Genomic DNA, 54,408 nt, shown 5'->3' with positions numbered 1-54,408 from the left:
GAAAAAAGAGATAAGAAGAACAGTCCTAAAAGAGACTAAAAATTAGTGTTCAGTATTCAGATTATAGTGTTCAGTTTCGTTTGTTACTGAACACTATTTTTTTTAATACTGAACACTGAATACTATTTCACTGGAATATTAGCTAAAATCTCCAATACAAATTTCCAGAATTTCTGAGAAGAAGAAATACTTGCTCTTTCATCTGGGGAATGTGCGCCGTGAATCGTTGGTCCAAAAGAAATCATATCCATATCCGGATAGTTTGTTCCCAGAATTCCACATTCTAATCCTGCGTGACATGCCACTACTTTTGGTTTTTCGCCGTTTTGTTTTTCATAAATTGGAACTAAAACATCTAAAATCTCTGATTCAGAATTTGGTGTCCAACCCGGATAGGAACCCGAAAATTCAACTTCACAACCCATTAATTCAAAAGCAGAACGCAACGCATTCGCCAAATCAAATTTAGAGGTTTCAACCGAAGAACGTGTTAAACATTGTACTGAAAGTTGTCCTTCGCCAACAATTACTTTTGCAATATTGTTTGATGTTTCCACCAAATTGTCAAAATCAGCACTCATTCTATAAACGCCATTATGAGCAGTATACATTGCTCTTACAAAGTAAAATTGAGCAATTGAAGGCATTACTTTAGCAGGAGTTGAATCCATTTTTTCAAAAACAACTTCTAAAGTTGGTTCTGTTGTTTTTAACTCCGTTTTGATTTCGTTTACAATTTGCTGCATGTCAAAAACAAAAGCTTCATCATACACTTCGGCAATAATTACTTTTGCTTGACTTTCACGCGGAATCGCATTACGAAGACTTCCACCTTTTATTTCAGCAATTTGCAAACCAAAATTATCAAAACCATCAAATAACAATCGGTTCATAATTTTATTGGCATTACCCAACCCTTTGTGAATATCCATTCCAGAATGCCCGCCTTTCAAACCTTTCACAGTAATCGTATATCCTACAGATCCTTCTGGAGTTTCCTCTTCATCATACTCCGCAGTGGCCGTAACATCAATTCCTCCTGCGCACCCTATGTCTATTTCATCGTCTTCTTCAGTATCCATGTTCAACAAGATCTGACCTTGCAGGATTCCTCCTTTTAAGTTCAATGCACCCGTCATTCCGGTCTCCTCATCAATAGTAAACAAAGCTTCTATTGCAGGATGCGGTATATCAGTACTTTCTAAAATTGCCATTATAGCTGCAACTCCAAGACCGTTATCAGCACCAAGCGTAGTTCCGCGAGCACGAACCCAATCTCCATCTACATACATATCAATTCCTTGTGTATCAAAATCAAATACAGTGTCCGAATTTTTTTGATGCACCATATCTAAATGTCCTTGAAGCACAATTGCTTTTCGGCTTTCCATCCCAGCCGTTGCGGGTTTACGGATAATTACATTGCGAATTTCATCTTCAAAAGTTTCTAATCCAAGGCTTTCGCCAAAGTTTTTCATAAACGCAATTACTCGATCTTCTTTTTTAGAAGGTCGCGGTACAGCATTTAAATCGGCAAACTTATTCCAAAGCGCTTTTGGTTCCAGATTTCTTATTTCTTGACTCATTTATTAATATTTGAGGTTTTATAGTTACAAAGGTCAAAGTTACAAAGTTTAAATTCTTTATTGATACTAATTGATATTGTAATTATATTTACAAGACTAAAATTCAACTTGTGCGAACAAAATATATTCTTTCTACCCTACTTTTTGTCCAGATACTAGTCCTACAAGTTCTCCCTTATTTTCCGTTACAAGTGGAACAATTTTATAGCAACGGTTTCTATCCAATAGTTTCACAATTTTCCAGATTAATGATAGGTCGTATTCCATTTTCTCTAGGCGATTTAATTTATGTTGTTGTCATCGCCTTCATTTTGAAATGGTTTTGGAAACAACGAAAATCGTGGAAATTAGAATGGAAAAGCAATATATTATCGCTGTTAAGTTTTGTTTCGGTATTCTATTTTTTGTTTCATTCGCTGTGGGCTTTGAATTATTACCGCCAACCGCTTTTTGAAAAAATGGAAATTAAAAAAGACTATTCTGATGCTGATTTATTGGCTTTTACCAAAAAGTTAATCACTAAAACAAACGCCATTCAAAAACAACTTGCAAAAAATGATAATTTGAAAGTAGTATTTCCTTACTCCCAAAATCAAGTTTTTAAGATGAATTTAAATGGATACAAAAAACTAGCTGAAAAACATTCGTATTTCACCTACAACCATTTAAGCGTTAAAAAATCACTGATTAGTTTGCCCTTGACCTATATGGGTTTTGGCGGCTATTTGAATCCGTTTACCAATGAAGCGCAGGTTAATTATTTGGGCCCAATGTATAGTTTCCCAATGACTGCTAATCATGAAATGGCGCACCAATTGGGTTATGCTAGCGAAAGTGAATGCAATTTTATTGGCTTTCTGGCTTCTGTAAAAAACGATAATTTATACATCAAGTATTCAGGTTACAGCATGGCTTTGCGGTATTGTTTAAGCAATTGGCAAGCCAGAGACGAGGCTATTTTTAAACAATTATTAAAAACAGTTCATCCCGGAATTTTAAAAAACTACAAGGAAAGCGAGCAGTTCTGGAAGCAATACGACACAATTATCGATAAAGGTTTCCATGCTTTTTACGACCAATTCTTGAAAGTAAACCAACAAAAAGACGGTATGGAAGGCTACAGCAAATTTGTGAATTTGATGGTGAATTATTATAAAGAAAAAGAGTTTTAGCCGTATCGTTTAAAAGTCAAAAGTCTTAAAGTAAAATGACTATCCTCATACTACTAATTTTTGAGATTGATTTAAATATTCACCTAGAGATAAAGAGAATTTAGAGCGCTATTTGAATGAGTTATTTTGGTTTTTATCGCATGATAATGCACGTAAAAAGTAAAAGTCGAATGACAAACAACTTAAAACACTTTCGACATTTGACTTTAAGACTTTCGACAATTACATTTCATCACTCGTAAAAGTGGTAAAACTTTTCTTTTTGTAAGGTCTAATGATTAATCTTCCTTCACGATCAAAACGAATGTAATTATAGACCCAATTCAGGAATACGACCGCTTTATTTTTGAATCCAATAAGGGAAAACAAGTGAACAAACATCCATACGAACCATGCAAAAACACCACTGAAATGGTATTTTGGCAAATCGACAACCGCTTTATTTCTTCCAATGGTTGCCATAGAACCTTTGTCATTGTATTCAAAAGCTTGCATGGATTTATTTTCAATTAGTTTCACTACGTTTTCACCCAATAATTCGCCTTGTTGCATAGCTGGTTGCGCCATCATGGGATGTCCCTGCGGATAAGTTTCAGATTCCATGGAAGCAATGTCTCCTACTGCAAAAATGTTTTTGTAGCCTACTACTTGACTGAATTCATTGACACGTATGCGTTCTACTTTTTCAACTAAAGAATTACCATCCAATCCTGCAACAAGAGCCCCTTGAACGCCTGCTGTCCAGATTACCGTGGCGGTTTCAAAAGTCAAATCGGAATTTGTGGTAATCGTGCGGCCATCATAATTTGTTACACGAACATTTTTCCAAATTTTCACACCCAAACTGGTTAGGAATTCTTCGGCGGCTTGAGAGGATTTCTCACTCATGGTATTCAAGATTCTGTCGCCACTTTGAATCAAATTAATTTCCATTTTGGCAATATCAAGATCGGGATAATCTTTTTGCAGAATGGCTTTTTTCATTTCAGCCAAAGCTCCTGCAAGCTCAACTCCTGTTGGTCCGCCACCTACGAGAACAAAATTGATGAGACTGTTTTGTTCGGCTACATCGGTGGTTAAAACAGCTTGTTCAAAATTTTCAAGAATCAGACTCCTAATATTCAGCGACTGCGGTATGGTTTTCATGGCCATGCTATTACGCTCAATTTCCTTATTGCCGAAATAATTAGTTTTAGAACCGGTAGCAATAACGAGGTAATCGTAACTTAATTCGCCAATCTCGGCGATTATTTTTTGGTTTTTAGTGTCTATTTCCTGGACATTAGTAAGCCTGAAATAAAATTCATCATATTCTTGAATCACTTTACGGATTGGGTAGGCTATGGAACCGGCTTCGAGTCCGCCTGTGGCTACTTGATATAAAAGAGGCTGAAAAGTATGGTAATTGTGTTTGTCTAAAAGCACCACTTGTACTTTTTTATTTTTTAATTTTTTGGCTAATGCAATTCCTGCAAACCCGCCTCCGATAATAACTATTCTAGGTAAAGTTGAATTTGGGATGTTCATTTTTTAAATAATATAATTAATTACAAAGTTAGGGAAGATTAAAGGAATTAGCATACAATCAATTTTGTGTAAGCCAAAGTAAATGAATTGATTACTAAAAAGGTAATAAAAAAACAAGAAAATATTTGCATTCGATATATTATTACTACTAATTTAGCTACATAATTAATTCTAACTTAAAAAATATTTTCACTTATGAAAAAAAGAATTTCAACTATTGTTGTTTCATTATCAATACTAGTTATGTTAAATAGCTGCGGTGTAATGTTTGGAGGAAGCAAATATGAAGGTACAATTGTTGCTAAAGATCGTCCTAATGCAGAAATTTATGTTGATGGACAAAAAATGGGTAATGGGCAAGTAACCGCATTATTTCCAAGAAACAAATCATTAAATGTTGAATTGAAAGAAGATGGTTGCGAAACTAAAAAACAAACATTTAAAAACGCTTTTAGAACAGGGAATTTTATTCTTAGCGTTTTCTCATTTGGAATATTGGGTATGGGAGTAGATTTAGGAACTGGAGCAGCATACAAACCAGACCACAGAAACAATCCTGCAGTTCAAAAAGTTACTGATAAAAAATACACTTTTAGTGTAGATTATTCTGATTGCAAAAAATAACCAATAATCCTTACGATAAAGTCCTTTATGAAATATTCATAAAGGACTTTTTTTTTATAAAACAAAATTTGATACATTCCATTTAAGGAAAAAGTCTTCAGAAAAATACCCGTGTAAAATAGCCCCGATGGCAATGGAAATCCTTTATTTTTTTATTTTAAAAAAATAAAGATTGTAATGTACAGCGGGACTGGTTTGAATGAAGAAAAAAAAATTTGTGCTCCTGATGGCGTCGCACCATGTAAAGATGAATATGAAAATAATCAATTTAGCGTTTACTTTGTAACAAAATCTACTATTGAAATACTAACGTATATATGAGTACGGACCTAGAACAAACTTTTGTCAAGCAATTGCAAGAAAATCAGAATATAATCCACAAGATTTGTCGATTATATACTAATGGTGACGATGCACATAAGGATTTGTTTCAGGAAATTACGATTCAATTATGGAAAGCTTTCCCAAAATTTAGAGGCGAAAGTAAATTTTCGACTTGGGCCTATCGAGTCGCGCTGAATACGGCGATTACTTTGTACCGAAAAACCAAACGATCCATAAATACAGTTGAATTTGAGGGTCGACAACATTTCCTGAATGATGTAGAATACGATTATGAAGAGGAAGAACAATTAAAATTAATGTACAAAGCTGTTTACCAGCTGAATGACATTGAAAAAGCGTTAATATTTATGTACCTAGAAGATAAGGATTATCAAGAAATATCAGAAACTTTAGGAATTAGCGAAGTAAATGCAAGAGTGAAAATGAATAGAATAAAAGGGAAATTAAAGAAAATTTTAAATCCAATGGGAATATGAAAGAGCTGGATTTATTAAAAAAAGATTGGCAAAAGAGTGATAATTCTTTTAATCAAATATCGGAAACCGAGATTTATAAAATGATTCATAAAAAATCGTCTTCGATTGTGAAGTGGATTTTGATTATTAGCATTTTGGAAGTTTTATTGTGGACTTGTTTGAGTTTTTGTTTTGACTCAGACGGATATTTAAAAAACATCCAACATTCTGAATTAATTGACTATTTTGAGCTAATAAATTATGCCAATTATGCTGTAATTTTGATTTTTATTTTTTCTTTTTATAAAAGATATAAAGTAATATCTACAATTGCCTCAACTAAACAATTGATGCAGGATATCTTAAAGACCAGAAAAACAGTTCAATATTATGTTTGGTATAATTTAGGAATGTTAGTGTTTAGTTTAATCGTAGGTTTTATTATTGTATTTGCCTACAATCCTGAAATGGATGCTTTCAAGCAACAAATAAATAGTAGTGCTAAAATTATGGCTATTACAATTGCAGTTTTAAGTATATTCAGTATTGCGCTATTTGGCTTACTTTGGTTATTTTATCGATTACTATATGGCACTTTACTTCGTCGATTGTATGCCAATTACAAAGAATTAAAGAAAATCGATCTTTAGTGTAAAAAAAAAGTTTTAAAATTCAAAATCATTGAATTTTAAGACTTTTTTTTTAGAATTATATTTTTAATACTCCCATTTTCTTAATTTATTCAATTCCTCTTGTTCTTTAATTTCTTCAGCTGGAATAACTTTTAGAAATGAAGCATGTTGCTCTATTGCATATTCTACTTTTTCTACAATTTCTTCAATGGTATCGTTATCGTAATCAATGTCCAGAGGTTCTTTAATGATAAAAGATTGTAGGATTCCTTTCTTCTTCATGCGTAGTCCTTTTTTATCAAACGAACGGCGAAAACCATCTATAACAATTGGGACAACAATAGGACGATGCTGTTTTATAATATGCGCTGTTCCCTTACGAACCGGCTTAAAAGACTTAGTCGTCCCTTGCGGAAATGTAATAACCCAACCATCTGCCAACGCAATTTTGATATTCTCTGTATCGTTTGGATTGATATCTTTTTTCTCCTTGACATCAACACCTTTGGCGCGCCAAGTCCGTTCTACTGAAATCGCGCCTGCGTATGCCAAAATACGTGGCAAAAAACCAGCTTGCATCGTTTCCTTAGCGGCTACATAATAAATATTCATTTTAGGTTGCCACAAATAGCAAACATTCTTGATAGTATCATCGCGACCACTTAAGCTTGCATTAAAAACATGAAACATCGCAACAACATCAGCAAAATAGGTTTGGTGATTGGAAATAAAAAGTACATTAGTGTCTGGTAAATTTCTAATTATCTCCGAACCCTCGATTTGCAATTCATTAAATCCTCTATACCGTCTGTGCGTTACAACTCCGAAGATTCGGATGAGCCATTTTTTTATAAATAATAGGTGTCCGAAAGGATTTCTCTTCAACAATCCCATAAAATTGTGTGTTTTTTTGTGAATTTGGTCTACAAATTTACGAAAATTATATTTGAAGTTTAGGACACAAACATAACGTTATTATAATAAAACTATAGACCTAATTGCTTTTTTTACTCAAGTATTCCTATTTTCGAATTAGCACCTCGTTTACCACCTCTTTTAACTCACTCATTATCATTGCCGTTGCTCCCCAAACAATATATTCTTCGATTTTAAAAGCCGGAATACTGATGTTATCAGCGTATGATGTGGACATATTTGTGTCTACTACAAGTGCATCATCTAAAAAAACCGACAACGGCAATTCTATAATATGTGCCACTTCAGACGGTTGTGGTGTAAAAACCAATTCTTCCTGACTAATACCCAAAAAAGGATACACCATGAAATTGCTAGGCGGAATATACAATTCAGTAAATGGTTTTAGAATTTCAATTTTATTAGGATGTATTCCTATTTCCTCATGCGTTTCCCGCAATGCTGTTTGAGCAAAATTTTCGTCTTCTAATTCGTATTTTCCACCTGGAAATGCTATTTGAGCAGAATGAACCCCTTCATAGGAATTTCGGACTATTAATACCAAATGTGTTATTTCATTTTTAGGATAAAAAAGCATCATTACTGCGGCTGTTCGCGGTTTCTTATCTGCTATGTTACTACTTCTCAAGCTATCTAATCGTTCTAAAGGAGCCATTTTCTCATGTGCGTCAAAAGCTGGAAGCCTTGCTTGAATTAATTTAGGAACATACTGTAAAAATTCTTGAAAATCCATAATCAAAGTCTATTTTTGCATTTTAAATAGCATATAAATATAGTTTAGAAAATACATTTTCGCAAGTTTTTCTAAAACCAAAAAGTTATCACAAATGTACAGTAAAGAAGAAACACAGCGATTAAAAAGAGAATTCTGGATAGAATTTGCAGAAAAATATCCCAGAAAATGGGTTCTATACGACACTAAAATCAAGGATTTTTCTTTTAAATTTTATGTTGACAATAAAAAAGCGCAAGTGTTAATCGATATTGAGCATCGCAATGACGAAAAAAGAATAGCTTATTTTGAAAAACTCGAAGCGTTAAAAAACATTCTGGAAGAAGAATTTATCAAAGATTTAGTTTTCGAAAAAGAACACACATTAGAAAGCGGCAAAACAATTAGCAGAATTTGGGTTGAAAAACTAGGAGTCGGAGTTAGTAATCGCAACTATTGGGATGAAATATTTGACTTTTATTATGAAAAAATGAATGCTCTGGAATTGTTTTATTTAGAGTATGATGATTTTATAAAAGATATTGAAAAGCTTTAAATTACAAACTCTGTAGAAATTAAAATTTAATAAAAATGCTTCAATTTGAACGATTTAACTAATCAAATTGAAGCGTTTTTTATCCAAATCACTACATATTAAAAATATTATACACAATAATCCGATCTTCATAATTGATATACAATTGCTTCCTATTTTCTTGTTTTTTTCTAGTAATGATAGAAACTGTACAATCTAGGCCTTCATTATCTTTACAAGTAAACGAATACACAATGTCGGTATCATTCTCTTCTATAGGCTGATAATCTATGATTTCAAATAATTGAATAATCTGAGAATAGACTACAATTCTATTTTTATTAGTATCCAAAGAGACTAAAATGTTAACCAAATCTAAATCAGTCCATTTACCCCATTTCCCTTTTTCTGTTTTTTCTAAAACACTAAAGCCGGTGGTTTTAAACTTATAATTTTGCCCATAAGATTGCTGTAATCCCATTAGTAAAAATAAAAATCCGATATATATTTTAGCTTTCGTCATCCTTTAAAAATCAAAATTAATCACCTCTCTCTTAGCTGATTCAAAATCAGTAATCATTTCCTCTATAATTGCAGCGGCTGATTTAATATCATGAATTAATCCTGCTACTTGACCAATCTCTAACTCTCCTTCAATTAAATCACCCTCAAACATACCTCGTTTTGCTCTTGCTCTTCCTAATAATCCAAGTAACTCTTCTTTACTCGGTCCTTTTTCATACAATTGCTGCACATCCTGATAAAATTTATTTTTAATCAAGCGAACTGGAGCAAGCTCTTTTAAAGTCAATTGAGTATCACCTTCTTTTACATTAAGAATTGTTTCCTTGAAATTATCATGTGCTGAAGATTCAATCGACGCTGCGAATCTACTCCCTACCTGAACCCCATCAGCTCCTAAAATCATAGTGGAAAGCATTGCGCGTCCGGTTGCAATACCTCCTGCGGCTATTAAGGGAATTGTAATTTTTTCTTTCACTATCGGAATTAAAGCAAGGGTAGTAGTTTCCTCTCTTCCATTATGGCCTCCAGCTTCAAAACCCTCAGCAACAATTGCGTCGACTCCTGCATCTTGAGCTTTTAATGCAAAAACAGAGCTACTAACTACATGAACAACAGTTATGCCATTTTCTTTCAAGTAAGCTGTCCATGTTTTTGGGTTTCCTGCCGATGTGAAAACGATTTTGACACCTTCATCAACGATAATTTTCATGATTTCTTCGATATTGGGATACAACATCGGAACATTTACTCCAAAAGGTTTTGAGGTGGCCTTTTGACATTTTTGAATGTGTTCGCGCAATACTTCGGGATACATAGAACCTGCACCAATCAAGCCTAAACCGCCAGCGTTACTTACTGCACTGGCTAGTTTATAACCACTATTCCAAATCATTCCGCCTTGGATAATTGGATATTTAATCTTAAAAAGTGTTGTGATTTTATTCATGAACAAATTGAACTATGATTTTTTAATTATTTTCCCTTTTTTTGAAAAACCATCCGTTTCCAAAATATAAAAATAGAACCCTTCTTGTAACGATTTCAAAGAAATAGCTGGTGTTTCCGGAGTGATACTTTGCTCCAGTACTTTTTGTCCTAAAATAGAGTAAATTCCAATTATTCCGTTTGTAAATTTTGCAGGTAATGCAAACGAGATGGTATCACTAGCTGGATTAGGATACACTACAAAATCATCATCATTATTTGATTCGATTGCTAATTGATTACGAACAGCCAAAGCAAAATCAGGTATACCATAGCCATATTGATTATTGGGCGCAGAAAATCTATCTGATGCCTTCACAATTAACTCTCTAATTTCTTTATTTGATTTTTGAGGAAATGCCTGCCACAAACAAGCAACCATTCCCGCCATGATTGGACTAGAAAAAGAAGTTCCATTAGCTGTTACAATATTTCCAGCCGGATCTGATACTACAGCTGCTTGTCCTTGAGCCATGATATCGGGTTTAATTCTTCCATCAAAAGAAGGTCCTCTCGAACTAAACGAAGTCAAAACTTCTAAAGCGTTCACCGCACCTATGGCTAATACCGAAATACCATCTGCAGGTACTGCAATATAAGGATTAGAAGAATTACCGGAATTTCCAGCAGAAGTGACTAACAACATACCTCTACTGAATGCAACTTCTGATCCACGGGTCATAAAAGCAGTGCTTCCATTCATTTCGCTATACGTGTGATTATATGCTTGATTATCAAATTCAAAATACCCCAAAGAGGTATTGATAATATCGACTCCTAAACTATCCGCTCTTTCTGCTGCTTCAACCCAAAGTGATTCTTCAACAGGATTTTCTGAGGCAACATCTTCTGTAATAAATAAATAATAAGAAGCATCTGGCGCAGTTCCCACTAATGAATTTTCCTTGTAGCCTCCCATTGTAGAAAGCACTAAAGTTCCATGTGAATCTGCAGTATACACATTTGGATTACGTGCTACATAATTATAACCACCCAAAATCTGATTGTTGGTTCGTAATCTCTGAAAAGGCTGTGCTGTATTTACACCGGGAAACCCACCATCCATTACTGCAATAATTTTACCCGAGCCTGTAAAGTTTTGTTGGTGTAAAGCTTGTCCGTTGAGCATTTGAATTTGATTCGATGAAGAACCGTAGGCATAGTCAATCTTTATTTTCTGTGTTTTATTTACCTTTTGAGTTTTTGAATTCTTTGCTATTCTTGCAGTTTGGTTTAATGATTTATCCGCAAAATCAACTTTACTCACAAAAGGCAACGAAGCTAAAGCATTAATATTAGCTTGAGATCCACGAATATGAAGCGCATTCAGCCACTTCGATTTTGCCATAACTGTTATCCCCGAAGCATTTTTTACCTGACTAATATACGTTAACTCAACTGGAACATCTTTTAAATCTAATGGTATATTTTGGTTGGTTCTTCGATCCAACGCTCTTTGAGATAGCATTTTTAATGGATCAGAAGTAAACGTTTGAGAATTAGGTTTGCCGTTAAAATAAACCCAAGCATCTTGTTGCGAAAAACCAGTTGCAGTTAGTAGTAAAAAAAGAAAAAGAAAAAATTTTTTCATATTTAAATTCGTTATTTAAAGCGCCTATATTTTCAAATTTCGTGATGATGTATTACTTTTTTTAAATTTTCTTGAATGTACTAAATTTTAAAAAAATCTATTTTTATATCCTATTTTTAATGAAACACTACATTAAGAAATTACTCCTGATCCAACTAATTCTTCCCCTAAATACCAAGCTACAAATTGTCCTTTGGTTATTGCAGATTGTGGTTCATCAAAAGCTACGTACATCCCATTTTCAAATTGATGCAAAGTAGCACGCTGCAATGGCTGCCTGTAGCGAATCCTTGCCATTACTTGCATCTTTTCTCCATTGAGTAAAGATAAATCTTTTCGAATCCAGTGCACCTCTGTTTTATCAATAAATAAGGCTTTTTTGAAAAGTCCCGGATGCTGGCTCGTTAATCCCGTATAAATCGTATTCGTTTCTACATCGGTAGCTATGATAAACAGGGGATCAGTTGTTCCACCCACATTTAAGCCTTTGCGTTGTCCAGTTGTAAAATAATGCGCTCCTTGATGTTTCCCAACTACTTTACCCATTTGCGGAGTATAAAGTAGTGGAGCAGCAACCACTTTTAGCTCTTCTTCAATTGATAAACCTGTGGGGATTTCAGTATTGTAAACCGAATCATTTTTATCGATTTGAATGATTAAGCCTTCTTTGGGTTGCAATTTTTGCTGTAAAAACTCTGGCAAACGTACTTTACCAATAAAACACAAACCTTGCGAATCTTTCTTTTCGGCAGTGATTAGCTCCATTTCAGTTGCTATTTCTCGAACTTCAGGCTTGGTTAATGCTCCAATAGGAAACAGAGATTTCGCTAATTGCTCTTGCGATAATTGACATAGAAAATAAGATTGATCTTTATTAGAATCTGCACCTGCTTTAAGTTGATAAACCGTTTCTCCATTAACTTCGGTTTCACTTTTTTGACAATAATGCCCTGTCGCTACAAAATCAGCTCCAAGACTTAATGCAATTTTCATAAAAACTTCAAATTTTATTTCACGGTTACAAAGAACGTCAGGATTTGGAGTACGCCCTTTTTCATATTCGCTAAACATATAGTCAACGATTTTCTCTTGGTATTCTTCACTTAAATCAACCGTTTGGAAAGGAATCCCTAATTTTTCGGCCACCAATAAGGCATCGTTACTGTCCTCGAGCCATGGGCATTCATTTGAAATCGTTACCGAATCATCATGCCAATTTTTCATAAAAAGTCCAATAACTTCATACCCTTGTTGCTGCAATAAGTACGCTGCAACACTTGAATCTACACCTCCAGAAAGTCCTACAACTACACGCTTCATCTTTAAAAAATTACAATTTTATAAGGAGGCAAAGTTACAAAACATTTACAACAGAACTTGTTAAGAATATCGTTATTTATTTTCGGATTTTGTTGCATTTTCAGGAAAACTCATATTCGTTTCTTTGACTAATTTTCCTTTTTCAAAAAACTGCCAAACACCTGATTTTTTGCCATTTACAAATTGTCCTTTTGAAACAATATTGCCATTTGCATCGCTGAAAATAGCTAAACCATTGTAAATATTATTCTTAAAAATCGACTCTTCTAGAACAAACCCTTTTTCAGTATATTTTTTGTAAAAACCATTTTTCAAATTATTTTTATAATTTATTTCTTCAGCAACCTTACCGCTGATATAAAAAACGGTACGCAATCCATCGAGCTTACCCTTACTATAATTCTCCGTAGTCATTATATTTTTTGAAGCCTGGTGGTAGTATTTCCACTGTCCTTCAAATAATTTATTAACTACTTTACCCTCACTAACTTTATTTTTATTTTGATCATAAAAAATTGTGTAGGCTGAATTGTCTTTTGCATTAAATTCCCTTGTAGCTATGATAGACTTGGCTTTTGTATCATCATAAAAACTAAAAATCCCTACTTCCTTACCATGATCAAACGTCCCTTCGTATCGAGGTCTTTTTGATTCCTCAAAAACGCCTTTCCAGAGTCCATGCTTTTTTCCGTTTACATCCAACTTGTTGAATTCGGTTTGGGCTAAAATATTTTGGCTAAAAAACATTACAGCTAAAAGGACAATAAAATTAATGTGGTGTTTTTTCATTATTACTTAGTGTTTGAACATACTTATGAAACTGATAATTTACATTTTTATTTTAGCAAATTTACAAATTATTTACAAAGAGTACGGATACAACTATAAAGGGCACTGTAACACTGCTGTATTTCTTATACAAATTTCAACTCACTACATATATAACTTTACTTATTTAAAAGTAGAGTTCAAATCCTTAACAGCGATACATACGAAGACCATAACTGTTAATTTGAATTATGTAAACAAAAAAAAAGCTCTCATTTCTGAGAGCTTGTATAGGAATTACTTTTTCTTTTGTTGTGCTTTTTGAGCCTCGGCTTGTTCCATCACTTCTTGAAGTTTTTTCTGGAATTTACCTTGTTTTTTCGGCTCTTTCAACTTATTTTCTTGAATTTGAGCGTGAATCTTATCACTGTCGATAAAGTACCTTTTGATGACAATCATAATTCCGATAGTAATCAAATTTGAAATGAAGTTATACAAACTCAATCCAGCACCGTAACTATTAAAGAAAAACAACATCATTATGGGCGAAACATAAATCATTATTTTCATCATTTTAGCCATATCTGGCATTCCCTCTTGTTGTGGAGCAGCCATTTGTTGATCACCAGATGTCATTTTCATATAAAAGAAAATGGCTATCGCAGCAAGAATAGGAAACAAACTGATATGATTTCCATAAAAAGGAATGTAAAAAGGCAATTTTACAATTTCGTCAAAAGAGGAAAGGTCGTCTGCCCAAAGAAAACTTTTATGTCTCAACTCAAATGCGGATGGAAAAAACTGAAACGAGGCCATCAAAAAAGGCATTTGAATCAATGCAGGTATACAACCAGCCATAGGATTAACTCCTGCTTTGTTGTATAATTTCATTGTTTCTTGTTGCTTTTTCATGGGATCTTTCTTGAATTTCTCACCCAATTCTGCAATTTCTGGACGCAATAACTTCATTTTTGCTTGAGACAAGAATGATTTGAAAGTTATCGGTGACATGGCCAATTTTATCAGTATTGTAAAAATAATAATTGCAATACCATACGCAATATACGATCCTAAGAAACCAAATAATGGTACAAATATAAAACGGTTGATCCACCCGATTATTCCCCAACCTAAAGTTACAATTTTCTCTAAATTCAAATCATAACTAGCCAATGTTTTAAAATCAGATGGCCCCATGTACCAACTTAATTTATGATCAATTTCACCATTAGTAAAGGCTAAAGGAATATTTGCTTTAAATGATTTAGTAAATGTTGTATCTACTTTTTCATCATTCATCAAGTTCGTTGATGTTACTTGCGCCTTTTCAAATGGAGTTTTGGAAACTAATATAGTAGAGAAAAAATGTTGTTTGAAAGCTATAAATGTTGGTTTTTCAAGCAGCTCATTCTCTGTTGCTCCAAGTCCGGCATAGTCTACTTTACCGTCTTTATGCTCAAAATATATTTCGGTATATTTATTTTCGTATGAAATACTTTTTTCATTTCTATTTGCTTTTAGGTTCCATTCTAGATCTAATGGTTTAGCCGTATTCAGTACTTTATTCAATCCTTGTGAACGAATATCAAAACCAATCATGTAATCATTTGGCTTCAAAATATATTTGTACTCTAAGAACTCATTGGCTCCAGCCTTTAATTTCATGGACAAAACTTGGTCTGAACCAATTTTTGTTAATGATGGCTCAAAATACAAATCTTTAGTATTTAAAGTACGATTATCTGAAGTGAGTAATTGTACGTTTAAGTTCGCATTATTATCTTTTATCAGTTGAACTAACTGACCCGAACCCTTTTTGAATTTTTCGAATTTTTTTAAAGTAGCTTCAACAATATAACCTCCTTTGTTGGCTATTGTTAATTTTACCAATTCATTTTCGATAGTAGTCATTCCAGCTTTTGCAGAAGGCAAGGTAGCAGAATAGACAAAATTACCTAATGTTTTTTGCAATTGAGCTAATTGGGTAGAATCTCCAGTTGCTGCTACAGCAATAGCGGCTTTTTCAACAATTTTTGCTTCTATAGCCTTGGCTTTTGCTGTTTTAATCTGTAACTCTTTTTGAGCTTTTTCAGCTGCAACCACTTTTGGATCCGGTTGGTTTTGGTACATGATAAAAACTAAAATACCAAAAATTAAGGCAAAACCGATAATCGAATTGAGGTCAAATTTTTTTTGTTCCATTATTATATTTAAAAGTGTTTAATCTATTAGTACCAAATTTCGGTAAATGTTTCACTACATCCCTATTATTTCTTCTTTGCTTGTACAGCCGCTGCAACAAAATTAACAAAAATAGGGTGCGGATTGGCAACGGTACTTTTGTATTCTGGATGGTATTGCACTCCTATAAAAAACGGATGATCTTTAATTTCTACAATCTCAACCAATCCGGTATCTGGATTTACCCCAGTAGCAAGCAATCCTGCTTTTTGCAATTGTTCTACATAACTGCTGTTGTACTCATAACGGTGACGGTGACGCTCTGAAATAGTCTCTTTCCCATATATTTTATAGGCCAATGATTCTTTCTTGATGTCGCATTTCCATGCTCCAAGTCGCATAGTTCCTCCTTTATCAGTAACTGTTTTTTGCTCCTCCATAAGGTTTACAACCGGATGAGCTGTATGTTCGTTCATTTCTGTTGAATTGGCATCTACAAACCCCAACACATTTCTAGCGTGCTCTATAATGGCCATTTGCATACCCAAACAAATCCCGAAAAACGGAACTTTATTTTCTCTAGCGTATTGTACAGCAGCTATTTTCCCTTCTATTCCTCTTTCCCCAAAACCTGGAGCTACAAGAATCGCGTCTAAATTAGAGAACTTTTCTTTGATGTTGTTGGCATCAATATGTTCTGAATGTATCGAAATTACATTTACTTTGGTTTCATTTGCAGCTCCTGCATGAATAAAGGCCTCCAAAATAGATTTATAACAATCCTGCATTTCTACGTATTTCCCAACTAAACCTATGTTTACCGTATGTTTAGGGTTTTTTAATCGCTTCAGGAAAATATTCCAATTTTTTAAATCTGGAGCTGCTTTTTTAGGCAAATCTAATTTTTTCAAAGCCACTACATCAAGTCCTTCCTCTAACATTAAATTTGGAACCTCATAAATTGTAGACGCATCAATAGATTGAATAACCGCTTCTCTTTTTACATTGCAAAATAAAGCCAATTTGTTACGCAATTCCTCTGAAATTTCATGCTCAGTTCTACAAACTAAAATGTCTGCTTTGATACCGCTTTCCATCAAGGTTTTTACCGAATGCTGTGTTGGCTTTGTTTTCAACTCACCTGCAGCAGCTAAATAGGGCACTAAAGTTAAGTGAATAACAATTCCGTTATGCTCCCCTAATTCCCAAACCAGTTGACGAACCGACTCAATATAAGGAAGGGATTCTATATCCCCTACTGTTCCACCTATCTCTGTAATCACAATATCATAATCGCCAGAATTACCTAGCAATTGCATTCTATCTTTGATTTCATTAGTAATATGAGGTACAACTTGAACCGTTTTACCAAGAAATTCTCCTCTTCTTTCTTTTTCAATAACCGAAAGATAAATCCTTCCAGTTGTAACATTATTCGCTTGGGAAGTTGGAACATTTAAAAAACGCTCGTAATGACCTAAATCTAAATCGGTTTCTGCGCCATCATCAGTTACATAACATTCTCCATGCTCATAAGGATTTAATGTTCCTGGATCTACATTAATATAGGGGTCAAACTTTTGGATGGTTGTACGGTATCCTCTTGCTTGTAACAATTTTGCCAATGATGCTGCTATGATTCCTTTCCCTAGGGAAGAAGTCACACCGCCAGTGACAAAAATATATTTCGTTTGATTCATTCTGTTGTTGTTTGTGTTGTAGTTGTGTAAAAAACTTGGCAAAAATACAATTATAAATTGAGATAAAGCTAATTTGAAAATGAGATAATTTGGAAATTTAAGTTTCCAATCAGACACTAATTTTAACTTCAGAATAGTAGAGATTTCCTAATTTATAGTGGTTTTGGGTATCTTTTTTTAATATTTCGAATCAATTCCTCTAATCCATTTAGCTTCAGCTCGTAAATGAGTTGCAGTTGTTGTCCTAACTCTCCTTTTGGGAATCCTTTATTACTATACCATACCACGTAGTATTCTGGCAAGTCAATGAGGTACCTTCCTTCATATTTACCAAAAGGCATTTTGGTATGCGCTAATTTGATAAGTTGTTTTTGATTTTGTTCCATTATTTATAAAAAAAATCAAGAGACAAGAAACAAGAATTATTAATGAATCTTGTTTCTTGTCTCTTGAAATACAAATCTGTTTATTTCCAGTTAAAACTAATGCGTTTTTCTATTTCAGGGTGCAAACTCAAAAATACTGGACAAGTCATGGCAACTCTTTCAAGAATAGTTTTATTCTTTTCAGCAATAACTCCGTTCATTTCAAATGAAATATCAATCGCTCCAATACGCCTTGGATCTGCATTCATAATTTTAGTAACTACAGCAGTAGAACCCTGTAAATCAACTTCTAAATCGCGAGCTTTTATACCCATAACGGTCATCATACAACTTGCCAAAGCATTCGCAACTGTATCTGTTGGTGAGAAAGCAGCTCCTTTTCCGTTATTGTCTAATGGAGCATCCGATAGTATTTCAGTTCCTGATTGTAGGTGAACAGATAAAGTTCTTAAATCTCCCAAGTACGTTACTTTTGATGTCATTAGTTGGCTTGTTTTATGGTTAAATCGGTATCGTAGTATAAAATATACACGCCTTTATTAATATAGCCACCGTCTTCTTTTTTATAAAATTCGAACTTATTATCGACTTGTTCGGTTGCTGTACTTTCTATAGTTTCTTGGTATTTTTTATCTTGCGACAATCGCATCATCGTGTCAAAAGTGATATCAAATCCGCGTGTTGCAAAAGTGCTCGGATATATTTTATTTTTCCTTTTAAATTCTTTCTCAAAAATCAAGGCTTCAGGCGATTGGTTCTCACGAGTAACAGACGGATACATTAATTTCAATTTGGCCAAGCTCTGAAAATTAATCTCATCAGTGTCTAATGTTTCGTTGGGTTCTAAAATAACCAATTGTACCTTAAATGCTGCCATCGCATTCAACAAAACAGCCATCGTAGCTTTGATCATACCTGTATTTTCTGTTTCCATTACTACATAATTGATACGATCTTTAACAAATAAACTTTTAAGATTTTCGGCAGATACACCACCATTTGCAGTAAGCGTTGAAAACTTAACGTCCTTATGATTTTCTTGAATAAATTGTATCACCGAAACTTTTTTCTTATCTACGACCGCTATAATATTACCATTTTTAGCTCTCATGAAATCGAATACCGCATTTTTAACTACAGTGGTTGTTGGAATCGTTTGCAACATATTACTAAAGGAAGTGCCTGTATCCTTAGATAATGGCGAAATCACCGGCACTTCGTAGCTGTTGAGTAATTCGGCTGTTTTCTCTACGTTACTTTGATAAAAAGGCCCGATTAAAGCAGACGCATTTTCTAAATTATTAGCTTTTATAAGTGCTGCAACATTAGAGCTATTTTTAGTTTCTTGGGAATCAAAAATACTCACATCAATGGCTAGTCCTAATTGTTTAGCCGAATCAATTGCGATCAAAGCGCCAGCATAAAAATCCAATGTCATGTTTAAAAACTTGTCTTTTTTTAGACGCATTGCAGTCGAATTAATCGTATCGCCTTCAATTTTTGAAAGGTTGAAAGGCAAAAGCAAAACCAATTTTTTTCTGTCATTCAAACCGTTTTGTTTTGACAATGAAATATAAGCCTTTATAGTTTCTGGTTCTTGCGGAATAGCAGCTGATGCTGGAACTCTTAAAACCATTCCTACTTCTACACCTTTAGCTAAATCAGGATTTAATGCAATCATTTCTTCTTGCGATAATCCAGCCATTTTAGACAACCTAAACAAGGTTTCTTTTGGCTTAACCGTATACTCTATATATTTAATTTTTGGACTTGGTTCTGGAGTAAGTATTTGTACCATTTCTTTGGCAGGATCCCTAACTGTACTTTTCTCTACTTTTGGTACCGAAGTTGAAGGATTCCCTTTAATAATCAATTTGAAACCAACTGGTAAATTGGCAACTATCTCAGGATTTTTTTTCTCTAATTCATCAATGCTAATATCGTATTTTTTAGCAATGGAATACTTAGTTTCTTTTGGTAAAACTTCATGAAAAACAACTTGATTTTGTACTGAATTTGAAGTCTTCTGACCAATTTGCGTCGGAATGACAAGCGTTTGCCCAATTTGCAATCCTTCTTTTTCCAAAAATGGATTTGCTTTTTTTAATGCTTCGTCTGAAACATCATATTTTTTTTCAATACCATATAAAGTCTCTTTTGGAGCGACATTATGCGTAATTATTTTTGTAACTGGCTTCTTTTGAACCACAACTTTTTGTTGGCTTTTGTTTTTTGGAATCAACAAAATACTATTGTGTTTTAATCCACTTTGTGCATCGGGATTTAATTGAAAGATGTCATATGGAGTAACATTATACTTTTGCGCAATCTGACTGATTGTCTCCCCTTTCTCCACTTTATGAGTCGTCGTTTTCTCTTGTGAAAAAACACTAGAATTAAAAAACAAAGTCATTATACAAGTCGCAAAAAAATATTTCATCCTTTTTATTTATAAATTATTCAATTCTTAATAACGAACGGTATCAAATTTTATTCCAAAAATCTGATACCGTTTTATAGCCAACAGTAAAAAAAGTGCTGACCTAAAGATTGTATTTTAATCTAAAGTCTTATTCCCACTCAATAGTTGCTGGCGGTTTTGAACTAATATCATACACCACTCTATTCACTCCTTTTACCTTATTGATAATGTCGTTTGACACTTTCATCAAGAAATCGTAAGGTAAATGTACCCAGTCAGCGGTCATACCATCTGTAGATTCGACGGCACGAAGCGCAATCACTTTCTCATACGTGCGCTCGTCACCCATAACGCCTACACTATTCACAGGAAGTAAAATTGCTCCTGCTTGCCACACTTTATCATACAATCCCCAAGATTTTAATCCATCAATAAAAACGGCATCAACATCTTGCAAAATTTGCACTTTCTCAGGTGTAATATCGCCTAGAATTCTAATTGACAATCCAGGTCCAGGAAAAGGATGCCTTCCTAATAACTCAGGATCAATTCCTAATGAAGCTCCTACTCTTCGTACTTCATCCTTAAAAAGCATGCGCAAAGGCTCTACTATTTTAAGTTTCATATAATCTGGCAAACCGCCTACGTTGTGATGCGATTTTATAGTAGCTGAAGGTCCTTTTACAGAAACAGATTCAATAACATCTGGATAAATTGTCCCTTGCGCCAACCATTTTACATCTTCAATAAGATGCGATTCATCATCAAAAACTTCGATAAATACACGTCCAATGATTTTGCGTTTGGTTTCTGGGTCACTAACACCCGCCAATTCAGACAAGAAACGATCACCAGCGTCAACTCCTTTTACATTCAAACCCATTCCTTTGTATTGGTCTAATACATTCTGGAATTCGTTTTTACGAAGTAAACCATTATTTACAAAAATGCAGTATAGATTTTTTCCAATTGCCTGATGCAATAAAACTGCCGCGACAGTAGAATCTACACCACCAGAAAGACCAAGAACTACTTTATCGTCTTGTAACTTCTCCTTTAATTCTGCTACCATTTCCTCTACGAAAGCACCAGGTGTGAAATTTTGAGGAACTTCTGCGATTTTTACTAAAAAGTTTTCCAGCATTTTTGATCCATCCGTAGAATGGAAAACTTCTGGGTGGTATTGAATTGCATACGTGGTTTCACCTTCAATTTTATAAGCTGCAAATTCTACATCATGCGTGCTCGCCAATTTTACTCCATTGGCTGGTAGCGCTTTGATGCTATCACTATGACTCATCCAAACTTGGCTGTTTTCTGAAACCCCTTCAAAGAAAACTTCATTTTCTTTAATGAAATTTAAATTAGCTCTACCATACTCTCTGGTATTCGAGGCTGCTACTTCGCCACCGCTAAAATGAGCTAAGTATTGTGCTCCGTAACATACGGCTAGCAATGGTAGTTTCCCTCTAATTTGAGATAAGTCTGGATGTGGCGCATCTTCTGACCGAACAGAAAAAGGGCTTCCTCCTAGTATAACTGCTTTGTATGAGGATAAATCACTCGGAAAATGATTGTAAGGAAATATTTCGCAGAATATATTTAATTCGCGAACTCTACGCGCAATAAGCTGTGTGTATTGCGATCCGAAATCTAAAATAAGTACGTTGTGTTGCATGCGCAAAAATACTTTTTATATTTTGATTTGAAAATTGAATTCTGAAAAAAATTCTTTTTCTTTGTACAGATTGAATTCTCAATCAAAGAAATCACAGTATGCTAAAAAACCTAATTCAAAATATTTACGTACTTTAATACACAACCATTTTAAAAATTCATCGCAAATTAAACCCCATTTCTATGAAAACAAAAATTTATTTATCAGTTGTTACTTTAATGCTTTTGATAACTTCCTGTAATGCTATTGATGATTTATTGACTTTTACAATAGACAATCAAACTACTTTTAAAATTAGCAGTGGATTCCCTATTGGAACAGCTTTCAGCGTAATTACCCCAGATGTACCTACCAATTCTAGTTCTACTTTTGAAAACAACAACACTAAGGCAGACTTGGTGAAAAATGTGAAAATTAGCGAATTAAAATTGACGATTACAAATCCAACTGACAAGTCTTTTAGCTTTTTGAAATCGGTTCGTTTGTTTATCTCAACAGATGCAAATGATGAAATAGAACTGGCTTATTTAGAAAATATTAATTCAACAACAAACACTTTAAATTTGATCTGCACAGATCAAAGTTTGGACAAATATATAAAAGCATCCTCTTATAAAATAAGAACCGAAGCCGTTCTAAAAGAAAGTATAGCTCAAGATATTACGGTTAAAGCTGATATGAAATTCAAAGTTACCGCTGATCCATTTTAGGCTTTTATTCATTATTCTTTTGTAACTACAATTGTAGCTTTAAAACCTGTTCCAAGATTCCATTGACTTGCCGAAATCAGACCGCCGTTATCATCGTAGATCTGAAATTCGGCAGTATTGGGTCCGGAACTTCCTTGATTCAATGCTTCAAAATCGATCTTGTTAAACCCTTTCTCAAGTACTATTTCAAAACCTTGAAAATTACTATCTAAAATTACTTGATATTCAATCACTTTATCATTCAAGTATACGCGAATCTTATCTCCATCTACGTACGCAGCGTCTCTGTATCTCACTTTTGCGGTGAGCGAACTCGTACTGAAATTTCCTAAGTTTTGATTTTTTCGATACACAAGACCTTCAGATTTATCCTCTTTTTTATTTAATTTATCTCGATAGACATCGCCCGGATTCATAAATTCATTTTTGGGAGTCATTGAAAAATTACTCTCAGGAGTTATTGAAAGTGAAGGACTCGGATTTGGATTCAAAAGCTCTGGGTTTTTAAATACATTTGGAGTCTTAATGGGAGGAATATCAGCCGTAGGTGGAATTGCTTTCTTAATTTTAGGAGTATTGTTTTTTGGTGCAATAGGCTTAAATTTTGAACTAAATTCATTTTGAGCAGATCCACTCAAAGTAATACCTACCAATAAAATTAAATATAAAATCCTTTTCATAACTTCTTAAAATTTGATGACCCTTGCTGGTAAAAATTTAAAAATAGAAAACCAATTGTATTTATTCAAAAATCAAGCAACAATTTAACTTTCATTTATAACTCTCAAATGCCCAAAATATTACATTTTATTGAACTAATCAACTAAATAATCCTCTCGATTTTAATTTATTTTAATCTAAAATTGATGTTTTTATTTTACTTTTTTTCTAACTTGCAAATAGTATGCCACAGCCAAAATATATTTTTTGCTAAACTTTTTTAAAACCACAAATAATGAAAAGAGAAAATATATTGACCGGCTCACCATGGGAAGATAAAATGGGATACTGTCGTGCCGTTCGCATTAACAATATAATAGAGGTGTCAGGTACAGTTGCTATTGTAGACGGTGAAAAAGTAAAAGCAGATGATGCTTATGCCCAAACACTAAATATTTTAGAACGCGTCGAAAAAGTTTTGGAAGATCTTGATGCAAGTATAAAAGACGTTATTAGAACGCGAATATTCACAACAAATATCAATACATTTGAGGCTGTTGCTGCAGCTCATTCACAATTTTTCAAAGAAATAAAACCAACTACAGGTTTCTACGGAATCAATCAACTTGTAGGGCCTGAATATCTGGTTGAAATTGAATTTACAGCAGTCGTTTCTGAAAAATAATTTATCTAAGTAGGATTTTTATACTTTTGCATAAACTTCACTTTCATTAAAGTAATGAACATAGAAAACGTTACAAAAATACTGCTGGTCTCGCTCAAATGGATTCTCATTAGTGTTTTAATAGGCATAACAACAGGTTCCGCATCCGCCTTTTTTTTAATTGCACTGGATTGGGTTACAAACTGCAGAGAACATAATAATTGGCTGATTTGGCTTTTACCAATAGGTGGCTTACTCATTGGTTACGGTTATTATTACGGGGGCAAAGATGTAGCAAAAGGCAACAATTTGTTGCTGGAAGAATACGAAAATCCGCAAAAAAAGATTCCTTTAAAAATGGCTCCTTTGATACTTTTTGGCACCTTAATCACACATCTTTTTGGAGGTTCGGCGGGACGAGAAGGAACAGCTGTGCAAATGGGTGGCACCATTGCCGATCAATTTACAAATGTTTTCAAACTGGATGCTTCGGAAAGGAAAACAATTCTCCTTCTTGGCATCAGTGCTGGATTTGCTTCCGTTTTTGGCACTCCATTAGCGGGCGCTTTGTTCGCATTAGAAATACTTTTTTTTAGCAAAATCAGCTTCAAGAGTATTCCTTTATCTTTTTTGACCGCTTATATTGCTTATTTCACAGTTGAATTTTGGAACATAAAACATACCGCATACAGCATTCCCATACTCCCAGACATTAGTTTTACCACTTTATTTTGGATACTAACCGCCAGTATTCTTTTTGGCCTAACCGCCATGTTATTTTCTAGGAGTACTCATTTTTGGAGTCAGCTATTTTCAAAAAACATTTCCTATCCTCCGCTTCGACCTTTCGTTGGCGGAATTTTATTGGCAATAGCCATCTATTTTATTGGTACAACAAAGTACATTGGTTTAGGAATTCCCGTGATTGTGGATTCTTTTTCTAACCCAAATACGGCGTATGATTTTCTTCTAAAAATACTATTCACCGGATTCACGCTCGGAGCAGGATTTAAAGGTGGCGAAGTAACGCCATTGTTTTTTATAGGCGCTACACTAGGAAGTGCATTATCACTGGTAGTTCCGTTACCCATAGCACTTTTGGCTGGAATGGGATTTGTCGCTGTTTTTGCAGGAGCAACGCATACTCCAATTGCTTGTACCGTAATGGGAATAGAGCTTTTTGGGATCGAAAGTGGAATTTTTGTTGGTATTGCTTGCTACACCGCCTATTTTGCTTCTGGTTCAGTTGGAATTTACAATGCTCAAATAGTAAAAGGAGCAAAATATCATTTGTATCAAAAATTTAAAAGAGGATATCGTGATTATTTGTAATCCGTGAAATTCCTGTTAATGATTTCAACATTACATTAAAAAAATGTAATTTCGCAACTTATGAAAACACAAGACATTCACGAGATTCAGCAGTTATTAGCAACACCAAAAAAAATTGCCATAATCCCTCACCGAGGCCCAGACGGAGACGCCATGGGTTCTACTTTAGGATTGTATCATTTTTTAATAAAAAACAACCATCATCCAGTGGTGGTTTCACCCAACGAATTCCCTGATTTCCTAGCGTGGATGCCAGGTTCAGAGAACGTCAAAATATACGAGAAAGACAAAGAAAATTGTACTAAAATACTAGAAGAGGCCGAAATCATTTTCACTTTAGATTTTAATGCATTGCACCGAACTGGAGAAATGGAACAACTGTTAGCGACCCTAAAAACACCATTTATAATGATCGATCATCATCAAAAACCAGATGATTATGCTACATTCACCTATTCTGATACTTCCTTTGGTTCAACTTGCGAAATGATTTACAACTTCATTTCTCTTCTTGGAAAAAAAGGTGGTATCGATAAAACTATTGGAACCTGTATTTATACCGGAATTCTCACCGATTCAGGTTCTTTCCGTTTTCCAAAGACAACAGGAACAACACACAGAATTATTGCAGAATTAATAGATTTAGGTGTCGAAAATACAGAGATTCCAACTTTATTATTTGATAATAGTTCTTACGGTAGATTACAACTATTGGGTAGAGCACTCCAGAACATGAAAGTCTTCACAGCCCATCACACGGCGTACACCACCCTTACTCAAGATGAATTGAACTCATTTGATTACGTAAAAGGCGATACCGAAGGAATAGTAAATTACGGATTAAGCATAAAAGGAATCGTTTTTACTGCTATATTTATCGAAAATAAAGAAGAAAAAACTATCAAAATTTCGTTTCGTTCCCAAGGCGACTTTGATGTCAATCAATTTGCAAGAGATCATTTCAATGGTGGTGGCCATCGTAATGCAGCAGGCGGAAAATCTGAAGTATCGATGGAAGAAACCATACGTAAATTTGAAGATTTAGTAACAAAACTAACAATATAAAAACATGTCAAAATGTAGTAAGTTGATTGTGTTTGGATGTTTATTATCCATTTTTATCATAGGTTGTAAACAGCATCAAGATGCTAGAAAGCCACTGTCACACACTTCGGGCAGCTTTATGAAAAAATCTATTGCACGCAACAAAAAACTCGTAGCCAACGAAGAAACGGATATTGAGGCACTAATCAAAAAAGATCCAAAAGTAACATATATTGCTTCCAAAAAAGGATATTGGTACACGTACGAAACCAAAAATACATTGGATTCTCTAACTCCCAAAAAAGGAGATGTTGCCTTTTTTGATTACGAAATCAAAGATTTAAAAGGAAATGTAATCTACTCTGAATTAGAATTAAGACCGCAAATCTATTATGTTGATAAGCAAAATATCATGATGGGATTGCGCGATGGTATTAAATTAATGCGTAAAAATGAAAAAGTACGTTTCCTTTTCCCATCAAATATGGGATATGGTTATCATGGTGACGATAAAAAAATTGGCACAAACCAACCCTTAATTTGTATTGTCACCTTACGCGATTTCAAATCGGAAATTTTGTATAAAAAAGAAAGTGAATTAAAACTAAAAGCGCCTGTAGCAAAACCAGCTATTAAGACTGAAACACCTGCTGCTGTTGCGCCTAAAGACACCATAACTCAATAAAATTAAAATAAGAAATGAAAAAAAAGATCCTATTCGTATTCCTAGTTATTGCTTCCTTTTACTCTTGTAAAGAAGAACACAACAATCTTCCTGATGGTTTGTATGCAAAAATAGAAACCAACAAAGGGGAAATTATTGTACAATTAGATTTCGAAAAAGCACCAATCACAGTTGCCAATTATGTGGCGTTGGCCGAAGGAAAAAATCAATTTGTGACGAATGAAAACTTAAAAGGCAAACCCTTTTTTGACGGATTAAAATTTCATAGAGTGATTCCAGAATTTATGATTCAGACTGGGGATCCTCTTGGCACAGGTTCTGGCGATACTGGTTATAAGTTTAAAGATGAATTCTCTGATTTAAAATTTGATAAAGGCGGAGTTTTGGCTATGGCCAATAACGGACCGACTACCAACAGCAGCCAATTTTTCATTACACACGTTGCAACGCCTTGGTTAGAAGGAAAGCATACTATTTTTGGTCGTGTAGTAGAGAAAGGAATGGATGTAGTGAATACTATTGTTCAAAATGATTACATCAATAAAGTGACAATTATCCGCAACGGAGAAGCTGCCAAAAAATTCAATGCAGTAAAAACCTTCACGGATTATTTTGCAGTAGAATCAGAAAACCAAAAGAAAAAGGCGGCTATTGATGCTGAAAACAAAAAAGTGTACGACGCAAAATATAAAGAAGTTCGCGAAAATAAAATCGCCTATTTTGCAACTCTAAAAGCCAAAGCAACTAAAACACCAACTGGATTGCAATACACAATCATTAAGAAAAGTGGTGGCAAGAAGCCTGCAAATGGCGCAAATGTTTTCATACACTACGCTGGTTTTCTTGAAGACGGAGAATTATTTGATGCTAGTATCGAAAGTGTTGCTAAAATATTTGGAAAATACGACGAAAATAGAGCGGCTCAAAACGGATATCAACCCATCCCATTTCAAGCTGGAAGAAAAGATGGCATGATTCCTGGTTTCATAGAAGGACTAGAGCAATTGTCTTTTGGTGATAAAGCCATAATTTTTATTCCATCCCGTTTAGGATATGGACCAGCAGGTGCCGGTGGAGTGATACCGCCAAACGCCAACATCATTTTCGAAATTGAATTATTGGAAAAAATGCCACAACAATAGTAGCTTAAAAAGTGATATCTTAAATACACCACAAAATGAAATCTAAAATTCTGTTTTTATTATTTCTGGGAATGTTCAACATGCATTCTCAAACTACAAAAAAAGGGACGCCAGTAAAAAAAACGGCTACAACTGTAAAAGCGACGTCTAAACCTGCAGTAAAAACACCTGCAGCAATTGAAGGAATTTTTGTAACTATTGCCACTAACAAAGGGAATATTGTATTGGAATTAGAATACAAAAAAACACCTGTAACCGTTGCGAATTTTATCGCATTGGCAGAAGGTAAAAATACTTTTGTAACGCCAGAAAATCTGAAAGGAAAACCATTTTTTGATGGTTTAAAATTTCACCGTGTTATCAAAGATTTCATGATTCAAGGTGGAGATCCTTCTGGAAATGGTTCTGGAGGACCTGGTTACGCATTTAAAGATGAATTCACAGATTTAAAACACAACAAATCCGGAATTTTGTCTATGGCCAACTCTGGACCAGGCACTAATGGAAGTCAGTTTTTTATCACGCACAAAGAAACTCCTTGGTTAGACGGAAAACACACTGTTTTTGGTCATGTTACAGAAGGAATGAATGTGGTGAATACAATTGCTGCAAATGATGTTATTACCAAGGTAACTATTGAAAGAAAAGGCGCATTAGCCAAAAAATTTGATGCCCCAAAAGTGTTCACGGACTATTTCAATTATAAATCCGAAGACCAAAAGAAACAGGACATCATCAATGCGGAGAATAAAGCCAAACAAGCTGCGCTAATGGCAGAAGCTAAAAGAGTATATACAGAAAAATATGGTCCAGTAATCGATGCAAAAAAAGCATATTTGGCTACTGTGAAAGCAACAGCAACTACTACTCCATCTGGATTAATGTACACCATAACACAGAAAGGAACAGGCGTGAAACCGCCTAAAGGCGCAACCTTCTATTTCAATTATGCTGGTTATTTTGAAGACGGAACCCTATTTGATAGTAGTTATGAAGACGTGAACAAAGCATACGGAAAATTCGATGCCAATCGCGCGGCACAAAACGGATACCAATGCTTCCCATTTGAAGCGGGTAAAAAAGACGGAATGATTCCTGGATTCATTGAAGGACTAGACAATATGGGATTTGGTGATAAAGCAATCGTTTTTATTCCGGCCAATCTTGCTTACGGAGAAAGAGGCGCAGGTGGTGTAATTCCGCCAAATACAATGCTTATTTTTGAATTGGAAATGCTGGAAAAGCAACCTGCCCCGAAACAATAAAGTTTAAAAAGTAGATCATAAAAAACCCGATAGATTTCAAAATCTATCGGGTCTTTTGTTTGATATAAAAAATATTTTCTCTTTGATTCAACATCAAGTTGTCATTAACCTACACCACACTGAAATTTAATGCTAGACTACGTCCAAATTTATCATTCTGACGAAGGAAGAATCTCGACAACTTTAATACTCCACTTGTGGCTATTCCTCCTCCGCAGGAATAACAAATAAACTTGTGAATTTAAAGAAATAAATTACTTCTTCCCGAATTTCCAGTCGAATTCGTCTTTTTGATTGATAATGGCACCAATTTCAAATTTCACCACCTCATCAAATTCCGTTTGAAAAATTATCCAATTTTCTTCATTGAAATAATTCTCAAACGTATCAAATTCTTCTTGAGTGAATTTAGTTATGGCTTTTGCTGCCAAATCTTTCTTTACCTCACTGATTTTTCTATTGATTATTTTGTGGCCAAACAACTCTAGATCAGCACTCGAAGCAACAATATAACCCAGTTTAAACTCTTCTTCTACATAGAAAGTCAAGCGCATTTTTAGTTTGTTGTACGCGAATATAACATTATCATCCTCGTCCTTGTAATTGCGATCTGGCTTGCCATACAGCGCAGTAACATCATTTTGTTTCATTCCGAAAATGAGCTTCTCAATTCCGTTTTTTGGATTTATTTTCATTGCTATTGTTTATGTTGTAATTATTATTGCTACCAATTAGGTGTTGCATTGCGCTTTCGCCAAATGTGGAATCGCATACAGAACCTATCTTGGCTTGCAAAGTTCGGAAAGATTTTTGCAAAGTCGGCTACTTTTCGATAGTAAAAATTAATCCAAACTAGAACTGTACTCCCAAAACTAATTTGTTATGGACTAAACCACAATAAAAGCTTCACCTTCAATTAAATTCTATGAATTGAATTTTAAATTATTGTACCACTAAAAATCACGTGACTTTGTAAGAAAATTTTAATACATTTGAAAGAACTAAAAACAACGTAAATCTTCGCTTATTAGTCCTTATTGGGCGTATCGGCGAGAGTTTATTTCGTTTATATACAAGTTGGTGGCAATTTTAACAAACCACAATTGTAACAAACTATTTTTTTTAAAGACCAATTAAGAAAAAGAAAATATGGAAACGAACAGGAGACTTTGGCTGAAAAAAATTGGCATTGGCGTAGCTGGTATTGGACTTTCAAACTTCAATTCATTTGCTTCTCCGCTTGTAACAGAAAATTTAATTGATAGTTTTGAAAATGATGATAGCTTAATTTTTTTACGCTCAAATGAAAACCCATATGGTCCATCTCCATTAGCAAGGAAAGCATTTGCTGAAAATGTGAATATTAGCAACAGGTACAACTGGGATATAGAAGCACAAATAATTTCTGCTATTGCGTTGAAAAATAGTGTTAAAGATGAAAACATATTATTGGGTGCTGGTTCAACTGAAATTTTAGATTTAGTCGCAAAATTTGTATCATTAGGCAAAGGAAATTATGTAATCGCTGACCCAAGCTATGATTATTGGACAGTTACATTAGATAATTTTGGTTTAACCAAAAAAAAAGTACCACTTACAGCCGACAAGAAAATTAATCTAAAAGCTATTTTGGAAGCTGTAAACCAAGAGACAAAACTTGTTTATATCTGTAATCCAAATAACCCAACCGGAACAGTTTGCGAAAGAGAAGAACTGATAGACTTTTTAACCAAAATTTCACAAAATACAATTGTTTTAATTGATGAGGCATATTTGGAATTTACTAAACAGCAATCTATTAGTAACATCGTAAATTTGAATAAAAACATAATTATTACAAAAACATTTTCCAAAATATATGGTTTGGCTGGAGCAAGGATTGGGTATGCAATTGCAAACAAAACAATAATTGATAATTTGGCAAGTTTGCAATCCAATACAAATAATAGTGTTAGTGTATTATCAAAACTTGCTGCTATAGCTTCGTTGAAAGATGAGAAATTTGTTTCAAATTGCTACTCACTAAATGAAAATGTAAGACAATATACTATCAGTGAACTCAAGAAATTAAATTGTGAGTGCATTTCTTCTAATACAAATTTTATCTATTTTTCACTTGCAAAATACAACAAGGATTATTTCAAGCAATTACAAGATAATAATATTGAAGGGGGAAGAATATATGAAGAGCAAGGTAAATGGACAAGGATTACAGTTGGTAAAATGGACGAAATGAAAAAATTTATTAAAGCAATACAATAAAAAAACAGCCACCAACAGCCATTTTGATATAACTGGAATTTAGTGGAATTATCGTTTCGCATCAAGTTTTCGTTATGCCGAAAATCAGGCGTTTACGAACTTCCAGCCATCTCAAAGTAGCAAAAAGTTAACTGTAATGTATCCAAAACTAAACGAATATTCAATTCTATGAAAAATTTAATTCTTATAATTTCATTACTATTCACTTCAATTATATTTGCTCAAAAGCCTATAAAATTCACCGCTGATAGTTTTTATTTTTCGAAACTTTTAGACGGAAAGAACTCTTATTCTAAACCTCAGAAAGCTTCGATTTTAATAACTTTGGATTTAGAAAAAAGAAATATAAAAATTTTTAATTCTAAAGAACATGTAATAAAGATTGTCAATAATGTTTCTCCCTTCACTGAAACTACCGAAAATACTTTTTTTGATTATAAATGTATTGACGAAAATAACAAAGATTGTACTGCACGATTTTTAAGATATTCTAAATCTTCAAAAAGTGAAATGGGTGAATTACTTTATATCGTTTATCCCGATATTACTTATGTTTATAATATAACAAAAATTAAAAATTAACACTACAGTTAACAGCTAGATTTTCGTTGCGTGCGCAGCACGAACAATAAAACTCGTGTTGAACGGAACCGATTATATGCCATCAATACTAGTGGAAATAGCGTAAACTTTTTTAAAAACAACAAAAATGAAAAGAATTAAATTCGATAACATACAAGCCAACTGGTTTTTTATTTCGCTGATCGTATTATCTTTAATTTGTCTTGTGGTTGGTAGTTTTGAGCTTATTCCATTTGAAAACCCCATAATAAATAAAAGAATTCGTGCTATTGGCTTCGCATCACAAGCCTTGTTTTTCTCTAGAACTTTCTGGTATAAAAATTATTTGCAATGGAATAAAAAAGGAATGTTCCTTCGCATAAACTCTTTCTCAGGAAAATCAATTGCGTTCAAAACCATTGAAAGTACCAAATTAGAAAACAATCTTTTGACCATTTATAAAAATGATGGCAACAGCTTTGCTTTTGACCTTAGTGCTATTGACGAAAATGATTCGAAAAAAGTATATGATATAATCCATCACTATTGTTACTGATCTACAAGGATTTTATGTGAAAACTGTTAAATCCCTTCGACTAAAATTTTCAATACAATCGCATTTTCAAATTTGCTTTTACCGCATCAAACCATTCTGATCTTAAAATACTTAGAATAATGCTGTCGCGACGTTCGTCACTATCCGCTGTGGGCATGTTACTGCGCAAGATACCTTCTACTTTGCAACCAATACTTTTCATCGCTGCAATACTTCGTGCATTGTTATTGTCTGCACGAAATTCTACGCGTTCTACTTCTAAAGTTTCAAAAGCATATTGCAAAAGCAAAAATTTGCAATGCTTGTTTAATCCCGTTCCTCTAAAAGCACTGCCATACCAAGTGTAGCCCAGTTGTACTGTTTTGAAATCTAAATTCATATCATAAAAACGAGTACTTCCCGCATACTTCCCCGATTTTTTGTCGTATACAATAAACGGAAATTCGGTTTTGTTGTTGCGTGCTTTCAAAGCAAGATGTATGTAGTGCTCCAGATTTTCTCTACCATTGGCGCGCACCAAAGAATACTTCCAAGTCTCTGGCTCGTTATTCGAAATCTCCAATAAGTGCTTGACATCTGCTTCTTGTAACGATCGGAGCAACACCCTTTCATCCTCTAAAACTAAGGATTGAGAAAAATCAAAATTCGAATTCATAGCATTTAATTTTTATGATAGCAATACGTTCAAATGTAAATCTTAATTCGATCGCAATCCAAATTAATTTCTTTTTGACTTTTTAAAAATTACTGCGAAACCCTATTTTTATTTCGAAATAAAAAAACCAAAGTCAAATTCAAGTGCAATTTTAGCATTAAAGAACAAGCTATTCAGATTTTTCAACTTTAATTTTCTTGAATACTAATAGTTTTAGACAACTATAATTTTGAGCTTATACAAGTGTTTACGCTAAACATAATCGCATCTCCTACTTTATTCTAAAATTTTTTCTTACTTTTAAAGTCAAAAGCCAGAACCTCTTCTTGGCTTTAAAACAACCTTGAACGAAATCTTAAAAAATGAAATCAAACTCAACATTTTTATTTTATTTACTACTTTTTAGCACAATTTTCTCCTACTCACAAAATAAAAATTCGACCGAATTTAAAGTAGCTTACGAGAAATTTACTTTAGATAACGGCTTGCAAGTAATCTTACACATCGACCGATCTGATCCCGTTGTTGCCGTTGCCTTGACAAGTCACGTAGGCTCAGCGAGAGAAAAAGTAGGACGAACGGGTTTTGCACATTTGTTTGAACATTTACTCTTTTTAGAATCAGAAAATCTTGGTAAAGGCGGATTGGATAAAATGAGTGCGCGCATTGGTGGCGAAGGAGCTAATGGTTCTACAAGTCGAGATCGAACGAATTATTTTCAAACTATTCCCAAAGATGCTTTGGAAAAAATGATTTGGGCCGAAGCAGACAAATTAGGATATTTCATCAATACAGTGACTGAACCTGTTTTGGCTAAAGAAAAGCAGGTCGTAAAAAATGAAAAAAGACAGAGCTACGATAACAGACCGTACGGCCACAATTTTTCGGTAATTTCAAAAAATTTATACCCTGAAACGCATCCGTACAATTGGGATGTAATTGGTTCACTTGAAGATTTACAAAATGCAACACTTGACGATGTTAAAAGTTTTTATAACCGCTGGTATGTTCCTAATAATGTTACATTGACTATTGCAGGAGATTTTGATGTGAAACAAACTAAAGCGTGGGTCGAAAAATACTTTGGAGAAATAAAACGTGGCGAAGCGATTCCTAAAATGGAAAAACAACCCGTACAATTAACCGAAACAAAAAAACTATATTATGAGGATAATTTTGCCAAGTTGCCGCAGCTCACACTAACTTGGCCTTCGGTTTACGAATACCATCCAGACAGTTATGCACTAGAAGTGCTGGCTAATTATCTTTCGAAAGGTAAAAAAGCGCCTTTGTATAAAACCTTAGTGGAAGAGAAGAAAGTGACTGATGCCGCTGATTTGTTTCAATACAATTCAGAAATAGCGGGTCAGTATATGCTTAGCGTAACGGCATTCCAGAAAACAAATTTAAATGATGTCATGAACGGCATCAATGAAGCTTTCAAAAACTTTGAAGCCGAAGGGATTTCACAACAAGATTTAGACCGAATAAAAGCCGGACAAGAAACTGCTTTTTATACCAATTTATCGAGTGTTTTAGGAAAAGGTTTTCAACTGGCACAGTACGAGATTTTTGCAGGAACACCTGAATATATTAACCAAGATGTAAAGAATATTCTTGCTGTAACTACGCAAGATGTAATGCGGGTCTATGAAAAATACATTAAAGGGAAAAATTATGTAGCCACTAGTTTTGTTCCAAAAGGACAAGCCAATTTAATTTTAGAGAATTCGACTGTTGCTGCCGTAGTCGAAGAAAAAATAATCGAAGGAAAAGAGGATACTTTTGATGCTAGCATCGCAGCTACCTACAAAAAAACACCTTCTACATTTGATCGCAGCGTAGAACCTGAGTATGGCCAGAGTCCAGATGTAAAATTACCAGTGGTCTGGAAAAATAAGTTATCCTCTGGAATAAGCGTATTGGGTATTGACAATCGTGAAGTGCCACTAGTGCAATTTCAAGTGCAAATAAAAGGCGCAATGTTACTTGAAAGCGCCGATAAAATTGGCGTTTCGAATATGCTAGCCGATTTGATGACGAAAGGAACCAAGAATAAAACTCCGGAGCAATTAGAAAATGCCATTGAAAGTCTAGGTGCTACCATCCGAGCATATGCTACTGATGAATCGATCTTCATTGCGGTAAATACATTGGCTAAAAATTACAATGCTACCATGGGACTTGTTCAAGAAATACTGCTACAACCGCGCTGGGACGCTAAAGAATTTGATTTGATCAAACAAAGTACGCTAAGCCAAATTCTACAACAAAAAGCAGATCCCAATAGTATTGCTCGAAACGAATACAAGAAATTAATTTACGGAACGGGTTCCATTTTAGCCAACAACCGCATTGGTACTGAAAGCACAGTAAACAGCATCACATTGGATGATCTAAAAAAATACTACACTCAGAACATGGCTCCTTCCGTTACTAATTTTCAAATTGTTGGAGCCATTAGCAAAACCGATGTTAGTAATTCATTGGCTACTCTAAATAAAAATTGGGAAGCAAAAAAGGTGACTATTCCAGCAGTTGTTTCTGCAAATACCGTTACAGCATCTAAAATTTATTTTTATGATGTTCCGGGTGCCAAGCAATCTGTAATTCGTATTGGTTACCCTGCTCTTGCGGCAATAGATCCCGATTTTTATCCAGCGCAAATCTTGAATTACCGTTTGGGAGGTGGTAGTTTTGCATCCCAATTGACGCAACAATTGCGCGAAGGAAAAGGCTACACCTATGGCATTAGCTCTTCGTTTAGTGGTTCTAGAAATAAAGGTCCGTTTACAATTGCAAGTGGTGTACGATCTAACGTAACCTTTGAATCAGTGAATTTAATCAAAGATATTTTAATGCAATACGGTAAAAATTTCAACGATACCGATCTAGAAGTAACAAAAGGCTATTTGATAAAAAGTAATGCAAGAGCTTTTGAAACGCTATCTTCTAAACTGGAAATGTTGTACGATATTAACAATTATAACTACTCGAATGATTACGCGAAACAGCAGGAAAATATCGTGAAGAAAATTACAATTGACGAACTAAAAAAGTTTTCCGAAATGTATTTGAATGCCAACAAAATGATTTATTTGATTGTAGGTGATGCGGAAACGCAATTGAAGAAACTGGAGCAAATAGGTTTTGGAACGCCAATTCTTTTGAATACAGCAGCTGTGAAATAATTAGATTTTAAACTTATTGGGGTAAGGCAACGCTGATTGTTTTAGCCCAGATCGAAGTGAAAATCCTTACTGCAAAAAAGATAATTTTTCTTGTCCTGAAAGAGCGACCAACGGAAGCTCCTTTCAGGATTTAGAAAAATATTTTTTTTTAAGGAAGAATTGAAACGTAGAGCTGGATAAGCTCCTAGAAATTTCACTCACTCATTTCGTCATAGCGCTGCGGTACCTGTGGGTCATATGCCGGACATTTGAATTCCTCCATAGTATCTGCCAGGAGATTCATGGTTTTCCCATCGGTTCCATAGCAATCTATTTGAATGCTTTGTGGTGTGGTGTTGATGTGAAATGCACCTACGCCGTTAGTGTTTTTCCAACTGCTTTCGTCTACTTTTTCCCATTTTGAAAATACAGAGGCGATTCTGTTTAAGATAACCTGAACAGGAAGTTCTTCGAGTCCTTCGACCGTTTCTTGCTCCACAAGGGCCTCGTACACCAAGTGATGATTCAGATAAATTCCGTCCTGATATTTCCAAAAAAGTAGTTCGTACATATTTATTTAAGGTTCAAAGGTACTGAGGCACTTATGCTCAAAGGTTATTAGTTTTAGATAATCAACAGGACTTGTTATAGTAGTATTTCCTTTGATTCTAAGCAACTTAGAAACTAAAAGGACCTCCAATTTTTATATTAATATTCAAAAGTCCCGTATTCGCTGGTAATTGTCAGTTTTTTTGAAGTAGCAGCTTCTACTCTACCCACGATTTGCGCCTCAACATTAAACGATTTTGAAATCGAAATAATGTCTTGTGCAATAGTTTCGGGAACGTAAATTTCCATTCGGTGACCGCAATTAAAAACTTGATACATCTCTTTCCAATCTGTTTTTGATTGCTCTTGAATCAATTGAAAAAGCGGTGGCACTGGAAATAAATTGTCTTTTATAATGTGTAAATTTTCTACGAAATGTAAAATTTTAGTTTGCGCTCCTCCACTGCAATGCACCATTCCGTGAATTTCATTAGAAGAATATTGGTCTAAAATTTTCTTGATGATTGGAGCGTACGTTCTAGTTGGCGATAATACTAATTGTCCAGCATCAATTGGTAAATTTTCAACAGCATCCGTCAGGTTAACTTGTCCGGAATAGATTAATTCTTCGGGAACGGCAGCATCAAAACTCTCTGGATATTTGGTTGCCAAATACTTCCCGAAAACATCATGACGTGCAGATGTAAGTCCGTTGCTTCCCATTCCGCCATTATAGCTTTTTTCATATGTTGCTTGACCAAAAGAAGCCAGTCCTACAATTACATCGCCTGCTTGAATATTGGCATTATTAATTACTTTGCTACGTTTCATACGAGCTGTAACTGTAGAATCTACAATTATAGTTCGAACAATATCACCTACATCAGCGGTTTCTCCACCTGTAGAATGAATGGTCACACCAAAAGTATCAAGTTCTTTGATTAGTTCTTCCGTTCCGTTGATAATAGCCGAAATCACTTCAGCAGGAATGAGATTTTTATTTCTTCCGATGGTGGAGGAAAGTAAAATGTTATCTGTTGCGCCTACGCACAATAAATCGTCAATATTCATAATCAACGCATCTTGTGCAATGCCTTTCCATACCGAGATGTCTCCTGTTTCCTTCCAATACATGTACGCCAAGGAAGACTTTGTACCCGCTCCATCAGCGTGCATAATCAAACAATACTCTTCATCTTGTGTTAAATAATCAGGGACAATTTTGCAGAAAGCTTGAGGAAATAATCCTTTATCAATGTTTTTTATAGCATTATGAACATCTTCTTTGGATGCCGAAACACCGCGAAGCGCATATCTTTTTGAAGTATCTGAACTCATGTAGTATAGTTGTGAAGCCTGCTTTTATGCAAGTAGTTGTGGCGCAAAGATACTAATTTGATTTAGGAATTAGGAACAAGGTTTTAGGATTTTTGTACTATTTTTGAAGGATCAAAATCTCGACTCTGCGGTTGGCCGCTCGTTCTTTTTCGTTTTTTTCGGGCTGTTCAAAAATGGGTTTATTGCTACCAAAACCTTTGTATTTTGATTAATGTGTGGCTTAACTACTCAACATAAAATTGCATTTCTTAAATTTATAATTTAACTAAACCACTATGGACTTAAAGTCCATAGATTTTGTTTGGCAGACTGAAAGTCTGCGAGGTTAAAATGTAAAATCCACCGCAAATTCGCAAATTTAAAGACTTGCAACGTAAAAAATAATTTGCGAATTTGCGGTAAATATTTTTAGAACCTGAAAGGGAAATGCACTTAAGTACATAGTTTTAACTATTTTTGAGACCAATAAATAGGCATCAAGAGGTTTAAATTTTAATTAAAAACCCTATTCCCAATCTGGCATACTTGCATTTGAAAAAAGTATTAAACGCGATGCACCAAGATTGTTCCCTGCAGGAGTGAACTTGATAATATTTTTAATAGACAAGCCATCGTTTGAGGTATTCATCAAAATAAATTCAGCTTCATTTGGCGAAAATCTTACGTCAATATCTATGGTCCCGATAAGTTTTTCGGCACTTATTTCTGTAGTTACGCCAGTGCTTAATATGGCTTGAAAAACTCGGCTATCTAATTGCCTGTAATTTGCATCTTCAAAGCCAGATACGTCTCTTGTAAAAATTAATCGTTGTCCGTTTATAGAAAAATTAAGCCCTCCTATCGCTCCATTAATACCGGACACAACCTGATTTTGCACTGTTCCTGCTGTATTGATTACATAAATTTCAGCGTTGTAACCATTAGGATCATTTACTTTTATTGCAATTTTTGAACCGTCATTACTCCAATCGCACTCAGAAATGAACTTACCATTTGGTGTTTGATAAATCTTGGTTAAACCGCTTCCGTCATTATTGATGCGATACAACTTATCAAAAGATGGGTATATAATTTGGCTTCCAGAAGTATTCCAAGAAAAATTGAGATAATCCGAATTAAATCCAGAAATAGGTGCCGCGTTGGTGATTTTTAATACGTTGGTTCCATCTGGATTCATCGTATAAATATGATTTTGACCACCATTTGATCTTATGAATGCTATTTTATTTACTTGATTATTTTTTCGAGGGCGCCAACTATTTACGCTAGTACTGGTCAGTTGTAACTGATTACCACTTTCATCTCCGGAATAAATTACATAGTTATTAACCTCCTTTTTAACAAATAGAAACCGAGCATCTCGGAAGTCTATTGTGGTAAACGCGCGCACTGGACTCAAAACAGCGGGATTAATAGCATCAGAAACTGCTACTTGCCAATAGTATTTAGTGCTATAGGACAAGCCTTTAATGGTTAATGTGTTTTTAGAAATGTTAGGAAAAGTTACTACCTCTGTACTGTTCTCTTTTCGCAATGTAATTACATATTTTAAACTGTCTTTCTCTATATCGGTGGCTGTCCATGCTAAATTGATTTCGAGAGCCTGATTGATTGCATTATCAGCCGGTGTCACTAACACGGGCGTTGTAGGAGGTTTATTATTTGTAGTTGACAACTTCAACTCAAAAACTAAACTAGAGGTTTTATTTGCATTAACGGTTGCTGCTTCAAATTTAGCAATATATCCTTCCTTTTGAGCCTCAAAAGAATAATCCCCTACTTTTACATTATTGACTACAAACTTACCCTGTTCGTCAGTAAACACAATGCTAGTATTGGGGTTTGAGAACACTTTAACATTGGCCATAGGTTTAAAATCTACAGCACTAACTACTTTACCTTCTATAGTACCAAATTCTTCTCCTGCAAACTTTTCCTCTGCACAAGAAAGAAAAATGAAAAAGAGCAAGACTATACATCTTACTTTTAAAACACTTTGAATTAATGGTAAGACATTGCGATTCATATTAGGATCCTTTATCATCATTTTTTAGAATTTGTAATAATAGTTGTTTTTCGAGCTGTCTTTTTAATTTGAAAATAATAAGTAAGTCCTACGCCAAATCGGAAATAATAATCATCACGTACGCCACGCTCTAAATAATCTATGGTATCACTAAAATTGATATTTTGTTCAGCGAAAGCCTTAATTCCTATTTTTGAACTGACAAGATATTCCAGTCCAGCACCGTATTGAATTTTAGAATGTCTATTCTCGAATATCTTATTCGTTCCAAAACCAAAACCTGCAAATACAAAGGGACTCAATTTATCTTTTGGCAATACCAATAGTTCAGCATTCACATCTACCGTAGCATAGCCTACATCTAAAAGTCCTTTATTAGCTAGTTTAAATACGTTGAGCGAACTACTAATGCTAAAACTTGGAGTGAAAAAATATTTTAAAGCCGTTCGTCCTAATGGTCTTAACGTAGGATTGCTATAATCGCCATCTATAAGTGTTGCTCCTGCTCCAATTTCAACTGCAAATTTTGAACGTCGCTCTTGCAAATTTCTTCCAAATAAAGAGTTGGTCAGTGCTTGCTCATTTTCTTTTTCATAGTTGACTAAAGCTTCATCAATAGCTTCTGGACTTGCATCAGCCTCCCAAATGCCACCTTTTATCCCTTCAAGAACTAGTGTGCACACTGCTTTTTCAATCGCTTCGGTCACTGCCATTTGCACGGGTTCATTTGTAGTATACCCTGTTTCTACCTCCAATAATCTTTTGAAATTAACATACTTAAAAAGACTTTGATCGATGGCTTGCGATAATATCGTTTTCGAAATATAAACAGATTTTAAAATCTTTCCGTTAGCTGTTGATACCATTCTCAAATAAATAGTAACTCGATCTTGCCTGTATTTTACAGAGCCACCCGTACCAAAATATCGAGCACCAAAACCGCCAGTAATAATATTAGTATCATACGATATAATGCCACCCTCTAATAAAACTCCCGCATAGAGTAAAGGTGTTATTTGTGGCACATTAGGATCTACATCTTTTGTGTATTCTTGTCTAGTAGATCGAATAAGGTTTCGTTCTTGTAGCAAATTGCCAATATTTTCTCTTTCAATAGGGATAAACCATTTGGAGTCTTCAAGCGCTTTAATTAAAATTGAAGTAGCACCTTGCGTTACAGCAGTACTAAAATTGCTACCGTTTTCTGAAGCTTTGTATTGTCCGGTTTGATCGCGAAATTTGTAAAGCCCAACTACAATTTGTTCTTTTGCTTTTGGCAATTGTTTAAGGGCTGTTGTCGCTTTCGTATTTTCACCAATAATTGCTTTTTCAACTCCAGTGGGCTGATTGTAATAGGCACCACAGCTAAACAGTGTCAAAAAAAGCAATAAATAACAATGGTTTTTACATTTCATATTATCGGTTGGGTATAATTACTTGCGTTTGTTCACCTGTTTTTGTGTCTAAAATATCTACTGTTAATCCACCTGCTGAAGGATACACTTCTACTGACAAACTTCCAAATGTATATGATCCTATTTTGATGCCATCGGTGCCAAATTGCTGGCGGAATAGTGAACTTGAGATTTGACTGAGTAAAAGAGAATTTAAACTTGAAGTAAATCGTTCTAACTCTGTTTGTGATTTTTCTTTGATGGTCTTATCTGTAAATTTATTTTGAGACTCAGCAGAGCTAGCCAGCCATTGGTAATTAAAGGTGTCTCCACCAAAAGCGGGATTTTTAGGCTTATATACTAAATCTTGGGCAAGCAATGATTGTATGCCAAGAACAATAAAGGCTACTGTTACTAGTTGCTTCATGGGTACATTTTATAAAATTAATATTGAGTAAAATATTTACTTTGTTTTTCAAGATTTTTTAAATGCAGGTAAGTGGCATAAATAGCTTGTTCAGCCATCTGTGATAGATATTCCTCATCTGGCCTTGTTAAAAATTCGAATATAATTTCATTTTCAATGCCGACAATTATTTTAGTATTTCTGGCAAAACTAAATTCCTCTGTAAGAACCACTATTTTTTTTGCGCTTATCTGGTAATCATGGTACAAATAATAGTACAAGTCATAGAAATCTTTACCAACTTTAGTCTTAGTCTCATCAGATATAATACCTGTCAATTCAAATCCTTCAGTTAAAAGTCGTTGAGGCTGTTCTTTTTTTTTTGTTCTCCTAGCACTACTCTGTCTTTTCCAATTAGTTGTTTATTTTCATTGTAAAAAAGTAGCAGTACAATCACTTCATCTCCCGTTGTTAAGTTAATCTGAGAAGTAGATAAATTTTTATTTTCGTTCGCATTCAATGTAAAAAAACCTTCTTGTTCATTCGTAGATTGATTGTCTGAAGTACTATTTTTTTTTATGACAGATAACTTATAAGAAAAACTTTGAACAACTTCAGACAAATTCTCTGCTGTACCAGTCAAGGTTACAACAGACTGATTTTTCTCTATAATAATTTTTGCTTTTACCACGGTATTAGTGGTTTGTGCAAAAAAATGTAACGGACATACAAAAAATACAAGTATGCAAAGATTTTTGTAGTTGACCTTCATTTTTTTATTTATTGATAATTATAATTGCAGTTCCGCTCCCTGTTTGTCTAATTTGCATATCTCTTGATAATGAATTAGTTCCAAAACTTGTAAAACTTTGATTATTCCCTTTTTGAATTACTACGTTATTACTAGCATAATTAGAAAAAGAAGCAAAATCATTGATCCTATTATTATTACCTTCTTGCCAAATAATATGATTGATTTCTTTGGCTTGTTTATTCAAATATATTTGGTTCTTGTCTCCCTTTTGAGTAATTTCTAGATCAATATTGTTTGCTGCCAAATTAGCCTCTACGTTGTTATAGTTCCCTATTTGCCGTATTTGAACAATATTTCCAAAATTTTGACTCACGAGTACCGTGCTTATAGTACTCGACTGAATGGGATTGCGTGTTGGTCTGTTTTGAAACAAATCAATCGGCCTTAGCACCGCTGGATCAATTGCATTTGTTACAAAAACTTGAGCAAATGCCACCTGAAAATAGGAGAAACAAAAAATGCTACATAATAGGAATGTTTTCATGATTCTAATTTTAAATTAAAAAAGATAGGACAGCTTTTATACCAGCTGTCCTTATCTAAAAAAACCTTAATTAGTTACTTTGAATCACATTTGACATGTTTCCGTTTCCTTGTTGAGAAACGGCGTTTATGTTTCCTGAGCTCGTACCTGTTTGATTTGTAAATGATTTATTAAACAAACCTTCTTGCAAAACATTATCTAAATTTTTGAAACCTTTTTGAGTTGTTTCAGCTAGATTGTCTTTACCATATTGATAGTGATTTGCAACGTTTCTTGCTGCTAATGTTGCAGCTTGTGTAGTGCTGTTTTGAGAAATTTTAGAATCATTGCGTTCTCCTCCTTGACTTGTGTAAGCCAAATTGAAGTTTCCATCTTGCGTTTGAATGGCTTTGTTTTTTCCGTGTGGCGAAGTTGGCACTGCAGCGCTAAGAGGCACCATCAAAGTGAAAGTTGATACAACAGGAAGAGGATTGTTTCCAGACGTACCTTGATCAATAGTCGCTTTGTTGTCATTACCGGTTTGTTTCTGCATTGCTTCATCGGCTCCAAACAATTGTGCAGTAGCTACTACAACTTCGTCCTGCCAAATGGTAGCGTCGTTACGATCACCAACTTGTTTTTGGGTTGCTTTATTGTCCCAGTTGTTTTGAGAGATGTACGCACGGTTGTCATTCCCTTTTTGATCTACGTCTGCCATGTTTTTAGCCGAAGTATTGTTACCAGATACGATAATTTGCCCCGGATTTACACCTTGATACACAAACGCATCATTGTTGTTGATCATTTGTTTGATCTTTGAACTCTGTGCGGTTCCAATTTGATGAACTTGTGCATTTTGTGAAGTTCCTGTTTGTCCTACCAAACTTGAATTTGCTCCAGCTACTGGGCCCGGTTGCGCATAAGATGCTGCTCCTACAAATAGCATCGCGGAGATGCTCAAAATTACTTTTTTCATAATACATATATTTAATTGGTTGTTAATACAAGTTATTATGTAGGTTTAAAAAAGTGATTTGGGGAATCTTTTTTTTAAATAATCAAACAACGACTTTTTAATAAATCTTGTTTCAGTATTACATTTCAAAGATAGAAAAGACAAAATAAAAAAAACACGTATAAATACCTGTTTTTCAGTATAATAGATAAATTTTCGATAAAAAGTAATTGTATATCGACAAACTACATTTTTACAAAAAAAATATAATACAACTTTACTTACATTAATATAAAAGCCATAATAAATTAACTTTTAACTAAATAATTATAATAAAATACAATAGATATTTATTAATACATGCTTAAACATTTCTTAATACAAATTAAAATCATTCAACTTTTCTCTAACATAAATACTATTTCTAAAGCGAATAAAAATGAAAAAAGCCTCTCTTTACAGAAAGGCTTTGACTCTATAATTTGAAAACATTTTACTTTGTAAACAATAATTCTCTGTATTTAGTTAGTGTCCAAAGCTCGTTATCGACTAATAATTCTAATTTATCGCAATGGTTTCTGATGATTTCAAAATATGGTTTTACAGTATTGCAGTACGCCTCAGCCATTTCTTGCGCATCGGTCAAGGTATTGGCTTTCCTTCTTTCATCCGTCATTGCTTCTACTTTAGAATTGATTCCTTCTATATGTCCTGAAATTTCTCTAATTAAAATAATTTGCTCCTTAGCGATCGATTCAAATTCAGCTCCAAAAATATCTTTTAAACCTTTTACGTTTTCTATTAAAGTATTTTGGTAACGAATAGCTGTTGGGATTACGTGATTTTTTGAAATATCTCCTAAAACTCGACCTTCAATTTGAATTTTCTTGGTGTATTCCTCCAATTCGATTTCGTAACGAGCCTCAACTTCGATGTGATTCATGATCCCCATTTCAGAAAATAAATCCAAGGCTTGTTTAGAAGCTCTCGCTTTTAGGGCTTCGGGCGTTGTTTTAAAATTACTCAATCCTCGTTTTGCTGCTTCTACTTCCCAAGCTTCGCTGTAACCATCGCCTTCGAAAAGTATATTTTTAGAAACTTTGATGTACTCACGCAACACATTGAAGATGGCATCATCTTTCTTCATGTCTTTGGATTCGATCAAAGCATCCACTTCAATTTTGAAATCTTTCAATTGTTTGGCTACTATTGTATTCAAAGTAGTCATCGCATTAGAACAATTTGCAGAAGAACCCACAGCTCTAAATTCAAATTTATTTCCTGTAAACGCAAAAGGCGAAGTCCTGTTTCTATCCGTGTTGTCTAAAAGGACATCTGGAATTTTACCCACAACGTTCAATTTTAAGTCGGTTTTTTCCTCTGGAGATAATTTTCCAGCAGTAACGCCTTCCAATTCTGCTAAAACTTTAGTCAATTGCTCTCCAATAAATACTGAAATAATAGCTGGTGGAGCTTCATTGGCCCCTAATCTATGATCGTTACTTGCTGTTGCAATTGCTCCTCTCAATAGCGCTTCATAATCATTAACTGCTTTAATGGTATTAATAAAAAACGTTAAGAACTGTAAATTGCTCATTGGTGTTTTACTTGGGCTCAACAAATTCACTCCCGTATCTGTAGCCAATGACCAGTTGTTGTGCTTTCCAGAACCATTTACACCCTTGAAAGGTTTTTCATGAAATAAAACTTTCAAATCATGACGTTCAGCTACTTTTTGCATCACATCCATCAACAAGCAGTTGTGGTCTACAGCCAAATTTGTTTCTTCAAAAATAGGAGCCAATTCAAATTGATTGGGTGCTACTTCATTGTGACGCGTTTTTACCGGTATACCTAATAGCATACATTCTTGCTCTAAATCTCTCATGTAGGTTAAAGCACGGGTCGGAATCGATCCAAAATAATGATCGTCTAGTTGTTGTCCTTTTGCAGAAGTATGTCCAAGCAGCGTTCTTCCAGTCATAATAAGATCCGGACGAGAATCTGCTAGTGATTTGTCAATCAAAAAATATTCTTGTTCCCAACCTAAAGTTGCTGTAACCTTTTTAACATTTTTGTCAAAATACTTACAAACTTCAGTCGCAGCAGTATCCATAGCAGATAATGCTCGTAATAGTGGAATTTTATTGTCTAATGCTTCGCCAGTATAAGAGATGAAAACGGTAGGAATACATAAAGTGGTTCCATATATAAAAGCTGGAGAAGTAGGATCCCAAGCAGTATATCCTCGCGCTTCAAATGTATTTCTGATACCGCCATTAGGAAAGCTAGAGGCATCCGGTTCTTGTTGTACCAATTGCGCACCACCAAATTTTTCTACTGGATCACTGCCATCATAAGACGTTTCAAAAAAAGCATCGTGTTTTTCTGCAGTAGTACCTGTAAGTGGCTGAAACCAGTGTGTATAATGTGTCACTCCTTTTGCTAGCGCCCACTCTTTCATCCCCATGGCTATATAATCTGCTAATTTTCGATCTATTTTAGTTCCATGCTGAACGGCACCTTGCACGCCTTTGAACGCATCGGAAGTTAAATACTGCTTCATGGCCTTATCGTTAAACACATTCGAACCAAAAATGGTTGATTTTCTATCGGTTTCTTCAAATTGAACAGGCTTTCTGTTTGATGCTTCTCTCAAAGCTTGGAAACGTAATGTTGGCATAGCGTGATTTTTTAATTAGTAGTTATGTATTGGATAAAGTTCAAATATAATCAATAAAAAGCAAAAAAACATTCGGCTGACTTTATCAAATTATATTTTTTAACCCAAAATAATCTATTTAAAAAATTTACCCCCATTGAAAATACACTTATGTAAAAAATAATGAACTAATTAATAAAAAATACCCCCTAATTTCTATTGATTGAAAAAATGTTTTACTTTTGCGCAAGAAAATAATCACCCAGTTAATTTACATAGTTATGGCAAAAATAAAATTAGAGTACATTTGGTTAGATGGTTATGAACCAACTCAAAACCTGAGAAGCAAAACTAAAGTTGAGGAGCACGAAAACTTTAAGGGAACACTTGAAGAAATTGGAAATTGGTCTTTTGATGGATCATCTACAAAACAGGCCGAAGGCGGTTCCTCTGATTGTTTATTGGTACCCGTAGCTATCTATCCTGATCCTACTCGCATCAATGGCTACTTAGTAATGACAGAAGTGATGCATGCTGATGGCACACCACATTCTTCAAACGGCAGAGCTACTATTGATGATGATGGCGATTTCTGGTTTGGATTTGAACAAGAGTATTTCATTATGGATACTAAAACATTGTTGCCATTAGGATTTCCTATTGGAGGTTATCCTGCTCCACAAGGTATGTACTACTGCTCTGTTGGCGGAAAAAACACACACGGAAGAGCATTAGTAGAAGAGCATGCCGACTTATGTATTGCAGCTGGGATTAACTTTGAGGGAATTAATCAAGAAGTTGCTTGTGGCCAATGGGAATTTCAATTGTTTGCACAAGGAGCAAAAAAAGCAGGAGATGAAATTTGGGTAGCGCGCTATTTATTAGATCGATTAACCGAAAAATATGGATATTATATTGAGTACCACCCAAAACCATTAGGCGATACCGATTGGAATGGGTCAGGAATGCATGCTAATTTCTCGAATGAAGTTTTAAGAACTTGTGGTTCTCAAGAAGTGTATGAAAAAATATGTGAAGCATTTAGACCTGTAACTGCAGAACATATTGCTGTTTATGGCGCTTATAACGATCTTCGTTTAACCGGAAAACACGAAACTGCTTCTATCCATGACTTCTCTTATGGCGTTTCTGATAGAGGTTGCTCTATTCGTATTCCATTAATGACTGTTCAAAAAGGATGGAAAGGATGGCTAGAAGATAGAAGACCTGCATCAAATGGTGATCCTTATAAAATTGCTGCCCGAATTATAAAAACGGTAAATTCTGCTTTGGTGTAACCTTCTACTACTAAAACTTAATTTCGTATTTCATAAAGTGCCTTCATAAAAGTTGGCACTTTTATTTTGTCTGTATCTTTGCAAAAAAAACTATTATCTTAGAATATCTTTCGATTTTGGCCAACCAAAAAGTATCTTTGTACTACTTAAAATAATTTGTATATGATTGTCTGGATTTGTTTTTTAGCTGCTGTAATACTTTTTCTAGCGCTTGACCTAGGAGTTTTTAACAAAACACCTCACATTATCAGTTCTAAAGAAGCGGGAAAATGGACTGCAATATGGGTCGCTTTATCCTTTATGTTCTCTGGCGTGATCTATTGGCTTTATGGGACAAATTATATTGCTAATCCCGATTTATTGAAGCCTAGCACAGCATCTATTAAATTTATTACAGGTTATTTGATCGAATTATCGCTGAGCATAGACAACATATTTGTTATAGCGATTATATTCTCAGCTTTTAAAATTCCACAAAAATACCAACATCGTGTTTTATTTTGGGGCATTTTAGGGGCGATCGTTTTTAGAGGATTAATGATCTTTTTTGGAGTGCTACTTATCAATAAATTTTCATGGACCACGTATATCTTTGGTGCTTTCCTAGTGTATACTGCGATGAAAATGCTGTTCAGTGGCGATGATGAACAATTTCAACCTAAAAAGTCTTTTGTATATAGAAGTCTTAAAAAAATAATCCCGATCTCCAATCACATTGACGAGGAGCATTTTTTTGTAAAAAGACGACATATTACTGCTGCAACACCATTATTTGTTGCACTTGTGGTTATTGAAGTAATGGATGTTGTTTTTGCTATTGACAGTGTTCCTGCAATATTAGCCATAACAAATGATCCCTTTTTAGTGTTTAGTTCTAATATTTTTGCCATTTTAGGATTGCGATCTATGTATTTCTTTTTGGCTAACATGCTGGCAAAATTCAGTTATTTAGAATACAGCCTAATCGCTATTTTAAGCTTTGTTGGGTTAAAAATGCTATTACATGACTTTATAGAAATGCCAGAATGGGTTTCTCTTGCTTTTATTGCGTTATCTCTTATTACGGGGATTGTAGTTTCTCTTAGGAAAGCCAGTAAAGAAGTACTATAAAATTAAAAAAATAAATAAAATAAAAAAGGGAAATCATGAGATTTCCCTTTTTGATGTAAAATACTAAACGTTACATATCGATTTTTCGAATCTCGGTTTTATTAACGCTCAGTGCAGATAACACAGCGTTAATATTAGTTTTATCTACCGAAGTTGCAAAACTAGAAGGAATTATTACAATTCTAAACGTTTGACTTTGTGTCCAACTAGAAGGCACAGTATTCAAACTAAAATTAGCTGATAAAAAGATATTAACATTAAATCTTGTATAATCAAAATTAAAATCTAATTCTCCACCATCACTAAAATAATACGTTTGAGGCATTAGTTTCCAGATATCTTGACCATTTACGGTATCATACAAGTGGTAGACTAAAACTGCATCGGATGAATAGATTGGCGGATTGAATTCAACCAAGCTACTATAGTTATTGTTCGAATTAAAAGAAGTTGTTACTTCAAATACTTCTGTTCGTGGTGCCGTTTCTACTTCTGTAACTTCACAACTTTGTAGTGTCATCATCCCGATGAAAACCAACAATAAGGTAATTTTTTTCATTAGTTAAAGGTTATTTATTTATATTGAAAAATGGTATCCATTAATTGTGCCAAAATTTATTTTAAAAAATAATGTACTTTTGATAAATGGAAAAAGAACTTAAATTATACATGCTAATGCTAGGCTGCACACCGGCAGGACGGCTTACGGAGCAACATGATATTTTTTTCGGAATTGGGAGTTCCTTAAAAGATTTAATCCCACAGATTAAAAATTTTTGGCCTGAAGCCAAAGGAAAGCTTCATATTGATGCTTGGCGCGAAGTATCTGTTGTGGAAGACTTTACTATTGAAGTTGTTTCTAAAAATACGCCAACAACTCCTTCATTAGCACAATTGTTTTTTATCAATTTAGGTGGCTATAAAGAAAATGAATTTGAAGAATACCATTATAAAATGCTGGCTGTAGCCAATAAACTTGCCTTGGCAACTAAAAAATCTAAAGCAACTGCTTTTTACAAACATTGCGGTTTTAAAGGAGCCGAATCGCACCTTGACGAGAAATACGGAATCGATATAGACGATAGCTATAAAGTTGTCGATATACTACCTGAGGAATTTAAAGCGTTATATACTTTAAAAATTACCAAATCAGAAGTTCCACTAAAAGAAAACCCTTTACATATTGGTTATTTCCAACTTAAAAAATTATAAAATAAGCGAAACCAATATTTTGAACAAACCATAAAAAAACCTTTCATTGCTGAAAGGTTTTTTAAATTCATAAGATCCAGCGCAAAAGCCGGATAAGCGATTCACACGTTTTCTTTTTCAAAGAAAATGGCTCTCAGCTTACATATTTCTTCGATACTGTCCGCCTACTTCAAATAAAGCAGATGTAATTTGTCCCAAAGAGCACACTTTTGTAGCTTCCATCAAGTGTTCGAATAAGTTTTCGTTCTTAATCGCTGCTTCTTGTATCGCATTTAGTTGTTGATTCACTTTATCCTGATTAGATTGATGCAAATTATTCAACATATCTATTTGGTATTGTTTTTCTTCCTCGGTAGCACGAATTACTTCTGCTGGAATTACTGTTGGTGAACCTTTGGAACTTAAGAATGTATTTACACCAATAATTGGAAATTCACCGGTATGTTTCAGTGTTTCATAATACAAACTTTCTTCCTGAATTTTACTTCTTTGGTACATTGTTTCCATAGCGCCTAAAACACCACCACGCTCTGTAATTCTGTCAAATTCTAGTAAAACGGCTGCTTCTACCAAATCAGTTAATTCTTCAATGATAAAAGCACCTTGAATTGGGTTTTCATTTTTGGCCAAACCTAATTCTTTATTAATAATCAATTGAATCGCCATTGCACGACGCACACTTTCTTCAGTAGGAGTCGTAATTGCTTCGTCATATGCATTAGTATGCAACGAATTACAGTTGTCATAAATCGCATACAACGCCTGCAAAGTCGTACGAATGTCATTGAAATCAATTTCTTGTGCGTGAAGTGAACGACCTGATGTCTGAATATGGTATTTCAACATTTGAGCACGTTCGTTAGCACCGTACTTATTTTTCATGGCTTTCGCCCAAATTTTACGCGCTACACGTCCAATTACTGCATATTCTGGATCAACACCATTCGAAAAGAAGAACGATAAATTTGGTCCAAAATCATTGATGTTCATACCACGACTCAAATAATATTCCACATACGTAAAACCATTTGAAAGTGTAAATGCCAATTGCGTAATAGGATTTGCTCCTGCTTCGGCAATATGGTATCCTGAGATAGAAACCGAATAAAAATTTCTAACATTTTTAGTTATGAAATATTCCTGTACATCACCCATTAATCGTAGGGCAAATTCAGTAGAGAAAATACAAGTATTTTGCGCCTGATCTTCCTTTAAAATATCAGCTTGAACGGTTCCACGTACTTGTGATAAAGTTCTTGTCTTGATGTCATTGTATACATCTGCTGGCAAAACTTGATCTCCAGTTACACCTAAAAGCATTAGACCTAAACCATTGTTTCCCGCTGGTAAATCGCCTTGATAGTGCGGTCTGTCTATTCCCTTTTCGATATAAATTTGTTTGATTTTTTCGGCGACATCTGCTTCTAGCTCATTATTAGCTATGTACAACTCACATTGTTGATCAATGGCAGCATTCATGAAAAACCCAAGCAACATTGGCGCTGGACCGTTAATAGTCATACTCACTGAAGTCATGGCATGCACCAAATCGAAACCAGAATATAATTTTTTAGCATCATCCAAACAACAAATTGAAACTCCTGCATTCCCGATTTTTCCATAAATATCAGGACGTACATGTGGATCGTTTCCGTATAAAGTCACGCTATCAAAAGCAGTTGACAAACGTTTTGCTGGCAATCCTGCACTCACATAATGAAAGCGTTTGTTGGTTCTTTCCGGTCCGCCTTCTCCGGCAAACATTCGAGAAGGATCTTCTCCTTCACGCTTGAACGGATATAAACCGGCAGTAAACGGAAATTCTCCTGGAACATTTTCCTGCAAACACCAACGTAAAATATCACCCCAAGCTTTGTACTTTGGCAACGCAATTTTCGGAATTTGCGAATGCGAAAGTGACTCGGTGTGTGTCGCCATTTTTATTTCTCGATCACGAACTTTAAAAGTGTACATTGGATTTTTGTACTTATTTACTTTTTCGTTCCAAGTCAAAATGATTTCCCAATTGTAGGGATCCAAATCCATTTTTACTTTTTCAAACTGGTTGAGTAGTAGGTTTAAGAATATTTTATCTTCGGCTGCGCCCGATTTTTCTATTTCTAAAGCAGTTGGTAAAACCGAATCCTCATTTATTCCTGCTTTGTTAATTTCGGGAACTTTACCAGAAACCGTTTCCAACGTTTTGAAAATTCCATATAATTTTTGCGCCACTTGTTCTTGGCTAACTGCTGAAACGTCGTATTTTCTGTTGCTCTCAGCAATTTCAGATAAATAACGTGTTCTGTGTGGCGGAATAACGAAAATTTTCTCGCTCATTTCGCGCGTGATTTGGAACGTTGATTTCAAATCAGAATTCGTTTTTTCATGGACTTTATCCATAATCGCTTTGTACAGCGTATTCATTCCAGGATCATTAAACTGAGAAGCAATGGTCCCAAAAACCGGAAGTGTATCCAAATTCACATCCCACAAATTATGATTGCGTTGGTATTGTTTTTTTACATCTCTCAAAGCATCTAGAGAACCGCGTTTGTCGAATTTGTTTATTGCTACCAAGTCAGCAAAATCAAGCATGTCGATTTTTTCTAATTGGGTTGCAGCACCAAATTCAGGTGTCATTACGTATAAAGAAACATCCGAATGGTCCATAATCTCCGTATCGGATTGCCCAATTCCAGAAGTCTCCAAGATGATGATATCATAATTTGCTGCTTTAATCACTTGGATTGCATCGGCAACATATTTAGACAAAGCAAGATTGGATTGACGTGTTGCTAACGAACGCATGTAAACGCGAGGATTATTGATGGCATTCATTCGGATTCTATCACCTAATAATGCACCACCTGTTTTACGTTTGGATGGATCTACAGATATTAATCCGATGGTTTTTTCTGGGAAATCAATTAAAAAACGACGTACCAATTCATCTACAAGAGATGATTTTCCTGAGCCACCAGTTCCCGTAATTCCCAATACTGGAATTGTGCTGTTTTTATTCTTTTTTTGGATAGCCTCCAAAGTTTTTGCCGCAACATCCGGAAAATTTTCAGCTGCTGATATGATTCTGGCGAGAGCCGTTGGATTTTTCAACTCTAATTGGTCCAACTCATTTGTTAATTTATCTCCAGTAGGAAAATCTGATTGTTGTACCAAGTCATTAATCATACCTTGCAATCCCATGGCACGTCCGTCATCTGGAGCATAAATTCTGGTAATTCCGTACGCTTGTAATTCGGCTATTTCTGATGGCAAAATTACGCCACCTCCACCGCCAAAAATCTTGATTTGGCCCGCTCCTTTTTCTTGAAGCAAGTCATACATGTACTTAAAATATTCGTTATGTCCTCCCTGATAGGAAGTTATGGCAATAGC

Annotated in this window: 49 protein-coding genes; 19 read left to right on the top strand and 30 right to left on the bottom strand. The window is 34.6% G+C overall.

The genetic code is table 11. The features are described 5' to 3' along the window. Window positions 1-122: 122 nt before the first annotated feature. Entirely contained in the window at window positions 123-1,586 is a 1,464-nt protein-coding gene (locus AC061C_RS11720; protein WP_478291325.1) for an aminoacyl-histidine dipeptidase, read from the bottom strand. Between the two features lie 110 nt (window positions 1,587-1,696). Here AC061C_RS11720 and AC061C_RS11715 point away from each other — a divergent pair, with 110 nt between their 5' ends. After that, window positions 1,697-2,758 carry a DUF3810 domain-containing protein gene (locus tag AC061C_RS11715; protein WP_478291324.1) on the top strand — a complete coding sequence of 354 codons (1,062 nt, stop codon included), beginning with the start codon at window positions 1,697-1,699 and terminating at the stop codon, window positions 2,756-2,758. Between the two features lie 222 nt (window positions 2,759-2,980). Here the strand turns inward: AC061C_RS11715 and AC061C_RS11710 are convergent, their stop codons facing one another. Further along, window positions 2,981-4,285, bottom strand: a complete 1,305-nt coding sequence (locus AC061C_RS11710; RefSeq protein WP_478291323.1) for an NAD(P)/FAD-dependent oxidoreductase — start codon at window positions 4,283-4,285, stop codon at window positions 2,981-2,983. Between the two features lie 195 nt (window positions 4,286-4,480). Between AC061C_RS11710 and AC061C_RS11705 the strand changes: the two genes are divergently transcribed. The 3 genes from AC061C_RS11705 to AC061C_RS11695 all read left to right on the top strand — a co-directional run bounded on the left by AC061C_RS11705 (window position 4,481) and on the right by AC061C_RS11695 (window position 6,359). Continuing rightward, on the top strand, window positions 4,481-4,909 hold the full coding sequence (locus tag AC061C_RS11705; protein WP_478291322.1) for a hypothetical protein: 429 nt from the start codon (window positions 4,481-4,483) through the stop codon (window positions 4,907-4,909). A gap of 317 nt (window positions 4,910-5,226) precedes the next feature. Next, entirely contained in the window at window positions 5,227-5,730 is a 504-nt protein-coding gene (locus AC061C_RS11700; protein ID WP_309758835.1) for an RNA polymerase sigma factor, read from the top strand. Further along, entirely contained in the window at window positions 5,727-6,359 is a 633-nt protein-coding gene (locus AC061C_RS11695) for a DUF8845 family protein (protein ID WP_478291321.1), read from the top strand. Before AC061C_RS11700 ends, AC061C_RS11695 begins: the two co-directional genes overlap by 4 nt. Before the next feature lie 66 nt (window positions 6,360-6,425). Here the strand turns inward: AC061C_RS11695 and AC061C_RS11690 are convergent, their stop codons facing one another. Next, a complete protein-coding gene (locus tag AC061C_RS11690; RefSeq protein ID WP_417968699.1) occupies window positions 6,426-7,235 on the bottom strand; it encodes a 1-acyl-sn-glycerol-3-phosphate acyltransferase in 810 nt (269 codons plus the stop codon). A gap of 127 nt (window positions 7,236-7,362) precedes the next feature. Beyond that, window positions 7,363-8,010 carry an NUDIX hydrolase gene (locus tag AC061C_RS11685; RefSeq protein WP_478291320.1) on the bottom strand — a complete coding sequence of 216 codons (648 nt, stop codon included), beginning with the start codon at window positions 8,008-8,010 and terminating at the stop codon, window positions 7,363-7,365. 94 nt (window positions 8,011-8,104) lie between these two features. On the opposite strand from AC061C_RS11685, the gene AC061C_RS11680 reads away from it, so the two are divergent. Next, window positions 8,105-8,545, top strand: a complete 441-nt coding sequence (locus AC061C_RS11680; protein WP_478291319.1) for a DUF4268 domain-containing protein — start codon at window positions 8,105-8,107, stop codon at window positions 8,543-8,545. Window positions 8,546-8,636: 91 nt separating this feature from the next. On the opposite strand, the gene AC061C_RS11675 is transcribed toward AC061C_RS11680, so the two are convergent. The 11 genes from AC061C_RS11675 to guaA form a co-directional block, all read right to left on the bottom strand. Then, window positions 8,637-9,005, bottom strand: a complete 369-nt coding sequence (locus AC061C_RS11675; protein ID WP_478291318.1) for a hypothetical protein — start codon at window positions 9,003-9,005, stop codon at window positions 8,637-8,639. A 45-nt stretch (window positions 9,006-9,050) separates the two neighbouring features. Continuing rightward, window positions 9,051-9,995 carry an NAD(P)H-dependent flavin oxidoreductase gene (locus tag AC061C_RS11670; RefSeq protein WP_478291317.1) on the bottom strand — a complete coding sequence of 315 codons (945 nt, stop codon included), beginning with the start codon at window positions 9,993-9,995 and terminating at the stop codon, window positions 9,051-9,053. A gap of 12 nt (window positions 9,996-10,007) precedes the next feature. Next, window positions 10,008-11,624: a S8 family peptidase gene (locus AC061C_RS11665; protein ID WP_478291316.1), complete on the bottom strand. Its 1,617-nt coding sequence runs from the start codon at window positions 11,622-11,624 to the stop codon at window positions 10,008-10,010. Between the two features lie 132 nt (window positions 11,625-11,756). Further along, window positions 11,757-12,944 (bottom strand): tRNA 2-thiouridine(34) synthase MnmA, encoded by a 1,188-nt coding sequence (gene mnmA / locus AC061C_RS11660; protein WP_478291315.1) that lies wholly within the window; start codon window positions 12,942-12,944, stop codon window positions 11,757-11,759. A gap of 72 nt (window positions 12,945-13,016) precedes the next feature. After that, window positions 13,017-13,733, bottom strand: a complete 717-nt coding sequence (locus tag AC061C_RS11655) for a toxin-antitoxin system YwqK family antitoxin (RefSeq protein WP_478291314.1) — start codon at window positions 13,731-13,733, stop codon at window positions 13,017-13,019. A gap of 276 nt (window positions 13,734-14,009) precedes the next feature. Beyond that, window positions 14,010-15,914 carry a membrane protein insertase YidC gene (gene yidC, locus AC061C_RS11650; protein ID WP_478291313.1) on the bottom strand — a complete coding sequence of 635 codons (1,905 nt, stop codon included), beginning with the start codon at window positions 15,912-15,914 and terminating at the stop codon, window positions 14,010-14,012. Window positions 15,915-15,979: 65 nt separating this feature from the next. After that, entirely contained in the window at window positions 15,980-17,593 is a 1,614-nt protein-coding gene (gene pyrG / locus AC061C_RS11645) for a CTP synthase (protein WP_417968711.1), read from the bottom strand. A 152-nt stretch (window positions 17,594-17,745) separates the two neighbouring features. Then, window positions 17,746-17,979, bottom strand: coding sequence for a DUF3820 family protein (locus AC061C_RS11640; RefSeq protein WP_309757516.1), 234 nt, complete (start codon window positions 17,977-17,979; stop codon window positions 17,746-17,748). Between the two features lie 80 nt (window positions 17,980-18,059). After that, window positions 18,060-18,461: an OsmC family protein gene (locus AC061C_RS11635; protein WP_478291312.1), complete on the bottom strand. Its 402-nt coding sequence runs from the start codon at window positions 18,459-18,461 to the stop codon at window positions 18,060-18,062. Further along, the gene (locus AC061C_RS11630; RefSeq protein WP_478291311.1) at window positions 18,461-20,419 is read right to left on the bottom strand and encodes an amino acid ABC transporter substrate-binding protein; all 1,959 of its coding nucleotides are present in this window, start codon (window positions 20,417-20,419) and stop codon (window positions 18,461-18,463) included. The genes AC061C_RS11635 and AC061C_RS11630 overlap by 1 nt, the downstream gene beginning before the upstream one ends. Window positions 20,420-20,549: 130 nt before the next feature. Then, entirely contained in the window at window positions 20,550-22,079 is a 1,530-nt protein-coding gene (gene guaA, locus AC061C_RS11625) for a glutamine-hydrolyzing GMP synthase (RefSeq protein WP_309757524.1), read from the bottom strand. Window positions 22,080-22,261: 182 nt separating this feature from the next. Between guaA and AC061C_RS11620 the strand changes: the two genes are divergently transcribed. After that, window positions 22,262-22,789: a hypothetical protein gene (locus AC061C_RS11620; RefSeq protein WP_478291310.1), complete on the top strand. Its 528-nt coding sequence runs from the start codon at window positions 22,262-22,264 to the stop codon at window positions 22,787-22,789. A gap of 11 nt (window positions 22,790-22,800) precedes the next feature. On the opposite strand, the gene AC061C_RS11615 is transcribed toward AC061C_RS11620, so the two are convergent. Further along, entirely contained in the window at window positions 22,801-23,469 is a 669-nt protein-coding gene (locus AC061C_RS11615) for a hypothetical protein (protein WP_478291309.1), read from the bottom strand. A 275-nt stretch (window positions 23,470-23,744) separates the two neighbouring features. Between AC061C_RS11615 and AC061C_RS11610 the strand changes: the two genes are divergently transcribed. The 6 genes from AC061C_RS11610 to AC061C_RS11585 are packed head-to-tail and all read left to right on the top strand — an operon-like array spanning window position 23,745 to window position 29,581. Continuing rightward, window positions 23,745-24,134, top strand: a complete 390-nt coding sequence (locus AC061C_RS11610) for a RidA family protein (protein ID WP_478291308.1) — start codon at window positions 23,745-23,747, stop codon at window positions 24,132-24,134. A 54-nt stretch (window positions 24,135-24,188) separates the two neighbouring features. Next, the gene (locus tag AC061C_RS11605) at window positions 24,189-25,445 is read left to right on the top strand and encodes a voltage-gated chloride channel family protein (RefSeq protein WP_478291307.1); all 1,257 of its coding nucleotides are present in this window, start codon (window positions 24,189-24,191) and stop codon (window positions 25,443-25,445) included. Between the two features lie 60 nt (window positions 25,446-25,505). Continuing rightward, on the top strand, window positions 25,506-26,510 hold the full coding sequence (locus tag AC061C_RS11600) for a DHH family phosphoesterase (RefSeq protein WP_478291306.1): 1,005 nt from the start codon (window positions 25,506-25,508) through the stop codon (window positions 26,508-26,510). Window positions 26,511-26,514: 4 nt separating this feature from the next. Beyond that, window positions 26,515-27,174, top strand: coding sequence for a gliding motility-associated peptidyl-prolyl isomerase GldI (gldI, locus tag AC061C_RS11595; protein ID WP_478291305.1), 660 nt, complete (start codon window positions 26,515-26,517; stop codon window positions 27,172-27,174). Between the two features lie 14 nt (window positions 27,175-27,188). Continuing rightward, window positions 27,189-28,316, top strand: a complete 1,128-nt coding sequence (locus AC061C_RS11590; RefSeq protein WP_478291304.1) for a peptidylprolyl isomerase — start codon at window positions 27,189-27,191, stop codon at window positions 28,314-28,316. Window positions 28,317-28,351: 35 nt separating this feature from the next. Then, the gene (locus AC061C_RS11585) at window positions 28,352-29,581 is read left to right on the top strand and encodes a peptidylprolyl isomerase (protein WP_478291303.1); all 1,230 of its coding nucleotides are present in this window, start codon (window positions 28,352-28,354) and stop codon (window positions 29,579-29,581) included. A 254-nt stretch (window positions 29,582-29,835) separates the two neighbouring features. On the opposite strand, the gene AC061C_RS11580 is transcribed toward AC061C_RS11585, so the two are convergent. Continuing rightward, window positions 29,836-30,276: a hypothetical protein gene (locus AC061C_RS11580; RefSeq protein ID WP_478291302.1), complete on the bottom strand. Its 441-nt coding sequence runs from the start codon at window positions 30,274-30,276 to the stop codon at window positions 29,836-29,838. Window positions 30,277-30,730: 454 nt separating this feature from the next. On the opposite strand from AC061C_RS11580, the gene AC061C_RS11575 reads away from it, so the two are divergent. From AC061C_RS11575 to AC061C_RS11565, 3 genes are all read left to right on the top strand, one after another. Then, the gene (locus AC061C_RS11575; RefSeq protein ID WP_478291301.1) at window positions 30,731-31,843 is read left to right on the top strand and encodes a pyridoxal phosphate-dependent aminotransferase; all 1,113 of its coding nucleotides are present in this window, start codon (window positions 30,731-30,733) and stop codon (window positions 31,841-31,843) included. A 168-nt stretch (window positions 31,844-32,011) separates the two neighbouring features. Continuing rightward, window positions 32,012-32,425 carry a hypothetical protein gene (locus AC061C_RS11570; RefSeq protein WP_478291300.1) on the top strand — a complete coding sequence of 138 codons (414 nt, stop codon included), beginning with the start codon at window positions 32,012-32,014 and terminating at the stop codon, window positions 32,423-32,425. 127 nt (window positions 32,426-32,552) lie between these two features. After that, on the top strand, window positions 32,553-32,960 hold the full coding sequence (locus AC061C_RS11565; protein ID WP_478291299.1) for a hypothetical protein: 408 nt from the start codon (window positions 32,553-32,555) through the stop codon (window positions 32,958-32,960). A 49-nt stretch (window positions 32,961-33,009) separates the two neighbouring features. Here AC061C_RS11565 and AC061C_RS11560 read toward each other — a convergent pair whose 3' ends face one another. Next, window positions 33,010-33,615: a GNAT family N-acetyltransferase gene (locus AC061C_RS11560; protein ID WP_478291298.1), complete on the bottom strand. Its 606-nt coding sequence runs from the start codon at window positions 33,613-33,615 to the stop codon at window positions 33,010-33,012. Between the two features lie 362 nt (window positions 33,616-33,977). Between AC061C_RS11560 and AC061C_RS11555 the strand changes: the two genes are divergently transcribed. After that, a complete protein-coding gene (locus AC061C_RS11555; RefSeq protein ID WP_478291297.1) occupies window positions 33,978-36,806 on the top strand; it encodes a M16 family metallopeptidase in 2,829 nt (942 codons plus the stop codon). 193 nt (window positions 36,807-36,999) lie between these two features. On the opposite strand, the gene AC061C_RS11550 is transcribed toward AC061C_RS11555, so the two are convergent. The 10 genes from AC061C_RS11550 to AC061C_RS11505 all read right to left on the bottom strand — a co-directional run bounded on the left by AC061C_RS11550 (window position 37,000) and on the right by AC061C_RS11505 (window position 47,413). Beyond that, window positions 37,000-37,356 (bottom strand): hypothetical protein, encoded by a 357-nt coding sequence (locus AC061C_RS11550; protein WP_309758648.1) that lies wholly within the window; start codon window positions 37,354-37,356, stop codon window positions 37,000-37,002. A gap of 137 nt (window positions 37,357-37,493) precedes the next feature. Then, window positions 37,494-38,672, bottom strand: coding sequence for an AIR synthase related protein (locus AC061C_RS11545; RefSeq protein ID WP_478291296.1), 1,179 nt, complete (start codon window positions 38,670-38,672; stop codon window positions 37,494-37,496). A gap of 505 nt (window positions 38,673-39,177) precedes the next feature. Continuing rightward, window positions 39,178-40,719: a carboxypeptidase regulatory-like domain-containing protein gene (locus AC061C_RS11540; RefSeq protein WP_478291295.1), complete on the bottom strand. Its 1,542-nt coding sequence runs from the start codon at window positions 40,717-40,719 to the stop codon at window positions 39,178-39,180. Continuing rightward, entirely contained in the window at window positions 40,716-42,113 is a 1,398-nt protein-coding gene (locus AC061C_RS11535) for a CsgG/HfaB family protein (protein ID WP_417978989.1), read from the bottom strand. Before AC061C_RS11535 ends, AC061C_RS11540 begins: the two co-directional genes overlap by 4 nt. Window position 42,114: 1 nt before the next feature. Continuing rightward, window positions 42,115-42,519: a curli assembly protein CsgF gene (locus AC061C_RS11530; RefSeq protein ID WP_309760053.1), complete on the bottom strand. Its 405-nt coding sequence runs from the start codon at window positions 42,517-42,519 to the stop codon at window positions 42,115-42,117. Between the two features lie 17 nt (window positions 42,520-42,536). Further along, window positions 42,537-42,836: a CsgE family curli-type amyloid fiber assembly protein gene (locus AC061C_RS11525; protein ID WP_309760055.1), complete on the bottom strand. Its 300-nt coding sequence runs from the start codon at window positions 42,834-42,836 to the stop codon at window positions 42,537-42,539. 14 nt (window positions 42,837-42,850) lie between these two features. Next, window positions 42,851-43,270, bottom strand: a complete 420-nt coding sequence (gene csgH, locus AC061C_RS11520; RefSeq protein ID WP_478291294.1) for a curli-like amyloid fiber formation chaperone CsgH — start codon at window positions 43,268-43,270, stop codon at window positions 42,851-42,853. Window positions 43,271-43,274: 4 nt separating this feature from the next. After that, window positions 43,275-43,796, bottom strand: a complete 522-nt coding sequence (locus tag AC061C_RS11515; protein ID WP_478291293.1) for a hypothetical protein — start codon at window positions 43,794-43,796, stop codon at window positions 43,275-43,277. Window positions 43,797-43,866: 70 nt separating this feature from the next. Continuing rightward, a complete protein-coding gene (locus tag AC061C_RS11510) occupies window positions 43,867-44,751 on the bottom strand; it encodes a hypothetical protein (protein WP_478291292.1) in 885 nt (294 codons plus the stop codon). A 472-nt stretch (window positions 44,752-45,223) separates the two neighbouring features. Beyond that, window positions 45,224-47,413, bottom strand: a complete 2,190-nt coding sequence (locus AC061C_RS11505) for a glutamine synthetase III family protein (protein ID WP_417946293.1) — start codon at window positions 47,411-47,413, stop codon at window positions 45,224-45,226. A 260-nt stretch (window positions 47,414-47,673) separates the two neighbouring features. On the opposite strand from AC061C_RS11505, the gene AC061C_RS11500 reads away from it, so the two are divergent. Together AC061C_RS11500 and AC061C_RS11495 are read left to right on the top strand one after the other, a co-directional pair. Next, on the top strand, window positions 47,674-48,690 hold the full coding sequence (locus tag AC061C_RS11500; RefSeq protein ID WP_309760063.1) for a glutamine synthetase beta-grasp domain-containing protein: 1,017 nt from the start codon (window positions 47,674-47,676) through the stop codon (window positions 48,688-48,690). 162 nt (window positions 48,691-48,852) lie between these two features. Further along, window positions 48,853-49,800: a TerC family protein gene (locus AC061C_RS11495; RefSeq protein WP_478291291.1), complete on the top strand. Its 948-nt coding sequence runs from the start codon at window positions 48,853-48,855 to the stop codon at window positions 49,798-49,800. Between the two features lie 70 nt (window positions 49,801-49,870). Here the strand turns inward: AC061C_RS11495 and AC061C_RS11490 are convergent, their stop codons facing one another. After that, window positions 49,871-50,359, bottom strand: coding sequence for a hypothetical protein (locus AC061C_RS11490; protein ID WP_478291290.1), 489 nt, complete (start codon window positions 50,357-50,359; stop codon window positions 49,871-49,873). Between the two features lie 86 nt (window positions 50,360-50,445). Here AC061C_RS11490 and AC061C_RS11485 point away from each other — a divergent pair, with 86 nt between their 5' ends. Beyond that, window positions 50,446-51,012 (top strand): DUF1543 domain-containing protein, encoded by a 567-nt coding sequence (locus AC061C_RS11485; protein WP_478291289.1) that lies wholly within the window; start codon window positions 50,446-50,448, stop codon window positions 51,010-51,012. Window positions 51,013-51,150: 138 nt separating this feature from the next. Here the strand turns inward: AC061C_RS11485 and AC061C_RS11480 are convergent. Continuing rightward, on the bottom strand, window positions 51,151-54,408 hold a 3,258-nt coding region (locus AC061C_RS11480; RefSeq protein ID WP_478291288.1), incomplete at its 5' end, for a methylmalonyl-CoA mutase family protein.

This window comes from Flavobacterium sp. GNP010 (genome assembly GCF_056428945.1).
The sequence above is the reverse complement of the archived record's forward strand: the minus strand, read 5'-3'. Positions and strand labels throughout refer to the sequence as shown.

Coding starts and splice junctions, on each gene's coding strand:
- AC061C_RS11550 (WP_309758648.1), bottom strand. CDS start 37,356: ATGTACGAACTACTTTTTTGGAAATATCAGGACGGAATTTATCTGAAT.
- AC061C_RS11675 (WP_478291318.1), bottom strand. CDS start 9,005: ATGGGATTACAGCAATCTTATGGGCAAAATTATAAGTTTAAAACCACC.
- AC061C_RS11505 (WP_417946293.1), bottom strand. CDS start 47,413: ATGCCAACATTACGTTTCCAAGCTTTGAGAGAAGCATCAAACAGAAAG.
- AC061C_RS11570 (WP_478291300.1), top strand. CDS start 32,012: ATGAAAAATTTAATTCTTATAATTTCATTACTATTCACTTCAATTATA.
- AC061C_RS11610 (WP_478291308.1), top strand. CDS start 23,745: ATGAAAAGAGAAAATATATTGACCGGCTCACCATGGGAAGATAAAATG.
- AC061C_RS11685 (WP_478291320.1), bottom strand. CDS start 8,010: ATGGATTTTCAAGAATTTTTACAGTATGTTCCTAAATTAATTCAAGCA.
- csgH (WP_478291294.1), bottom strand. CDS start 43,270: ATGAAGGTCAACTACAAAAATCTTTGCATACTTGTATTTTTTGTATGT.
- AC061C_RS11585 (WP_478291303.1), top strand. CDS start 28,352: ATGAAATCTAAAATTCTGTTTTTATTATTTCTGGGAATGTTCAACATG.
- AC061C_RS11565 (WP_478291299.1), top strand. CDS start 32,553: ATGAAAAGAATTAAATTCGATAACATACAAGCCAACTGGTTTTTTATT.
- AC061C_RS11700 (WP_309758835.1), top strand. CDS start 5,227: ATGAGTACGGACCTAGAACAAACTTTTGTCAAGCAATTGCAAGAAAAT.
- yidC (WP_478291313.1), bottom strand. CDS start 15,914: ATGGAACAAAAAAAATTTGACCTCAATTCGATTATCGGTTTTGCCTTA.
- AC061C_RS11540 (WP_478291295.1), bottom strand. CDS start 40,719: ATGATGATAAAGGATCCTAATATGAATCGCAATGTCTTACCATTAATT.
- AC061C_RS11605 (WP_478291307.1), top strand. CDS start 24,189: ATGAACATAGAAAACGTTACAAAAATACTGCTGGTCTCGCTCAAATGG.
- AC061C_RS11680 (WP_478291319.1), top strand. CDS start 8,105: ATGTACAGTAAAGAAGAAACACAGCGATTAAAAAGAGAATTCTGGATA.
- AC061C_RS11485 (WP_478291289.1), top strand. CDS start 50,446: ATGGAAAAAGAACTTAAATTATACATGCTAATGCTAGGCTGCACACCG.
- AC061C_RS11710 (WP_478291323.1), bottom strand. CDS start 4,285: ATGAACATCCCAAATTCAACTTTACCTAGAATAGTTATTATCGGAGGC.
- AC061C_RS11555 (WP_478291297.1), top strand. CDS start 33,978: ATGAAATCAAACTCAACATTTTTATTTTATTTACTACTTTTTAGCACA.
- AC061C_RS11500 (WP_309760063.1), top strand. CDS start 47,674: ATGGCAAAAATAAAATTAGAGTACATTTGGTTAGATGGTTATGAACCA.
- AC061C_RS11530 (WP_309760053.1), bottom strand. CDS start 42,519: ATGAAGCAACTAGTAACAGTAGCCTTTATTGTTCTTGGCATACAATCA.
- AC061C_RS11510 (WP_478291292.1), bottom strand. CDS start 44,751: ATGAAAAAAGTAATTTTGAGCATCTCCGCGATGCTATTTGTAGGAGCA.
- AC061C_RS11635 (WP_478291312.1), bottom strand. CDS start 18,461: ATGACATCAAAAGTAACGTACTTGGGAGATTTAAGAACTTTATCTGTT.
- AC061C_RS11580 (WP_478291302.1), bottom strand. CDS start 30,276: ATGAAAATAAATCCAAAAAACGGAATTGAGAAGCTCATTTTCGGAATG.
- guaA (WP_309757524.1), bottom strand. CDS start 22,079: ATGCAACACAACGTACTTATTTTAGATTTCGGATCGCAATACACACAG.
- AC061C_RS11670 (WP_478291317.1), bottom strand. CDS start 9,995: ATGAATAAAATCACAACACTTTTTAAGATTAAATATCCAATTATCCAA.
- AC061C_RS11590 (WP_478291304.1), top strand. CDS start 27,189: ATGAAAAAAAAGATCCTATTCGTATTCCTAGTTATTGCTTCCTTTTAC.
- pyrG (WP_417968711.1), bottom strand. CDS start 17,593: ATGAATCAAACGAAATATATTTTTGTCACTGGCGGTGTGACTTCTTCC.
- gldI (WP_478291305.1), top strand. CDS start 26,515: ATGTCAAAATGTAGTAAGTTGATTGTGTTTGGATGTTTATTATCCATT.
- AC061C_RS11655 (WP_478291314.1), bottom strand. CDS start 13,733: ATGAAAAAACACCACATTAATTTTATTGTCCTTTTAGCTGTAATGTTT.
- AC061C_RS11705 (WP_478291322.1), top strand. CDS start 4,481: ATGAAAAAAAGAATTTCAACTATTGTTGTTTCATTATCAATACTAGTT.
- AC061C_RS11495 (WP_478291291.1), top strand. CDS start 48,853: ATGATTGTCTGGATTTGTTTTTTAGCTGCTGTAATACTTTTTCTAGCG.
- AC061C_RS11665 (WP_478291316.1), bottom strand. CDS start 11,624: ATGAAAAAATTTTTTCTTTTTCTTTTTTTACTACTAACTGCAACTGGT.
- AC061C_RS11640 (WP_309757516.1), bottom strand. CDS start 17,979: ATGGAACAAAATCAAAAACAACTTATCAAATTAGCGCATACCAAAATG.
- AC061C_RS11630 (WP_478291311.1), bottom strand. CDS start 20,419: ATGAAATATTTTTTTGCGACTTGTATAATGACTTTGTTTTTTAATTCT.
- AC061C_RS11615 (WP_478291309.1), bottom strand. CDS start 23,469: ATGAAAAGGATTTTATATTTAATTTTATTGGTAGGTATTACTTTGAGT.
- AC061C_RS11690 (WP_417968699.1), bottom strand. CDS start 7,235: ATGGGATTGTTGAAGAGAAATCCTTTCGGACACCTATTATTTATAAAA.
- AC061C_RS11575 (WP_478291301.1), top strand. CDS start 30,731: ATGGAAACGAACAGGAGACTTTGGCTGAAAAAAATTGGCATTGGCGTA.
- AC061C_RS11490 (WP_478291290.1), bottom strand. CDS start 50,359: ATGAAAAAAATTACCTTATTGTTGGTTTTCATCGGGATGATGACACTA.
- AC061C_RS11545 (WP_478291296.1), bottom strand. CDS start 38,672: ATGAGTTCAGATACTTCAAAAAGATATGCGCTTCGCGGTGTTTCGGCA.
- mnmA (WP_478291315.1), bottom strand. CDS start 12,944: ATGAAGCGTGTAGTTGTAGGACTTTCTGGAGGTGTAGATTCAAGTGTT.
- AC061C_RS11515 (WP_478291293.1), bottom strand. CDS start 43,796: ATGAAAACATTCCTATTATGTAGCATTTTTTGTTTCTCCTATTTTCAG.
- AC061C_RS11620 (WP_478291310.1), top strand. CDS start 22,262: ATGAAAACAAAAATTTATTTATCAGTTGTTACTTTAATGCTTTTGATA.
- AC061C_RS11600 (WP_478291306.1), top strand. CDS start 25,506: ATGAAAACACAAGACATTCACGAGATTCAGCAGTTATTAGCAACACCA.
- AC061C_RS11535 (WP_417978989.1), bottom strand. CDS start 42,113: ATGAAATGTAAAAACCATTGTTATTTATTGCTTTTTTTGACACTGTTT.
- AC061C_RS11720 (WP_478291325.1), bottom strand. CDS start 1,586: ATGAGTCAAGAAATAAGAAATCTGGAACCAAAAGCGCTTTGGAATAAG.
- AC061C_RS11560 (WP_478291298.1), bottom strand. CDS start 33,615: ATGAATTCGAATTTTGATTTTTCTCAATCCTTAGTTTTAGAGGATGAA.
- AC061C_RS11695 (WP_478291321.1), top strand. CDS start 5,727: ATGAAAGAGCTGGATTTATTAAAAAAAGATTGGCAAAAGAGTGATAAT.